Annotated in this window: 42 protein-coding genes (2 of these 42 cut by a window edge); 27 read left to right on the top strand and 15 right to left on the bottom strand. The window is 43.7% G+C overall.

Annotated features, from left to right (window positions below; genetic code table 11):
- From J7623_RS00290 to J7623_RS00305, 4 genes are all read right to left on the bottom strand, one after another.
- Positions 1 to 398 carry the 5' portion of an ATP-binding protein gene (locus J7623_RS00290; RefSeq protein ID WP_291915824.1) on the bottom strand. The gene continues 121 nt to the left of window position 1, outside the view, so 398 of the gene's 519 nt are visible here — the first part of the coding sequence; its start codon is at positions 396 to 398; its stop codon lies off the left edge, out of view.
- On the bottom strand, positions 395 to 1,018 hold the full coding sequence (gene pnuC / locus J7623_RS00295; RefSeq protein ID WP_291915826.1) for a nicotinamide riboside transporter PnuC: 624 nt from the start codon (positions 1,016 to 1,018) through the stop codon (positions 395 to 397). The genes J7623_RS00290 and pnuC overlap by 4 nt, the downstream gene beginning before the upstream one ends.
- A 79-nt stretch (positions 1,019 to 1,097) precedes the next feature.
- Entirely contained in the window at positions 1,098 to 2,792 is a 1,695-nt protein-coding gene (locus J7623_RS00300) for a PNGase F N-terminal domain-containing protein (protein ID WP_291915829.1), read from the bottom strand.
- A 127-nt stretch (positions 2,793 to 2,919) separates the two neighbouring features.
- A complete protein-coding gene (locus J7623_RS00305; protein ID WP_291915832.1) occupies positions 2,920 to 3,516 on the bottom strand; it encodes a NifU family protein in 597 nt (198 codons plus the stop codon).
- 155 nt (positions 3,517 to 3,671) lie between these two features.
- Here J7623_RS00305 and J7623_RS00310 point away from each other — a divergent pair, with 155 nt between their 5' ends.
- From J7623_RS00310 to J7623_RS00365, 12 genes are all read left to right on the top strand, one after another.
- The gene (locus tag J7623_RS00310) at positions 3,672 to 4,187 is read left to right on the top strand and encodes a ferritin (protein WP_291915834.1); all 516 of its coding nucleotides are present in this window, start codon (positions 3,672 to 3,674) and stop codon (positions 4,185 to 4,187) included.
- Between the two features lie 50 nt (positions 4,188 to 4,237).
- A complete protein-coding gene (locus J7623_RS00315) occupies positions 4,238 to 4,690 on the top strand; it encodes a methylglyoxal synthase (protein WP_291915837.1) in 453 nt (150 codons plus the stop codon).
- Between the two features lie 94 nt (positions 4,691 to 4,784).
- On the top strand, positions 4,785 to 6,641 hold the full coding sequence (locus J7623_RS00320; RefSeq protein ID WP_291915839.1) for a mechanosensitive ion channel family protein: 1,857 nt from the start codon (positions 4,785 to 4,787) through the stop codon (positions 6,639 to 6,641).
- An 86-nt stretch (positions 6,642 to 6,727) separates the two neighbouring features.
- Positions 6,728 to 8,269: a family 10 glycosylhydrolase gene (locus J7623_RS00325; RefSeq protein WP_291915842.1), complete on the top strand. Its 1,542-nt coding sequence runs from the start codon at positions 6,728 to 6,730 to the stop codon at positions 8,267 to 8,269.
- Between the two features lie 220 nt (positions 8,270 to 8,489).
- Complete coding sequence (locus tag J7623_RS00330; RefSeq protein WP_291915843.1) at positions 8,490 to 10,133, top strand: M57 family metalloprotease; 1,644 nt, start codon at positions 8,490 to 8,492, stop codon at positions 10,131 to 10,133.
- Between the two features lie 380 nt (positions 10,134 to 10,513).
- Positions 10,514 to 15,043, top strand: coding sequence for a glutamate synthase large subunit (gene gltB / locus J7623_RS00335; RefSeq protein WP_291915846.1), 4,530 nt, complete (start codon positions 10,514 to 10,516; stop codon positions 15,041 to 15,043).
- A gap of 63 nt (positions 15,044 to 15,106) precedes the next feature.
- Positions 15,107 to 16,582: a glutamate synthase subunit beta gene (locus J7623_RS00340; RefSeq protein ID WP_291915848.1), complete on the top strand. Its 1,476-nt coding sequence runs from the start codon at positions 15,107 to 15,109 to the stop codon at positions 16,580 to 16,582.
- Between the two features lie 127 nt (positions 16,583 to 16,709).
- Positions 16,710 to 17,339 (top strand): hypothetical protein, encoded by a 630-nt coding sequence (locus tag J7623_RS00345; protein WP_291915851.1) that lies wholly within the window; start codon positions 16,710 to 16,712, stop codon positions 17,337 to 17,339.
- Between the two features lie 103 nt (positions 17,340 to 17,442).
- Entirely contained in the window at positions 17,443 to 18,069 is a 627-nt protein-coding gene (locus J7623_RS00350) for a hypothetical protein (protein ID WP_291915853.1), read from the top strand.
- Positions 18,070 to 18,213: 144 nt separating this feature from the next.
- Positions 18,214 to 19,056 carry a DNA damage-inducible protein D gene (dinD, locus tag J7623_RS00355; protein WP_291915856.1) on the top strand — a complete coding sequence of 281 codons (843 nt, stop codon included), beginning with the start codon at positions 18,214 to 18,216 and terminating at the stop codon, positions 19,054 to 19,056.
- A gap of 269 nt (positions 19,057 to 19,325) precedes the next feature.
- Entirely contained in the window at positions 19,326 to 24,395 is a 5,070-nt protein-coding gene (locus J7623_RS00360) for a translocation/assembly module TamB domain-containing protein (RefSeq protein WP_291915859.1), read from the top strand.
- Positions 24,379 to 26,892, top strand: coding sequence for a BamA/TamA family outer membrane protein (locus tag J7623_RS00365; RefSeq protein WP_291915862.1), 2,514 nt, complete (start codon positions 24,379 to 24,381; stop codon positions 26,890 to 26,892). The genes J7623_RS00360 and J7623_RS00365 overlap by 17 nt, the downstream gene beginning before the upstream one ends.
- A gap of 57 nt (positions 26,893 to 26,949) precedes the next feature.
- Here J7623_RS00365 and J7623_RS00370 read toward each other — a convergent pair whose 3' ends face one another.
- Positions 26,950 to 28,686, bottom strand: a complete 1,737-nt coding sequence (locus J7623_RS00370; protein ID WP_291915863.1) for a thiamine pyrophosphate-dependent enzyme — start codon at positions 28,684 to 28,686, stop codon at positions 26,950 to 26,952.
- A 133-nt stretch (positions 28,687 to 28,819) separates the two neighbouring features.
- On the opposite strand from J7623_RS00370, the gene J7623_RS00375 reads away from it, so the two are divergent.
- Together J7623_RS00375 and J7623_RS00380 are read left to right on the top strand one after the other, a co-directional pair.
- Positions 28,820 to 29,341 (top strand): DUF2867 domain-containing protein, encoded by a 522-nt coding sequence (locus J7623_RS00375; RefSeq protein WP_291915865.1) that lies wholly within the window; start codon positions 28,820 to 28,822, stop codon positions 29,339 to 29,341.
- A gap of 46 nt (positions 29,342 to 29,387) precedes the next feature.
- Positions 29,388 to 29,783 (top strand): septal ring lytic transglycosylase RlpA family protein, encoded by a 396-nt coding sequence (locus tag J7623_RS00380; RefSeq protein WP_291915869.1) that lies wholly within the window; start codon positions 29,388 to 29,390, stop codon positions 29,781 to 29,783.
- 40 nt (positions 29,784 to 29,823) lie between these two features.
- Here J7623_RS00380 and J7623_RS00385 read toward each other — a convergent pair whose 3' ends face one another.
- Positions 29,824 to 30,420 carry a type 1 glutamine amidotransferase domain-containing protein gene (locus J7623_RS00385; RefSeq protein WP_291915871.1) on the bottom strand — a complete coding sequence of 199 codons (597 nt, stop codon included), beginning with the start codon at positions 30,418 to 30,420 and terminating at the stop codon, positions 29,824 to 29,826.
- A 25-nt stretch (positions 30,421 to 30,445) separates the two neighbouring features.
- Entirely contained in the window at positions 30,446 to 30,679 is a 234-nt protein-coding gene (locus tag J7623_RS00390; protein WP_291915874.1) for a hypothetical protein, read from the bottom strand.
- 14 nt (positions 30,680 to 30,693) lie between these two features.
- Here J7623_RS00390 and J7623_RS00395 point away from each other — a divergent pair, with 14 nt between their 5' ends.
- Both J7623_RS00395 and corA read left to right on the top strand, forming a co-directional pair.
- Positions 30,694 to 31,953: a DUF3472 domain-containing protein gene (locus tag J7623_RS00395; protein ID WP_291915876.1), complete on the top strand. Its 1,260-nt coding sequence runs from the start codon at positions 30,694 to 30,696 to the stop codon at positions 31,951 to 31,953.
- 290 nt (positions 31,954 to 32,243) lie between these two features.
- Positions 32,244 to 33,350 (top strand): magnesium/cobalt transporter CorA, encoded by a 1,107-nt coding sequence (gene corA / locus J7623_RS00400; protein WP_291915878.1) that lies wholly within the window; start codon positions 32,244 to 32,246, stop codon positions 33,348 to 33,350.
- Here corA and J7623_RS00405 read toward each other — a convergent pair.
- Both J7623_RS00405 and J7623_RS00410 read right to left on the bottom strand, forming a co-directional pair.
- A complete protein-coding gene (locus tag J7623_RS00405; protein ID WP_291915882.1) occupies positions 33,347 to 33,853 on the bottom strand; it encodes a DUF2480 family protein in 507 nt (168 codons plus the stop codon). The genes corA and J7623_RS00405 overlap by 4 nt on opposite strands.
- Positions 33,854 to 33,998: 145 nt before the next feature.
- Positions 33,999 to 36,086, bottom strand: coding sequence for a peptidylprolyl isomerase (locus tag J7623_RS00410; RefSeq protein ID WP_291915885.1), 2,088 nt, complete (start codon positions 36,084 to 36,086; stop codon positions 33,999 to 34,001).
- Between the two features lie 772 nt (positions 36,087 to 36,858).
- Here J7623_RS00410 and nadA point away from each other — a divergent pair.
- The gene (gene nadA / locus J7623_RS00415; protein WP_291915888.1) at positions 36,859 to 37,860 is read left to right on the top strand and encodes a quinolinate synthase NadA; all 1,002 of its coding nucleotides are present in this window, start codon (positions 36,859 to 36,861) and stop codon (positions 37,858 to 37,860) included.
- 1,794 nt (positions 37,861 to 39,654) lie between these two features.
- Here the strand turns inward: nadA and J7623_RS00420 are convergent.
- Positions 39,655 to 39,891, bottom strand: coding sequence for a FeoA family protein (locus tag J7623_RS00420; protein WP_291915891.1), 237 nt, complete (start codon positions 39,889 to 39,891; stop codon positions 39,655 to 39,657).
- Between the two features lie 162 nt (positions 39,892 to 40,053).
- On the opposite strand from J7623_RS00420, the gene ybeY reads away from it, so the two are divergent.
- From ybeY to J7623_RS00445, 5 genes are all read left to right on the top strand, one after another.
- The gene (ybeY, locus tag J7623_RS00425) at positions 40,054 to 40,479 is read left to right on the top strand and encodes an rRNA maturation RNase YbeY (RefSeq protein WP_291915894.1); all 426 of its coding nucleotides are present in this window, start codon (positions 40,054 to 40,056) and stop codon (positions 40,477 to 40,479) included.
- Positions 40,480 to 41,347: 868 nt separating this feature from the next.
- Entirely contained in the window at positions 41,348 to 43,216 is a 1,869-nt protein-coding gene (gene mnmG, locus J7623_RS00430) for a tRNA uridine-5-carboxymethylaminomethyl(34) synthesis enzyme MnmG (RefSeq protein ID WP_291915897.1), read from the top strand.
- 382 nt (positions 43,217 to 43,598) lie between these two features.
- Positions 43,599 to 44,168: a sigma-70 family RNA polymerase sigma factor gene (locus tag J7623_RS00435; RefSeq protein WP_291915900.1), complete on the top strand. Its 570-nt coding sequence runs from the start codon at positions 43,599 to 43,601 to the stop codon at positions 44,166 to 44,168.
- Entirely contained in the window at positions 44,161 to 45,411 is a 1,251-nt protein-coding gene (locus J7623_RS00440; protein WP_291915902.1) for an outer membrane beta-barrel protein, read from the top strand. Before J7623_RS00435 ends, J7623_RS00440 begins: the two co-directional genes overlap by 8 nt.
- Positions 45,412 to 45,526: 115 nt before the next feature.
- A complete protein-coding gene (locus J7623_RS00445; protein WP_291915905.1) occupies positions 45,527 to 45,946 on the top strand; it encodes a hypothetical protein in 420 nt (139 codons plus the stop codon).
- Positions 45,947 to 45,950: 4 nt separating this feature from the next.
- Here the strand turns inward: J7623_RS00445 and cls are convergent, their stop codons facing one another.
- Together cls and J7623_RS00455 are read right to left on the bottom strand one after the other, a co-directional pair.
- Positions 45,951 to 47,429, bottom strand: a complete 1,479-nt coding sequence (gene cls, locus J7623_RS00450) for a cardiolipin synthase (RefSeq protein WP_291915908.1) — start codon at positions 47,427 to 47,429, stop codon at positions 45,951 to 45,953.
- A gap of 153 nt (positions 47,430 to 47,582) precedes the next feature.
- A complete protein-coding gene (locus J7623_RS00455) occupies positions 47,583 to 49,724 on the bottom strand; it encodes an alpha-galactosidase (RefSeq protein ID WP_291915910.1) in 2,142 nt (713 codons plus the stop codon).
- Between the two features lie 217 nt (positions 49,725 to 49,941).
- On the opposite strand from J7623_RS00455, the gene J7623_RS00460 reads away from it, so the two are divergent.
- The 4 genes from J7623_RS00460 (at position 49,942) to J7623_RS00475 (ending at position 54,598) form a co-directional block, all read left to right on the top strand.
- On the top strand, positions 49,942 to 52,347 hold the full coding sequence (locus tag J7623_RS00460) for an ABC transporter permease (RefSeq protein ID WP_291915913.1): 2,406 nt from the start codon (positions 49,942 to 49,944) through the stop codon (positions 52,345 to 52,347).
- A gap of 36 nt (positions 52,348 to 52,383) precedes the next feature.
- The gene (locus J7623_RS00465) at positions 52,384 to 53,184 is read left to right on the top strand and encodes a lipid II flippase Amj family protein (protein WP_291915915.1); all 801 of its coding nucleotides are present in this window, start codon (positions 52,384 to 52,386) and stop codon (positions 53,182 to 53,184) included.
- Between the two features lie 60 nt (positions 53,185 to 53,244).
- Entirely contained in the window at positions 53,245 to 53,778 is a 534-nt protein-coding gene (locus J7623_RS00470; protein ID WP_291915918.1) for a hypothetical protein, read from the top strand.
- A gap of 109 nt (positions 53,779 to 53,887) precedes the next feature.
- On the top strand, positions 53,888 to 54,598 hold the full coding sequence (locus J7623_RS00475) for a hypothetical protein (RefSeq protein WP_291915920.1): 711 nt from the start codon (positions 53,888 to 53,890) through the stop codon (positions 54,596 to 54,598).
- Here J7623_RS00475 and J7623_RS00480 read toward each other — a convergent pair.
- Entirely contained in the window at positions 54,590 to 55,324 is a 735-nt protein-coding gene (locus J7623_RS00480; RefSeq protein ID WP_291915922.1) for a DUF72 domain-containing protein, read from the bottom strand. The genes J7623_RS00475 and J7623_RS00480 overlap by 9 nt on opposite strands.
- Positions 55,325 to 55,397: 73 nt before the next feature.
- Positions 55,398 to 55,781 (bottom strand): helix-turn-helix domain-containing protein, encoded by a 384-nt coding sequence (locus J7623_RS00485; RefSeq protein ID WP_291915924.1) that lies wholly within the window; start codon positions 55,779 to 55,781, stop codon positions 55,398 to 55,400.
- Between the two features lie 76 nt (positions 55,782 to 55,857).
- Here J7623_RS00485 and J7623_RS00490 point away from each other — a divergent pair, with 76 nt between their 5' ends.
- Positions 55,858 to 56,691, top strand: a complete 834-nt coding sequence (locus J7623_RS00490; protein WP_291915927.1) for an alpha/beta hydrolase-fold protein — start codon at positions 55,858 to 55,860, stop codon at positions 56,689 to 56,691.
- 122 nt (positions 56,692 to 56,813) lie between these two features.
- Here J7623_RS00490 and J7623_RS00495 read toward each other — a convergent pair whose 3' ends face one another.
- Positions 56,814 to 57,671 carry the 3' portion of an alpha/beta hydrolase gene (locus tag J7623_RS00495; RefSeq protein WP_291915929.1) on the bottom strand. 45 nt of this gene lie beyond the right edge of the window, so the window shows 858 of its 903 coding nt (coding positions 46-903); the start codon falls outside the window, past its right edge; the stop codon is at positions 56,814 to 56,816.

Raw genomic sequence — 57,671 nt, forward strand, 5'->3', positions numbered from 1 at the left:
TAGCTACGCATGGCCGGATCAGGGTATTCTCTTTGCGGATCTTCTTCCCAGGGCAAATCAATATAAGTCAGTAAATATAGGTCGCAATGCTGTTGAGCCAACTGCTTTAAAATGCGCGGATCACAGTTACCGTATTTATGCTCACTCCATACTTTTATCACGTATAGATCCGTGTCGCAAATGAGCACCCTGTTGGCTTTCCCGGCCTGCTGCCGCTCCAGCGCCAATTGTCCGGCAGCTATTTCCAGCAAATCCGCTTGCTCATACGGACGATCCAGCTGATCAATGTATTCCCGGGCATATTCCGGCGTCCACACGGTGTTAAAGTGGGCCGCAAGCTTTTCACTGAGCGTACTCTTTCCTGTAGATTCAGGTCCTATAACAACTACTTTCTTCATTTATCAGATGTTTCTTTTTGCTGCACAATCGCCTTCCAGTCGTAATATCCGAATACAGCAATGATAAATAAAAAGATGGTCAGAGAAGCAGTCAGATACAGGTGCTTATATATCAACAACGGTATAGCCACCAGGTTGGAGATGTTCAGCAATATCCAGTTCTCCAGCTTCCGCTTGGCTAACAACCACATGCCAGCACAGGCACTGGAGGAAACAAAAGCATCCATTACCGGCACATTGGAATCGGAGAAATGACTTAGCAGGAAATAAAAAATTCCCCAGCCACCAAGTGCAATAATAATAGCTGTATACAACTCCCTGCGGTTACTGCGCGTAACTGGTGTAGCCGGTTCAGCAGGGCCTTTCTTTGCCCAATATATCCAGCCATATATACTCATAATCAGGTAGTATGCATTCAGGGTGGCATCAGCATAAAGCTTGAAATGCTCCTGTGATAAGAGCCAGGTGTAAATACCAGTGCTGATAATACCGGTAGGATATACCAGTATGTTATTATTTTTTTGGAAGATGACCGACAGCACAGCAAAAAATACAGCGATTCCTTCCAGTAGGGTCATCTGATGCAGTCCTTCTAAAAAGCCCTGGTATAAATCATTCATGGTGCGAAAGTGGATAAATATTTCCAGATTTCGTACATCGTTGTTGTGGATCTATACCACAACAACGATGTACAAACCGTTATTTCTTTTCTCCTATCAGTGTACCAGACACATTCCAGAAGCTCTGACTGGTACCTTCCGGCTTGCCTTGCGGAATAGCCACCTGGATGGTATGCCAACCCGGCGTAATATCCGGCAGTGAAATAATTACCGGCGATGTAAGCGTACCCGGGCACCAGTTAGAACGACTCAGGTCTGAAGAAGACAAGCCATTTCCGAAATTGCCGGAAGCCGGATTAGAAAGGCGATAAGTAGCACAATCGGTACGCCATGGAATGAAGTGGTATACACGTTTGCCGTCTACAAAAATCTCGTTCTGTTTAGGATTGAATTCATCGCCGCCGCCCCAGCCGCCATGGCCGGTAGTAAGGAAGCGCAATTGTACATTTTTAAGTCCTTCCGGAATATTTACACGTACTTTCAATGAGTCTTTATCAAACAGGGTCGCGTATTCCTGTCCGGCCATTTCCATTAAGTTGGTAGTATTGAAAACCGGGTAGATCCAGTTGGGAGCAGGGCGGTTTTCATCTTCCGGATCACCTGGATAATATTTAAGGCTAAGACTTACTTTATGACCTCCTTTATCGTAGTTGCCAATATATACTCCCAGCCATACATCACCCTGCAGGCGGTTGTGTAGCTCGGTAATATCCTGTTTATAGATAACGGAATCCGCCCAGTTGTAACCGGCTATTTTCACCTGGTTATTAAACTGGCGTACGCCGAATGGTGTGAAGAAACGTAGTATTTCCAGTGTTGGTAAATAGTTGTCCGTGGCTACCATTCCGTGGTAGTTATTCCCGTTATTGGCAGTAAACAACGGTAACGCCTGTACGCCTTTTTGCAACCCATCCAGGAAAGACGTGGCTTTATCTGCGGGAATCATAAATACGGAACCGGTTCTGTCGTACGCATCTCCATTGGAATATTGGGTCAGCTCTGCGAAAAGGGTTTCTCCTTTCTTTATAGCCGGCAGCGATACTTTTTTCAGTATTACGGTGCCGCCTGCGTAATGATAGGTTTGGTTCATTTGTTCCCCGGTGGGATTAGGCTGGTTATTTCCCCAGCTTATCTGCTCCTGGTTAAACACGGGGAAGGTAGTGTAACGGCTGTCGATTACCTGCCGCATATAGGCTGCATCGTCAACCAGGGTACCGGTATTGGAAGGCCAGGCCAGTTCTTCCGGGGTAATTTTACGATAGGTAATTTTCTTTGCAATGGTTTCACTGTTGCCATTCCGCACCATTCTGAGTACCAGCCCCAGGCCAGGAGCAATAGTGATATTGGGCGTGCCTTTCAGCGCCAGTGCATTAGTATACCACACTTCAATGGTGTTGGAGCGAATAAACAGTTTTGCTTTCTTACACACATATCCCAGTATGGTAGCCGTATCGGGGAGGAGCTCCGGTGTGGCGTATTCGCTAAAGTTCTTTTTCAGCGTGTATACTTCATTGTTAGGAAGGCTTAACACCTGCAGGCTGGCTTGTTCCTGCAATTGCAGGTATTGCTGTTCCTTTTGTTTGCCTTTACCTGCAATGATGTGTGCGCGTTGCTGATCGATAAACAATTGCAGCTCATTGCCAGGAACGGCTTTGCCGTTGCTGCCAAAGCCGTAGGTAATAACGGCGCTTGTACTGTCCACTCTTTTCTTGCCCTGGGCCCATGCCGGTTGTATCGTCACTGCAATACCGGCTAATAACACTAAAAACTTCATGCTGGCATTCTGGTTTTAATAATAAAAAAGGCCTGGCAACACTAAAGGCTGCAGGCTAACCATTAAAAAAAAGCACAGCCATAAAGACTGTGCTTTCGTTTAACACTATCATTCACTCAACTATGGCTTATTCTGCTTCTGCCACCACTTCCTTTACTTCAGGGATCATACGCTTCATCATGCCTTCAATACCGGCTTTGAGCGTAATCATGGAAGAGGGACAGCCTGAGCAGGAACCCTGTAACATCAGTGTAACCGTGCCGTTTTCATAATCTTTGAACTGAATGGCGCCGCCATCCATTTCAACAGCTGGTTTCACATAGTTTTCAAGTAATTCCTTGATACGTTTTACCACATCTGTATCGTCTGCGCTCACTTCATTGCTGGCAGTATCTTTAGTGATTACTACCTCATCTTCGTTGATAACAGGGCGGGAGTCTTCCAGGTATTCTTTCAGGAAGGCTTTTACCGTAGGAATTATATCGTTCCAGTCAGTTTCGCTGGTTTTGGTAAGCGTAATAAAGTTAGCCATGATAAATACCCCTCTGATAAAAGGGAAGCTAAACAACTCAATGGCCAATGGCGATGGTTTAGCGCTGGCTTCATCCGGGAAATCAATGCTTTTACCAGGATACAGGAGTTTGTTTGCCACAAACTTCATCGTTTCCGGGTTAGGCGTCATTTCCGTATATATGCTGATGATTGGATTTCCTGTTTTAATCATTTTATCCTAATTTACTAATGCAAAGGTAACATTTTTCAGGCAGACTTTCGGGACAGATCTCACCGTTTGCTATTGAAAATAACAATTTGCTTATAGGCATTAGTGATACCCCACATTCCCTGGCATCTTCTTTATAATTATACAATTTTTTTGTCATGTTATTAAAAGAACTTTCCCCGAAAATTCAGGCGGCATTGAACCAGCAGGTGGAAATGGAAGCTGCCTCTTCCCAATATTACCTGGCGATGGCCTCCTGGTCTGAAGTCGAAGGCTACAATGGTATAGCCCAGTTCCTTTACCGGCACTCAGACGAAGAGCGTACGCACATGCTGAAACTGCTGAAATTTGTCAATGAACGCGGCGGACACGGCCTGGTGCCTGCGCTGAAGCAGCCTACCGTGAAATTCAAAAACATCCATGAGATTTTTGAGCAGGTATTTAGCCATGAGCTGGCGGTATCAAAAGAAATTAATAACCTCGTGGACATGTGCCTCAGCGAAAAAGATTATGCCACGCATAACTTTTTACAATGGTATGTAACGGAGCAGATCGAAGAGGAGCGCCTTGCCCGGCATATTCTCGACAAATTAAAGCTGATAGGAGAGGATAAGGGCGGACTGTACATTTTTGACCGTGATCTGGCTACACTGGACACCAACGATAAACATTAAAAAAATCCACATTCCATTTATTGCTGCCACTTATTACTTTTGTAACAGATATGCAAACCACGAAAGTATTAAAAGCACGTAAGCGGATCGCACTCATTGCACACGATCATAAAAAGGCGGAGCTCATTGAATGGGCCGTTTATAATAAAACGGTTTTAAGCCGCCATGAACTATACGCCACCGGTACCACCGGGATGCTGATAGAGCAGGCGCTGGATATATCCGTCAGAAAGTTGCTGAGTGGCCCCCTGGGCGGCGATCAGCAAATTGGTGCACTGGTAGCTACAGGCGAGCTGGATGTCATCATTTTCTTCTGGGATCCTATGGAAGCTTTGCCACATGATCCGGATATCAAGGCCCTGCTTCGTTTGGGCGTGGTTTGGAATATTCCGATGGCGATGAATCGGTCTTCTGCAGACTTTTTGCTCACCTCTCCATTGATGCACGAAGAATATGAGGCCAGCCTGCCGGATTACAGCCAGTATACCAAAAGAAAGGTATAACTACGGCTATCCGTTTTTCCGTCTTTATAAATTTTTCATGCCGCTAACAGCAGTGCCAGGCAAATTTTCCGTACTTTAAATAAAAGCTTCGGGAATGAGAATTGTTTTTACCCTTTTCTACGCTACCCTGTTGGCGGGTATTACCTTGCAAACCAATGCGCAAACCGATAGCAGTAAGGCTTCCCGGGATTCGGCGGCAGACTCGCAACTGGTATTGACAACCCGGCTGCTCCGGGAAAATGACTCCCTCCAAAAAGCAGACGAAGCCCGGAAAAAAGAATTGCAGCAACAACTGCTCCTAAGCAATGACCAGCAGAAAAAAGAATTGCAGGAAAAGCTCCATGCAATTGAACAAGCCGACTCCCTGAAAAAAGTTGCGAACCTACAGCGCATCAATCAACTGAAAGCCACGCACACCGGTATTCCGGTTGTTCCATTTGGCGATACCCTCTTTTATGTTTACAATAAACTGGGGCCGCTGCAACCCAGCGACCGCGCGCAAAATATTGACCATAAGCTGGCGCAGTTAGCCAGTGATCCCTTTTTCACAGCAGATTCCATTCGCCCTATACCCAATGAAAACAATATAGACGTCGCCTATAATGATCTGGTACTGCTCAGTGTTACCGATGACGACGCCCTCTGGCTGAACCAGGATAAATTAATGGTGGCGCAGCAGTATGCCGACGCTGTTAAAACCGCACTGATAAAGCAAAAGAAAGATACCAGCCTGCAAAGTATATTGATCCGCATCGCCTGGCTGCTGTTAATCATCGTCGTGTTTTCTACCATCGTATATGGCATCAATCGCTTGTTTAAACGCTTGCGAACCAAAGCCGTCAGGCAAAAAGACCTGTATTTTAAAGGCGTGAAAGTGAAGGAATATGCCCTGCTGAACCAGCAGAAACAAATCGGGATCGTGCTTACCGCGTTACGGATTGCCCGGATCATCCTCATCCTGTTTATCTTCTATATCACCCTGCCATTTGTGTTCAGCATATTCCCCTGGACCAAAGGCATTGCGGATAAGCTCATCGACTGGACACTATCTCCGGTTAAATCCATTGTTCTGAGCTTTGTTCATTATCTCCCTAAATTACTCACTATACTGGTGATATACTTTATTACCCGTTACCTGGTGAAACTGGTGAATTACCTGGCAGAAGAAATTGCTGTAGGCAATCTTACTATTAATGGTTTCTACGCCGACTGGGCAAGGCCTACCGCTACCGGCATCAAATTTCTGCTATATGCATTTATGTTTGTAGTGGTGTTTCCTTACTTGCCGGGATCGGATTCAAAAATATTCCAGGGGGTATCCGTTTTTCTCGGCATTCTCTTCTCACTCGGTTCTTCTTCCGCCATATCCAATGTGATAGCGGGCTTTGTAATTACGTATATGCGTCCTTTTAAGATCGGTGACCGGGTAAAAATAGGGGACATCACCGGGGATGTGATCGAAAAGAACCTGCTGGTAACACGGTTACGCACTATAAAAAATGAGGAGATCACGGTTCCCAATGCCAGCATCTTAAACGGCCATACAATTAATTTTACTACTTCCAGTAAAGATCTCGGCCTGATTCTGCACACTACTGTCACTATTGGCTATGATGTTCCCTGGAAACAGGTACATGAAATGCTGATAGCCGCTGCCCTTGCTACGGATGGCGTTTTGAAAGATAAATCACCTTTTGTGTTGCAAACAAGCCTCGATGATTTTGCCATTGCCTATGAAATCAACGTATATACAGATCATTCGCATAAAATGGCGGTGATTTATTCAGACCTGCATCGAAATATTATTGACCACTTTAATGCTGCCGGCGTGGAGATTATGTCGCCACACTTTATTGCGCACAGGGATGGGAATACCAGTACCGTGCCTCCGGAATACCTTGGCAACGACTATAAAGCCCCGGTTATGAAGGTGAAGATTGAAAAAGAATAGTATCTATCTTCATAAGAATCACATATTTGTATCCTATCAGCCCCGGTTTTTGCTATTTTCGCATCTTACGGTTAAAAGTAAGGCAGATGTTGAAGCAATTTATAGCAGGTATCTTTGTATGTATCATTCTTGCACAGCAGGCAGGGGCGCAGTTGCCGCCCAAACGCGAATTAAGAGCCGTTTGGATCGCCACTGTTGAAAATATTGACTGGCCTTCCAGGCGTGGATTGAGTACAGAGCAACAAAAACAAGAGTTTATTGCTATACTGGATCAGCAGCAGCGCAATGGCATGAACGCCGTAGTAGTGCAGGTACGTCCTGCAACAGATGCTTTCTATCAATCCTCTTACGAACCCTGGTCAGAGTACCTCACGGGTGTACAGGGACAAGCGCCCAATCCATATTATGATCCACTGCAATTCATGGTGGAAGAAACACATAAACGGGGGATGGAGTTCCACGCCTGGTTTAATCCATATCGTGCGGTATTTAATGTAAGCCGCAGCAGTATTGCGGCCAACCACATTTCCCGCCTTAAACCACAATGGTTTCTTACCTACGATGGCAAAAAATATTTTGATCCGGGTATTCCGGAAGTACGCGATTATGTAACTGCGGTTATCCGCGATGTGGTAAAACGTTATGATATCGATGCAGTACATTTCGATGACTACTTCTATCCATATCGTGCACCAGGGAAAGAATTTCCGGACAACAGCTCTTACCGGCTATATGGTAAAAATGTAATGAAGGATGATTGGCGCCGGGCTAATGTGGATGCGATTATACAGCAATTGAGTGTTGCTATTAAGGCAGAAAAGCCATGGGTGAAATTTGGTATCAGTCCTTTTGGTGTGTGGCGGAATAAGGATAAGGATCCGGAAGGGTCTTATACCAAAGGAGGACAAACCAACTACGACGACTTATACGCCGATATCCTGAAGTGGTTAAAAAATGGCTGGATTGATTATGTTGCCCCTCAGCTGTATTGGGAGCGGGGACACCGCCTGGCAGACTATGAAATATTGCTGAACTGGTGGAGCCAGCATGGATATGGCCGGCAGGTATATATTGGACATGGGGTATACCGTATCAATAGCAATGCCGCCTGGAAGAATCCGAATGAAATACCGGCACAGGTAGAAGAAGCCAGAACCCTCAACACCATCCAGGGAAGTATTTTTTATAGTGCAGCATCCTTCCGGGGTAATCCACTGGGACTGGAAACCTTGTTGCGGAATGGGGTATATAAATATCCGGCATTACGGCCTATTATGTCGTGGTTGCCTAAAGAAACGCCGGAGGCGCCTTATTTTATTGATGCTTTTGAGCGTCCCGGAGGACTGGAAATACACTGGGCTGATGATGATACCAGCGGTCATACCAAACAGTATGTACTTTATAGGTTTGAGCAAAATGAGGCGATTAACGTCAGCGACCCTACGAAAATTCTCACTATACTGGAACAGATGCCTGATCCGGTATATAAAGATGTATCCTATGTTAAGGGCAAATCATATACATATGTGGTAACCGCCCTGGACAGAATGCAGAATGAAAGTTTGCAGGGAGAGCCCTTACGGATAGCAGTAAAAAATGGGAAGGCTTCTTTCCTGTTTGAACCATAATGGCAGCATAAAATTATCATCTCCCCCATGTAGATAAGTTGATTTCAGACAGGAGAAAGCAATAATGGAGCGAAGAAGCCCTCAATAGATCCAGTATTTTTTTCCCTGTCTTTTTTCTCTTACTTTTGATGACATTGTTAACTACCGGACCAATAACCTGTTCCTATACTTAACACATATCCCTTAATCATTTAGATTGTCAAAAGAAAATATCTCAACTATGAATTTCTATGCTAAACTCTTCGCCTGCGTTGCTGCGGGCGCCGTTTCTTTGTCGGCCTGTAAAAAGAAAGACTCAACGCCTCCGGTAGACCCCAATATAATATCAGTGGCTATTAATGGTAAAATCAATGCACTGGGTTTTGACACCCTGAACGCAGTAAAACGGGATGGGGGATATCTTGTGGAGGGCGATCTTTTTTTAACAGATAAAGATCTTGACAACGTTCACGGATATACGGTATTGTCTATCGCAGACGCAGACCAATACAAATTATCTTATACCCTGAACGCATTACCTCGTGTAATCAGTGTTTCTGCAACGGGCCTGCCAACCGCTTACGCCAATGCGCTGGATATTGCTATTGCGAGATATAATGCCCTGAACCTGACTATTACTTTTAAAAAAGTAGCGACGGCAGGAACTGCGGATATTGAAATTAAAGATGGTCAATTAGGTGGCCTACTGTCATCTACGCGTGCTTATCCTGATGTTTCCCGTAATCCCTCCAGTCCGATTATCCTGGATGTAGCTAAAATAGGTGCCACTGCAGATGAAAAAAAGCTGGCTACGCTGATTGCGCATGAAATTGGCCATGCAATTGGATTAAGACATACCAGCTATGTAGACAATCCTTACAATTGTACTTATAAACAGGTAGCCAAAGCTGATAACAATACAGTAGAGATCATTAAAATTGAAGGAACTGCTACCAGTGGTGCAGGTTTCAGTTGGATGTCGGCCTGTCTGAATAATGAAGATCATCCGTTTAATCCGAATGACGTTATTGCTTTAAACCAATTTTACGGCAATACACCAGGTGTTTACAATGTTCCAACTGCTACTTATAGAAAAGGCACTAAAGAACTTCACTTGTTCCTGAGAAGTAAAACCAACACCTTACTGGAAAAGATCTATACCCCAGGTACTGGCTGGTCTGCCTGGAACGATCTGGGAGGAACACTTACATCAGACCCTTCAGCTACCTCCCGTGATGAAAATGATATTGTTGTTGTTGCAAGAGGAGCAAATAATAATGTCATCTATACAACCTGGAGCGCAGGCCAGGGTTGGAGCCAGTGGGGTAATAAGGGAGGGTCTATTGCATCAGCCCCCAATGTAGCCTCCAGGGGAGCAGACCACCTGACTATCCTAGCCAGAGGTACCAATGATGTTTTGCAAACCATTTACAATGATGCAGGAGTATGGTATAACTGGCAGAATTTTGCCACTTCAGTGTATTCTACCCCTACTAGTGTTTCCCGCTATCCCAACCATATAGAAATGTATGCCCGCGACAATAAAAATGGTATGCTCCAGGGTATCTGGACAAAAGAAAGCGATCAAACTGTTTGGCAGAATCTGGGTGGCGCTATTTATTCCGCACCTACAGGCGTTGCCAGAGGATACAATAATATTGATGTTTTCGCACAGGGAAGTAACCATCAGCTTATCACTACCAATTGGTCTGTTGCTGGCAACTGGAACGACTGGAATCGTATTGGTAACAATATTTATTCAGCGCCAGCTGTGGCTTCTCCGGATTCCCTGTCTATGGATATCTTTGCTAAAGGCCCCAGCGATAACCTGATTCAACGTACCTGGACAAAAGCCAATGGCTATGGTCCATGGATTAGTTTGTAAAACTGCTTGCAACATATTATCAAAAGGGCCAACCGGTAAATACTGGTTGGCCTTTTTACTGTTAGTGCTTTGTTACCCCAAACGAATACTAATTAAACAGCTTATAACAGGATCAGAATAAAAGAATAATACAAAACATAGCGTTCTCTGCCTTTAAGTGGCCCCAATTTGTCCTGATTGATCTTTCATTTTTTTAAATATTCTAACAAAGAATACCATCTTTTTATTTTTTTCTAAATTTTAACCGCCTAACAAAAGTTTATATAAAAAATACCGCGTTCCTTTAGTATCTTTAAACCGTTCCCGAATTATATCGTACACCATCACCCACGGCGCAAGTCAGAGGGAGAGTGTGTGCCAAAGCAAAAAATCTAAACCAAATGGATGAAGTGAAGCAAACGCAAGGTTTATACCGTCCGGAATTTGAACATGACGCCTGCGGAACAGGTTTTACCGCCCATATCAAGGGTCGTAAATCCCACCATATTATTCGTGATGCCTTAACCATGCTTGAAAACATGGAACACCGCGGAGCCTGCGGTTGTGAGCAAAACACGGGAGATGGTGCAGGAATATTGTTTCAAACGCCCCACGAATTTCTGTACGATGAATGCCTGAAATTGGGTATTCGCCTGCCGGAATTCGGGAAATATGGTGTAGGCATGGTCTTCTTTCCGAAAGAACCACGCTGGCGCGAAGAGTGTCGTGAGATACTCCAACGCAGCGCAGAGAAATTGGGCCTGGAAATCCTGGGCTACCGTAAAGTTCCTGTACGCCCTGACGGCATCGGTGAAACCGCCCTTTCTGTAGAACCGGAAATTGAACAGGTATTTATTGCCTGTCCTTATCATATCAGCGACCCGGAAGTTTTTGAGCGCAAATTATTTGTGCTCCGTAACTACGTTTCCAAAACAGTACGCAATACAGTGCCGAAAGAAAAGTCACTGTTCTATATTGCGTCTCTCTCTTATAAAACAATTGTATATAAAGGTCAATTGACGACCTACCAGGTACGTCATTATTATACCGACCTGAGTGATGAGAAAATGGTATCCGCCTTTGCGCTCATCCACTCGCGTTTTGCTACCAACACTTTCCCCAGCTGGAGATTGGCACACCCGTACCGCTATATTGCGCACAACGGTGAAATCAATACACTCAAAGGCAACCTCAACTGGCTCCGCGCCGGTGAAAGAGACTTTGTGTCTAAATACTTCACTACAGAGGAAATGGAAATGCTCCTTCCTATTGTAGAAGAAGGTCAGTCCGATTCCGCCAGCCTGGATAACGTGATTGAACTCCTTACCATGACCGGTCGTTCCTTACCACATGTTATGATGATGCTGGTACCGGAAGCCTGGGATGGTAACGAAGATATGGGAGAAGAAAAGAAAGCATTCTACGAATACCATGCTTCTCTGATGGAGCCATGGGATGGTCCTGCTTCTATTTCTTTCACCGATGGCAAAATCATTGGTGCTACCCTGGATCGTAACGGACTTCGTCCGAGTCGCTTCGTGGTAACAAAAGACGATCGTGTAATCATGGCTTCTGAAGCGGGTGTATTACCGATAGATCCAAAAAATGTTAAAGAAAAAGGCCGCCTGCAGCCTGGTAAAATGTTTATTGTAGACATGGAACAGGGCCGTATCATTGGTGATGAAGAGCTGAAACAACAAATCTGCTCTCAGCAACCTTATGGCGAGTGGCTGAATAAATATAAAATCCGCCTGGAAGAACTGCCAGAACCAAGAGTTACTTTTTCTCACCTGGAACATGAGCAGATCTTTAAATACCAACGCGCATTTGGCTACAGTACAGAAGACCTGGATCACATCATTGCCCCAATGGCCATTGATGGTAAAGAACCAGTTGGCTCCATGGGCACCGATACCCCACTGGCCGTACTGAGCAACCAGCCTCAACATCTGTGTAACTATTTCAAACAACTGTTTGCACAGGTAACCAATCCACCTATTGATCCTATCCGGGAAAGATTGGTGATGTCCCTGGCTACCTTTGTTGGCAACAATGGCAACCTGTTGAATGAGGATCCGTTGCACTGTCATGGACTGGCACTGCGTCATCCTATCCTCAACAACCATGAGCTGGAAAAAATTCGTAGTATCGATACCGGTATATTCCAGGCCAAAACACTGCATACCTACTTCAAAGCAGACGGCAAGCCCGGCTCTCTGGAAAAAGGATTGGCCCGCCTTTGCCGTTATGCAGTAGATGCGGTGGAAGATGGTTTTGAAGTAATCATTCTGTCTGACCGCGCTATCGACTCTGAACACGCTGCCATTCCGTCTATACTCGCTGCTTCTGCGGTTCACCACCACCTGATCCGCAAGGGTTATCGTGGACAGGTAGGACTGATTGTAGAAGCCGGCGACGTTTGGGAAGTACATCACTTTGCCTGCCTGCTCGGATTTGGCGTAACTGCTATCAACCCGTACCTGGCACTCAGCACCATACGTGATATGAAGCTGAACAACAAACTGGATACTACCCACGATGTAGACAAGCTGAAAAAGAACTATATCAAAGCCATCTGCGATGGACTCCTGAAAGTATTCTCCAAAATGGGCATTTCTACCCTGCAATCATACCAGGGCGCGCAAATTTTTGAAATACTCGGTATCAATCAGCAAACTGTTGATAAATATTTCACCGGCGCAGTTTCCCGTATCCAGGGATTAGGCCTGGATGATATTGCCCGTGAAACACTGGCAAAACACTGGATGGGTTATGGCCGCAAAGAGACGCCTATTCAGCGCTTAACAGAAGGTGGTGTATACCAGTGGAAACGTAAAGGAGAATTCCATCTCTTTAACCCTACTACTATTCACTATCTGCAGTTGTCGACCCGTATGGGTGATTACGCTGCTTTCAAGAAATATTCCAAAGCGGTAAATGACCAAAGTGAAAAAGCAGCCACCTTACGTAGCCTGTTTTCATTTAAGCCTAACCGTCCATCTATTTCTATTGATGAAGTAGAACCAGCTACCAGCATCTTCAAGCGTTTTGCTACCGGTGCTATGAGCTTTGGCTCTATCTCTCATGAGGCACACTCCACACTGGCCATTGCGATGAACCGCATCGGTGCCAAAAGTAATACCGGTGAGGGTGGGGAAGATGAAATGCGCTATACAGAACTGCCTAACGGCGATTCCATGCGCTCTGCCATCAAACAGGTTGCCAGCGCCCGTTTTGGGGTTACCAGCTACTACCTGACCAATGCGGATGAACTGCAGATTAAGATGGCACAGGGAGCTAAACCCGGTGAAGGTGGACAATTACCTGGTCATAAAGTAGATGAATGGATCGCGAAAACAAGACACTCCACCCCTGGTGTAGGTCTGATTTCACCGCCACCTCACCACGATATCTATTCTATCGAGGATCTGGCGCAACTGATCTATGATCTGAAAAATGCCAACCGCGCTGCCCGTATCAGTGTAAAACTGGTATCTAAAGCAGGTGTAGGTACCATTGCCGCAGGTGTGGCGAAAGCACATGCCGATGTAGTATTGGTATCCGGATTTGACGGCGGTACCGGTGCTTCTCCGGAAAGCTCTATCAAACACGCCGGCTTGCCATGGGAACTTGGTTTGGCGGAAACACATCAAACACTCGTTAAAAATAAACTCCGTACCCGTGTTGTACTGCAAACAGATGGTCAGCTGAAAACAGGCCGTGACATTGCCATTGCTACACTGTTAGGTGCTGAAGAATGGGGGGTGGCCACCGCTGCACTGGTAGTAGAGGGTTGTATCATGATGCGTAAATGCCATGTAAATACCTGCCCTGTTGGGGTAGCTACCCAGGATCCGGAACTGCGCAAACGCTTCACCGGAGATCCGCAGCACGTAGTAAACCTGTTTACCTATCTCGTGGAAGAACTCCGCGAAATCATGGCAGAACTGGGCTTCCGTACGGTGAACGAAATGGTGGGTCAGGTAGGCTGCTTACAGGTACGTGATAACATCACTAACTGGAAATCACAAAAACTGGATCTGTCGCCGATATTATTCAATGAAGCGCCTGCTGGTGAAACCGGTCTGTACAAACAGGAAGAACAGGATCACGGCATCAGCGAAGTAATTGACTGGCAGCTGCTGAAAGCCGCACAGCCTGCGCTGGAGAAGAAAGTCAGGGTATATCAGCAATACACAGTAAAAAATACAGATCGTACCGTAGGTACTATCCTGTCTAACGAAATATCCAAACGCTATAAGAGCGAAGGATTACCGGAAGATACGCTGCACTTCAAATTTGTTGGATCTGCAGGCCAGAGCTTCGGCGCTTTCACTACGAAAGGTGTAACACTGGAACTGGAAGGAGAAGCCAATGACTACTTCGGTAAGGGCTTGTCTGGCTCCAAACTGATCCTTTATCCACAAGGAGAAGCAGGATTCAAGGCAGAAGAAAATATTATTGCGGGCAATGTTTGTTTCTACGGAGCTACTTCCGGGGAAGCCTACATCCGGGGTAAAGCAGGTGAACGTTTCTGCGTACGTAATTCCGGTGCTACCGTAGTAGTAGAAGGGGTGGGCGATCACGGCTGCGAATACATGACCAATGGTAAAGCAGTGATCCTGGGTGAAACCGGTCGCAACTTTGGTGCAGGTATGAGTGGTGGTATTGCTTACGTATACGATGTGAAAGGCACTTTTGCTAATCACTGTAACCGCGAAATGATCGACCTCGATCCGCTGGCACAGGAAGATATCGCATTGCTGCAGGACCTGATTACTAAACACCATGCCTACACGAACAGTACGGTAGCGAAGTTTATCCTGAAAGATTGGGAAAACCAACTGCGTCATTTCGTGAAAGTATTCCCGAAAGAATACAAGGCGGTGTTGAAAGCAGGCATCGCGCAAGGCCAGAAGGTAGGTCACTAAAAGAAACAATAACATTCATCATCAAAATATCCCTTGCAGGTAAGGGACTTGTGGAGGAAAATTATGGGTAAACCTACAGGATTCCTGGAATTTACACGCGAGCTGCCCGGGAAAGCAGACCCCCGGGAAAGGGTTGGCCACTATAATGAATTTGTAGAACGCTTTCCTGATAACAAGCTAAATCAGCAGGCCGCCCGCTGCATGAACTGCGGCGTGCCTTTCTGCCACAGCGGATGCCCGCTGGGAAATGTGATACCGGAATTCAATGACTCCGTGTATCGCCAGGACTGGAAAGAAGCGTACGATATTCTTACTTCTACCAATAATTTCCCGGAGTTTACCGGACGTATTTGTCCGGCGCCCTGCGAAAGCGCTTGTGTACTGGGTATTAACCAGCCACCGGTAGCTATTGAAGAAATAGAAAGACATATTATTGAAGTTGCTTTCGATAAAGGATTAGTACAGGCCAAAGCGCCCCGCGTACGTACCGGCAAAAAGATTGCTGTTATTGGCTCCGGTCCTGCGGGTCTGGCGGCAGCAGCACAATTAAACTATGCCGGCCATACCGTTACCGTTTTTGAACGGGATGATGCGCCAGGCGGACTTTTACGCTATGGTATTCCGGACTTCAAGCTGGAAAAATGGGTGATTGACCGTCGGGTGAAGCTGATGGAAGAAGAAGGAGTAGTATTCCAATGCAACGCCAATGTAGGCGTAAACGTTAGTACCAATGACCTGTTGAGAGAATACAACGCCATTGTACTCGCCGGCGGATCCACTATTCCCCGCGACCTGCCAATTGCCGGCCGTGAACTGAAAGGCATCCATTATGCCATGGACTTCCTGAAACAACAGAACAAAAGAGTCAGCGATAAAACAGTAGATGGCAACGACATCTGGGCAACCGGAAAGAATGTAATTGTCATTGGTGGTGGAGATACCGGTTCCGACTGCGTAGGTACCAGCAACCGTCATGGTGCTGCCAGTATTACACAACTGGAGCTGCTTCCAAAACCGCCGGGCGAGCGCACTCCGTATATGCCCTGGCCTACTTATCCAATGATATTAAAAACTTCCTCTTCTCATGAAGAAGGAGCCGACCGTAAATGGGCCATCGCTACCAAATCCTTTATAGGAGATGAGAACGGTAACCTGAAAGCCTTACGCCTGGTAGACCTCCAATGGACCGCCAGTGCTGATGGCAGACCAGCCAAATTCACTGAAATCCCTGGATCTGAAAGAGATGTACCTTGCGAACTGGCGCTCCTGGCGATGGGCTTCGTACATCCGCAGCATACCGGCTTGCTGGATCAGCTGGAAGTAGAAAAAGATGAACGCGGTAACGTAAAAGCTACCGAAAAAGATTACCTGACGTCCATTCCTAAAGTGTTTACTGCCGGCGATATGCGCCGCGGACAATCACTGGTGGTATGGGCAATAAGCGAAGGGCGCGAGTGTGCGAGAAAAGTGGATGAATTCCTGATGGGTAGCTCCCAATTAGAAAGTAAAGACCATTCCTTACAGGCCATGGCATTGTAATTAAATTTTTTCTCATAAGCAGGTTTAGATTTTGTTGTAACCTTCAGCCGGGCCGGGTTTTTACCCGGCCTATATTTTTTTAAATTTTGTCTATCTTCGGGGCTGTTAACATCTACATCCCTGTACAATGAAGCATTTATCCCTTATAGTATCGTTGTTGATATTGCCGTGCAGTATCCTGGCCCAAACACATAAGAATTACAGAAGTTCAAAAAACATTGAAACCCTCCAGTCCAATACAGTTACAAAGAATTATAAGTCCTTGCTGATCGTTGGTTCCGGCTCTATGGCCAGCAGAAAATTTATTCACGATATTATTTATGAACTGGATAAGCAACTGGCCGACTATGCCATCTCCTATAATTATATCTACCTGGGTGCTGAGGATGCCGTGATTAACGACAATCTTAAAAAAAGCGTGTTATCCGGTAAGTATGATGCCATCCTCATGATCACTCCTCTCCGGTCAACACAACAAACTATCGTCTATAGCAATCAATCCCCTCCTTCAACAATGCGAATGCCAGACGGTAGCGTTATATCAGCACCGGCAAATCCTTATCCCTATCGTGTTGAGGACCGTTTATTAGAAAAAGTGGAGCTACAGGTCAGAGAAAACCTGGATAGCGAACCAGTTTGGCGTGGTATGCTCCAAACCGATATCAGACAGGATGCACAGAAAGTATTTGTAGGCATCAGCCGCAACCTGATAGCTGAAATGCAGGAAAATAAGTTGATCTCCGACACTAAAAAATAGTTATCCACAAAATCAGCGATACAATTACCATCTCAGCAGAAGAAATAAGTCTGTTCAGCTATTTCTGCTAATCACCTCCTCGTAAACCCAATACATTTGTTTCATGATGAAACAATGGGGATGCTTCTGGAGCTTTTTATTACTGGCGTTTGCAGCAACGGCGCAGCAACCTCAGCATGCGGTGTTCATTACAGGTAACCCTCCACTGAAAAAAGGCCTGTATAAAACCTTTGAAGAGTTTCAACATAACAGCCCCTCTGAAGAAGGCGACCTCGTTATCAAAAACCGCAGCTCCGCCGCACAAATCTATCTGCTGGCTAATAGAAATGAACTGGTACTCCGAGATGGTGCCGGCCGGGAACATAAAGTGAAAAACTATTGGGGCTTCTGTGATGGCTTTAATATTTACATCAGAGACAACGGGCTCAATAAGATAGAAGAAACCGGCTATTACTGCATTTATACCCTGCATGGCATCCAACCTTCCCGTAATTATCTCAACCAGGCCGATATGACAACAAACAGTATCAGTAGCCCGGTGATATTTAAAAAAGTACTGAATGTGGTCACCGGGCAAATACTGGATTTATCTGCCTATAACCTGAAAAAATACATTCTTCCCCAGGACAGTGTATTACTCGACCAATTCCGGGCGGATAAAGAAAAAAGAGAGCAGTTGGAGTATTACATTTATCGGTTTAATGAACGGAATAAGCCTGTGCTGAAGTGACTCTCCCTGATAATTAGCTAATGCCGATACGATCTGATTTATATCCTTTTGATCATGTTTGAACCTCGTTAACCAAAGCCATATTTACTGCCCCTACTTTTGCATTTCACAATATTGTGAAATGATTTTAAACATTTTCTTTTCATGAAAAAAGAATTGATTGAAGCGCTGTTTGCTCAATTTGAGCAAGCCCGTTACGACCACAAAGATGTTGAATGCTGGAGTGCCAGGGAGCTCCAACCCATTCTTGGATATCTAAGATGGGAAAACTTTTTTAAGGTTATTGAAAAAGCAAAAATTGCTTGTGAAAACAGCGGTGTCGCTATTTCTGATCATTTTCGTGACGTCACGAAAACGATCGATGTTCCGAAGGGAGGTAAAAGAAACTTACAGGATATGGTCCTTACCCGTTACGCCTGTTATCTCATCGCCCAGAATGGAGATGCCCAAAAAGACCCCATTGCCTTTGCTCAAACTTATTTTGCTGTGCAAACCCGTAAACAGGAGATTATTGAAAAACGGTTGTTGGATATCGAACGTATCAACGCTCGTGAAAAATTGTCCACATCTGAAAAAATCTTATCCAGCATCTTGTATGAAAGAGGGGTTGATGAAAAAGGATTCGCCAACATCCGCTCCAAAGGAGACCAGGCTTTATTCGGCGGATTCAATACCCGTGATATGAAGAAACGATTGATGGTGCCGGATAACAGGCCCCTCGCTGATTTTTTACCCACCCTGACCATCAAGGCCAAGGACTTTGCAACAGAGCTCACTTCTCATAACGTGGTGGAAAAAGACCTGGAAGGAGAGCCCGACATCACTGACGAACATGTAGATAATAATTCCGCGGTCAGAAAAATACTACTGGAAAGAGGCGTAAAACCAGAAACCCTTCCTCCGGCAGAAGATGTGGATAAAGTAAAAAAACGAATCAAAAAAGAAGATAAACATGCCTTAAACGAGGGCACACGAAAAGAAGAATAATTAATTCCTATACCCGTCCGATCCATCTGTTTTCCGCCAACCTGTGCATTTTCCTACTCACCTCAATCGCAGCATCTTTCCAAAAAATAGTGTGTCCGTTACCGTATTTGACGTATTCTTGCATTAACTATTATTCCCGATACCCCCTCAGGTATGGATTTTGTTGTTCCCCGAAGGCATGCGCCCCGGTTAAACTATCCTGCCGGTGAAGTAAACCATAAACGTGCTTTTACGTTTATATTCAATAATCGACTTTGTAATACATCATAGTGACAGAACCAGCAGAAACCGGAGAAAAACGTAGCCGCCCCTGGTGGCGATGGCTTTTATGGATAATTGTTGCGGTGCTTCTTTTGCCCGTAATGGCGGTGCTATTGTTACAACTCGATGGCGTACAAAGTTATTTAAGAGAACAGGGAGAAATATACCTGCGTAAAAAGCTACATACCAAAGTCCAGATCGGTTATCTGCGGGCCAGAGGCTGGCAATACCTCGAACTCCGCAACGTATATGTGGCAGATACCGCCAATCAGGCACTTCTTTATAGCGGCACCCTGAAAGTACATTACAACCTGCTGTCACTTATTAACAATGAACTTAGAATAGATAAGCTCGACTGGGATACCGTGTTGATCAATGTGTATAAGCACCCGGGCGACTCTGCTTTTAACTTCCAGTTTGCCATCAATGCCTTTGTAAGTCCATCTGCCAAACCAGATACGCTTGCACCAGAAACAGGTACCACCTTGCAGTTCCGGCTGAAAGATATCACACTCCGTAAAGTAAAGCTAAGCTACACCGATGCTCCTGGTGGCATGAACGCCGTAGTAACCTGGGACAGCCTGCACATAGATCCGGACGACCTGCTCGTAGATGACGGCATCTATGCTTTCAGGGGTATCTCACTGGATGGCCTCAAAGGCTTCTTCCGCCAAAGCTACGTTGGCCCGGCAATAACATCTGCCGCGCCACCACCGCCACCAGTCGAAGATACCAATAGTGCTTCGTTGCACCTGCTTCTCAAAAAACTACAAATCAGTAATAGTAGCTTCGTTTATTCCGATGAGGGCAGTGGCATTTCCACCGCCTGGAATATCGCCAGTCTATTGCTCCGAAACAGTAGCATCGATCAGGACTCTACCCACATACAAGTGGGCGATCTCACCATTGGCAGCACTACCGGCCTGGTGATGATGGTACCGGGAAAAGATACCGTTCCTGCTGCACCAAAAGATACCACCCCCAATACCTGGCAGGTTTTTGCAACACAAGTCAACCTCGACAAACTGGCTGTTAAATACGATAACGGCGGCCCGGCTCCTAAAGCCGCGGGGCCTGACCCGGATTATAATCACCTCATGCTGACCCGCTTCTCCGGAAAAATTAATAATCTCCGGTATAAGCCCGATAGTATTATGGTGGATATAAAATCGCTCACTGCACAGGATAAATCCGGCTTTACTATCCGCAAAGCTAATATGGATGTGCTGTTTACGCCGCATACCCTGGCACTGCGCAACTTCCTGCTGCAAACCAACAAAAGTATTCTCCGTAAACAAATCACGATTACCGTTCCTTCCTGGTCCGGTATTTCCGATAGGCTAGACCAGTTGGGCCTCGACGCTAACCTCGACTCCGTACACGTGTCGCTGGGAGAATGGCTTCCTTTTGTGCCCGATGCCCGGAAAAATAAATCATTTGCGCCACTATGGAATAAGGAGCTAACGCTGGCGGCTATACTAAAAGGTACCCTGGGCGATTTAAACATCAAACAATTATTCATCACCGACCACCAGGGAAATCTCATTAAAGCAGATAATGGCCAGGTACAACACGCCACCAATCCGGATCTGCTTAGCGCCAATTTACCCAATCTCTATATCCAGTCTGGTAACAAAGCTCTTCGTTCCTGGCTGCCGGCAGGCACCTTGCCGGATACACCACGCCTGCCGGAAAACATGCTCATCACCGGTATGTTCAAAGGAGGCATGAAAGACCTGGTTACCCAGTTACAACTTAAAAGCGATTACGCCAACGCTACCGTTAATGCGCATCTTATCAATATAACAGACAGTATTCGCAGTAGCTATACAGTAAGTGTTCCCTACTTCCGGGCTCATCCCGGTATCATGCTATATGATACCACCTATGGCTGGATGTCCGGAAAACTGAGCGCTACCGGGCAAGGCTATACGTTGAAACAAATGGCCGCCAAAGCTGCTATCCAGTTGAGCGAAGCTACCTATAACGCATATACGTATCATGACGTCAACGTAAATGCCGGCATCAATAACGGCAATTTCGACGCACAGGGAGAAAGCGCCGATAGCAGCATTACCGCCACCTTCAATGTTAGCGGCCAGTTGATAGATACCACTATTCAAGGGCTTAAAGTGGATATGGACCTGGCTAAAGCAGATCTGTACGCCACGCACTGGTACACCGAACCATTAACCATTCAGGGGAAGGTAATTGCTGACTTCAACAGTATTGAACCGGAACGCATTGAAGGCAGCGCCTTTTTAACCAACTGGAAAATTGCTACCAATGAACAGGTATTTCCACTGGATAGTATTGCGCTGGTGGCGAAATATGATGATCAGCAATATATCAGCCTGAAAAGCCCGTTTGGCCCCATCAATGCTTACGGGCATATGGACTATAGAAAAATAGCCGGCGCATTTACCGGCATCATCAACAAGCCGTTACTGCCGCCGGATTCTACTAACATCATAAAAATTCCAGGCGGACAAACACTGGCCTGGAACGCTTCCCTGATATGGCCTAAAAGCCTACAGGCAATGCTACCCACCCTGCACATGCAGGTTCCGTTGGTAGTGGATGGTCGTTTAAACAGCGACAGTAGCCTGCTGATACTGCATGCTAATTTGCCTAAAGTAAGTTATGATTCTATCCAGGTAGATAGCCTCCGCTTTTTTGCACGCATCCTGGATACTGCCATGCTAACCAACATCTCACTGGCCCACATGCAGCATCCTACATTTCCGCTGCAACATACCTTTCTCAGGGCCACCGCCAATACTGGCGTTGTAGATTTTAATCTTCAGCTGGATGACGTAAATAGAAAACCTAAATATAAACTGGGTGGTATCTTCACATTCCTGAAAGACAATGCCATGGAGCTTTCGTTAAAGCCCGGCCTGTTGCTCAACAAGCAACTCTGGACAGTAGCTGATGATAATATACTGCGTATAAAACATGGCGCACCGGATACTGCCAATATCAAACTGTCGCATGGAGAGCAATCCATCCAGGTAGCTACACAGCCTGATACTGGTACCGTACCGGCATTACTGGCGAATATTAAAAACTTCCAGTTGTCTACCATCACGGGGCTACTCGCCACTGATACCTTACTCGCCAATGGTACACTAAATGCAGAAGCAACGGTACACAACTGGGATAAATCTCCCCTTATACATGCTATACTGAAAGTAGACAGCCTAACGGTTAAGAATACACACATGGGTACACTGGATGCCAATGTGGAAAATACTGGCCCAGGCCAATACAAACTGATAGCGGGATTAAATGGCAACGACAATGATATTAAAGTAGAAGGGACCTACGATAGCACCATCAATGCCCAACTCAACGTCAATAAACTGAGTATGGCAGCCCTGGAACCCTTTACCATGGGAAGCGTCACACACATGTCGGGCAGCGCGGATGGGCAATTTAATATTTCCGGCACCACAGCAGCGCCTAAAGTAACAGGCAGCCTCCATTTCGATAATGCTACCGGCATGGTGACCATGATTGGCAGCACCTTCCACCTGCCGGATGAAGATATCGTGATCGACGAAAAAGGTTTCCAGCTCAACAACCTGGTGGTGGCCGACAGCGCCAACAACGAACTGGTAGTGAATGGCCGTATCAATACAAAGAACTTTACCCGCTACTTCTTTAACCTGGATGTTACGGCTGATAATTTTATGGCTTTAGGTCGCCAGCAAAATCCTGATCAATGGATTTACGGCCCGGCCTATATAGATAGCAAAGTGAAAATCCGCGGCTCGCTGGATCTTCCAAGGATTGACGCTACGGTAAAACTCCGCGATAAATCCAGTGTTACCATGACGCTGCCACAGGATGAACCCAGCCTGGCCAGCAGGGAAGGCATCGTAGAATTTGTAGACCTTTCTAATCCGATCGACTCTGCACTCCAGGCAAAACTGGACAGCCTCAAATATCAGACGACGCGGTTGAAGGGCATGTACTTGTCTGGTAACCTCGACATCACGCCGGAGTCTATCATTAAAATCATCATCGATGCACAAAATGGCGACTATGTACAGGCAAAAGGTACCGCCAGCATCAACGCTACACTGGACCCCAGCAGCAAACTCAGCTTGACCGGCCGTTATGAAATATCGGAAGGTAAGTATGAGATGTCGCTCAATCAACTCATCAAACGCTCTTTCGACATTCAAAAGGGCAGCTTCATCACTTTTAGTGGTGATGCCACCAATGCAGACCTGGATATTACAGCTAAATACACTGTAAATGCTCCGGCTTATGACCTGGTTTCTGATCAGATGCAAGGCATGACAGCAGAAAAGCGAAATACATACAAACAACGGATGCCGTTTGAAGTATACCTGATGATTAAAGGCAACCTGATGAAGCCGGATATCAGCTTCCGTCTTGACTTACCGGAAAAAGACAGGAACACCCTTGATGGTACGCCCTATAACAAGTTGAAACAAATTAATCAGTCGCCGTCCGAGCTGAATAAACAGGTAATGGGGCTGCTGGTACTCAATTCTTTTATTCCGGAAGACCCGATGAGCACCCTCGATGCCGGCAATGGCGGTGGGGTAGGACAAGCCGCTAAAAACAGTGTGAGTAAAATCCTGTCGCAACAGTTGAATAACCTCGCCGGCAACCTGATTAAAGGGGTGGATCTCAACTTTGACCTGCAAAACCAGCAAGATTATTCCAGTGGTAGTGCACAGGAAACCACCAACCTGAAAGTCGGCGCCTCCAAGCAGTTATTCAATGATCGTTTAACCGTTTCCGTTGGTTCAAACATCATGTTGCAGGGCAATCAACAAAATGCCAGTTCCCTGATTGGTGATATCTCAGTAGAATATAAACTTACCCGTGATGGCCGTTACCGGATCCGGGTATATCAAAACAATGATAACACCACCGTTATTGACGGACAGGTAGTGGAAACAGGGGTGGCTTTTGCACTGGTAATGGACTATGATGAATTCCGGGAAATTCTTCAACGTTCAAAAGCTCCTTCCGAAAAGAAAAAAGTACGCAATAAGAAAAAAAATACGACAACACCTGATGCGAATAGGAAATAGCCATATTACCTTCTTCTGTATACTGCTCTGCCTGGGATACCTGGTGATCAGCTCCTGTAGCACTACACGCACAGTGCCGGAAGGAGACCGCCTGTATACCGGCAGTGAGGTAAAATGGATAAATGATACGGTGACCGGTAAAAAGCCCCGCGATTACAGCACGCTGATGGAAGGATTGGAAAAAAGGATTCGTCCCAACAGGAACCGGAAATTCCTGGGCATGCCCATCAAATTATGGTTATATAACCTGGGCAATGAGCCTAAAGGAAAAGGATTGAATTATTTACTCCGCAAAAAATGGGGCGAACCTCCTGTATTGCTTAGTCAGGCTAAACCAGACTACACCGCTAAAGTGCTGGATGGCTACCTGGTAGATAATGGCTACTTCCAGGCCGATATGGTATCTGCCGTGAAATACTCCGGTAAGAAAAAAGCCTCCATTCATTACACGGCCACGCCTAACCACCGGTATACCATTAAGAGTGTTACGTATATAACGGATACCAGCGCCATCGGCAGATCGGTTAAGGCCACTAAACCGGAAAGCTCCCTGATACCTGGCGCTCCATATTCACTGGATTCAATCAAAGCAGAACGGGAACGCATACACGCCATGTTAAAAGAACAGGGATATTATTATTTCACCCCTGACTATCTGCTGGTACAGGCGGATAGTACCAACATGGGACAAGTAGATTTACTTGTTAAAATTAAAGACAATACACCACTGGCTGCCTTACGGCCTTATCGGATGCACGATATCACGCTGTTTCCGGATTATTCGCTGGATAATGATTCCACCTCTACTTTAGGTACTCCCATACGGTATAGAGGTATTTATATTGTTGATTCCGCGAAGCGCTTCAAACCATCCGCATTTAACCGATCCGTGTTCCTGCGTCCGGATAGTTTGTACCACCTGAGTTCTCATAATATCACCCTTCAACGGTTAATTAATCTTGGTGTTTTCAAATTCGTTAAAGGACAGTTTACCCCGGTAAGAGATACTTCTATCCACAATATTGTGGGAGGTAATCCCAACCAACCTGATAACAGAAGAGGCATTGTCGGAAGAAGGGACACGGCTGGTATTGGTAGCAGAAGAGACACGGCTGGTATTGGGTTCAAACGGGATGCTACTTACTCCCGTGATACGTCATTGGCCAGCAATTACCGGGCGATGGTAAACAACCGTGTTTCCCTGGATAGCGGATGGCTCGATGCAAAATTCTACCTGACACCCTATAAACGCCGATCCTTACAGGCGGAACTTCGTGGTACATCCAAGTCCAATGGTTTCATCGGATCTGAAGTTCGGCTAACCGCTAAAAACAGGAACTGGCTTCACTCCGCGGCCTTGCTGGAAATAGGCCTCCGTGGCGGTATGGAATGGCAAACCGGTAATAAAAGCGCCGGCGGATCCAACTCATATTCACTCGGCGCAGAAGTGGCCGTTACTTTCCCCCGGTTTATTACGCCTATCAAGGGCTTTAACATTCGCACTCCCTATGTGCCTAAAACGCGCATAAGCGCCAGTTATGAATTATACAGCCGTGCAGACCTATATAACCTAAACGCCTATACGCTGCAATTACAATATCTGTGGCAGCGTACACAATACCTCAGTCATATCTTTGCGCCTATTGCTGTAACGTATGTGTTGCCTTCTAAAACCACCGCCGCCTACGACAGTATTCTGGCCAATGATCCCAGCCAACGGTCAGCTATTGAAAAACAATTTATCCTGGGTAGTAATTATACTATCACTTACAATAATCAACGTCCCAACCAGGTACATAATTTTTACCTGAGTGGTAATGTGGATATTTCCGGCAACCTGGCAGGATTAATTGTACCCAAAAACGATACAGGTCAACGCACTATATTAGGCAATTCATTCGCCCAATATGAACGGTTTACACTGGAAGGCCGCCACTACTGGAATATCGGCAAAGGCAAACAATGGGTGAACCGACTCCTGATTGGCTATGGTTTACCTTATGGCAACTCACAAACACTTCCGTTTGTGAAACAATTTTTTACCGGAGGAAGCAGCAGTATCAGGGCCTTCAGAGCGCGTACGCTAGGTCCGGGTACCTATCGCAGTAAGGCAGCAGATACCGCAGTACTGTTGGCTAATGAAGCTGGCGACATCAAACTAGAACTTAATACAGAACTACGTGTGCATGTTGCCAGCGTATTTAATGTGGCGGCGTTTATTGATGCCGGTAATATCTGGCTGCAAAAGGATGTGCCGGATAAACCAGGCAGTAAATTCCAATTTAACTCCTTCTATAAAGAAATCGCCGTTGGTGGTGGAGTTGGTGTACGTATTGATGCTTCCATTGTAGTAGTACGGCTGGATCTGGCTATGCCATTCCGCGTTCCATCCCTACCGGAAAATGAGCGATGGGTGTTAAATAAAATTAATTTCGGAGATCCTGAATGGCGTAAGAAAAATCTAATTCTCAACATTGCCATCGGCTATCCGTTTTAACAATATCTATATTTAAAGGGAGATGACAACTTCTTTATCATCTCCCTTTAAACAATCTTACAGCACATCTTTCAGGTGCTTATAGTTCGATTTTACGGCGTCAAATACATCTTCATACCTTCCTCCCAAAATCAATTTCCCCATCCACAGCGCAAAGCCCTTCATTTGTGCAAACTCTACTTTAGGGGGCATTGCCAGTGAATCCGGGTTAGTAAACACATTTACCAATACAGGCCCCTCGGCTTTAATAGCTTGTGACAATACGGTTTCTACTTCTTCCGGCTTATGAACTGTAAACGCTGTAAAGCCCATAGCTATGGCCACAGCGGCAAAATCCGGGTTCACCATATTCGTTTGCCAGTCGGGTAGCCCGGCCACTTCCATTTCCAATTTCACCATACCTAAGGCACGATTATTAAACACTATCACTTTGATGGGCAACTTGTATTGTTTAATCGTCATCAAATCTCCCAACAGCATGGTTAAACCACCATCGCCACAGAGGGCAAATACTTCCCTGCCTGGTTGCGCAAAAGCAGCGCCTATGGCCTGGGGCATCGCATTGGCCATAGAGCCATGATTGAAAGATCCCAATAACGTTCGCTTTCCGGTACCTTCCAGGTACCGCGCCGTCCAAACGTTAGTCATACCGGTATCCACGGTAAAGATCGCATCATCAGCGGCCAGCTTGTTCAACGTAGCCGCTACATATTCCGGACTTATAGCATCTTCCTTTCCTCGATCTTCTACGTAGGTTTGCATTTTCTTTTTTACTTCCTGGTAAAATGTCTTCATTTCATCCAGGAAATTAGTGTTCGTGTGTGTTGTCAGTAATGGCGCCAGCGCTTTCAACGTATCGCTGATGTCACCGCATAGGCCTAACTCCAGTGCTGCCCTGCGACCAAGCCGCTCCGGCTGGATATCAATCTGTACAATTTTAGCTTTCGACGGCATAAACGGCGTGTACGGGAAATCGGTGCCTAACAACAATAACACATCCGCTTCATGCATACTTTTATATGCCGACGCCAGGCCCAGAAGGCCCGTCATGCCCACTTCATTAGGATTATTATACTGGATACCCATTTTAGCCCGAAAAGAATAGGCTACAGGCGCCTTTAACTGCTGCGACAAGGCCACCACCTCATCATGAGCCGGCACAGCGCCTAATCCACAATAAATGGCGATATTCTCCGCTCCGTTCAGCAAGTCCGCTAATTCCTTTAATTCAGCAGGAGAGGGGCAAATAACCGGACGTGGATGATATAGCCTGGTAGCGGTAGGAATGTCCGTGGCGTCTGCAGCAGCTACATCTCCCGGTAACCCTAATACAGCCACACCATGCTTATGTACTGCATGTTGTAAAGCAGCCTGCATCATGCGCGGCGCTTGTTCTACTGTATTCGCGATCTGGTTATAACAGCTACAATCCGCAAATAATTTAATAGTGTTGGTTTCCTGGAAATAGTCGCTGCCAAACTCGTTGGTAGCGCAGGTAGAAGCAATTGCTAATACGGAGGCGCCCGACCGGTGAGCATCATATAATCCGTTAATCAGGTGCACATGGCCCGGGCCACTACTGCCGGCACAGCAGGCCAGCCCATTTAACTGGGCTTCAGCGCCAGCGGCATAAGCACCCACTTCTTCATGCCTGACATGTACCCACTGAATACGCCCATCCCGACGCACCGCGTCATTAATATGATTCAGACTATCGCCGGTAACTGCGTAAATACGTTGAATGCCGGCGCCCACCAGCATTTCTACTAATTGATCTGCAACAAGCTTTGCCATATTTTTCTATGTTGATAAACATGAACGATAAAAACAGTTGCCAGCCAACATTGTTCATCTTCACATGTTCAATGAACCGGCCACGGAATGCATCTGTAATCCCATTAATTTTGCACTGGAAATCCAATGCCGTATGACTCGTTTAAAGCCCACACTGCCCGATAACTCTCTACTGTATAAGCAATCAGCTACTATACATTACCAGGATACCTTTGCCACTACCATTGCAGCCACACCTCCGGTAACAATCACACAAACCGGCATCGCTTTTGCCACCACAGCACCTCGGTTTGTTTCCCGGATGATGAAGTTAAGAGATCAGATAGTGGGCATTTTCGGTTTGAAAACCAGCCAAAATTTACCCGGAAATCGTCCAAGCTCACTCAATTGCGGTGATCAGCTCGGCATTTTCAAAATCTTGGAGAAAAATGATCAGGAAGTTATATTGGGAGAAAATGATAAACACCTGGACTTCCGCGTATCTCTCTATTTACAGCAACAACCCACGCAACAGCAACTGATCTGCACTACTGTGGTACATTACCATAACCTTTGGGGTAGAATCTATTTCTTCTTTGTAAAGCCGTTCCACAAGCTCCTGGTACCGACCATGTTAAAACATACCGTTGCTCATTTGCCTGTTTCCGGTAGCTAAAAGCTCCGGAAATTGATTATTTTTATACCTATCTAAATTGCTGCCAATGAAACCTATCCCTGCGCCGTTGCATCGCAATACTGTATTGATGTTTGTTATATTGCTACTGGTGGTTACTTCTTCCTGTAGCCGGAAGATCACGGAAACAGGAAAGGCTTCCTATTATGCCGATTCTTTTGACGGCAAACGAACAGCCAGCGGTGAAACCTTTCACCAACGCCACCTCACCGCAGCACATAAAACATTACCTTTTGGTACACGCGTTACCGTTGTAAATATTTCGAATGGAAAAAGTGTGAAAGTGCGTATCAACGACCGTGGCCCATTTGCCCCCGGTCGTATCATCGATCTGTCACACAAGGCAGCAGCTAAACTGGGTATGATAAATACCGGCGTTGCCAATGTGGAAGTGAAATACAAACAAAAGAAGAAGAAAAAATAAACGAACGGACGGGAAATCACCGTCCGTTCGTTTACAATACTTATCCTAACTGATGTACACCACCGCCTCCGGCGTTATTACGGCGTTGATCGTGGCGCCCTTCCTTGATTTCTTCAATCATTTTCTTACAAAAGGCCGGTAAGTCACCCGGATTACGGCTGGTTACAAGTCCATTATCAGTCACCACTTCCTCGTCTACCCATATGGCACCGGCGTTCTCCAGGTCTGTTTTTAGTGATTTAAAGGAAGTCATCTTACGACCATCCAGTTCTCCGGTTTCTATCAGTGTCCACGGGCCGTGGCAAATGGCCGCAATCGGTTTGCTGTCGTCAAAAAAACCATTTACAAAAGCCACCACCTCTTCATTGGTACGCAGCTTATCCGGATTCATCACACCTCCCGGCAACACCAGTGCATCATAATCCTGTGCTGCCACTTCTGAGATCTGTTTATCTACCGGAAATGTTTTTCCCCAATCTGTTTCTGCCCATGCACGTACCTTTTCGGCCTCAGGAGATATGATATCTACTGTAGCACCTGCATTTTTCAATGCTTCCAGGGGCTGGGTAAATTCTACTTCCTCAAACCCATTAGCTACTACCATCGCTACTTTTTTCCCTGTTAATTGATTTTCCATAAGATATTGTTTTTAAGGTGTGTTATTATATTTCGCCTTCGGCAGATGTTGAACTTTCTGCTGTTTTTCTTCTCCTCAAAAACAATTCCCAAGGCCGCATTGCCACTACATGGCCTTTACCAAAGATCAGTGCGTTTGATGCGGTGTTTCTTTTGTTGCTCATACCGTTGCTTAGGTAGAAACCGGTATTCTCATTGGTTTGTAATTTTTTACCAACGGAATTGCATTTGGAAACAGATGCGCTTTTATTTGTTGACATACAAATACAGAACAATGAACAAGAAAACACTTCTCTCAGCAATGCTGGCGTTGTGCCTGGCTGCTGATCACACTTTCGCACAAGCCCCTGCCGCAGAACTCCCCGGCTTTGCCGCTTACGCCGACCCGGTAGAGGAAGGGGTAGATATCAATTATAACAACGGCGTTATTCACTGGACAGGTAACAGTAACACCATTAACTTTTACTTTCATGCAGCGACTACCGGTCCTCTCAAGGTAGCGCTCCTCGCTAAAGCAGATGCCTCCAGTAAAGTCAGTGTATCTGTAAATGGTGTAGAAAAAACAGTTAGCATACCTAACAATAATGATTATATAAATATTCCTGTTTTACAAACGAATATTAAGAAGCCGGGCTTCTACTGTGTTTCCTTAAAAGGAGTAGAGAAAACCGGATCTGTGTATGCAGATGTTAAAGCAGTTTCACTAACCGGTGCTGCCACCAAAGATATCCAGTTCAACGCCAAGCCCTGGCGCCGCGCGGCTTCTGTACATTTAAACTATCCTGTTCCGGAGGGTAAAAATGTAGAATGGTTCTATGGAGAAATTAAAGTGCCCGAGGGAGAAGATAAACTCGGTACCTATTTCATGTCCTGCGGCTTTCACCGTGGCTACTTTGGAATGCAGGTAAATTCTCCTACTGAACGAAGAATTATTTTCTCCGTTTGGGATGCGGGTGGAGAACCGGAAGAACGTAGCAAAGTAAAGTATGAAGACCAGGTAGTGATGCTGGCAAAAGGGGATAGCGTGGATGCCAGCGGCTTTGGCGGCGAAGGTACCGGAGGTCATAGCCATTGGGTATATAACTGGAAAGCAGGTGAAAGCTATCGTTTCCTGATGCACAGCGTTCCCACCGGAAATACCACTACCTATACCGCTTACTTCTATGTTCCGGAACATAAAGAGTGGAAGCTCATCGCCAGCTTCAGAGCTCCTAAAGACGGCAAATACATGGGGCATCTTTACTCTTTCCTGGAAAACTTCTCTTTTGAAAACGGACATCTCGGACGTAAAGGCTATTTCGGCAACCACTGGATCAAAACCAATACGGGCGAGTGGATAGAGCTGACAAAAGCGAAATTCAGCAACGATGCCACCGCTAGAGCGAAAGACAGGCTTGACTACGGCGGCGGTTCAGAAAATGGTTGGTTCTACCTGTGGAACAGCGGCTTTAAACCTGCAAACGCACAATATGGTGATCAGTTCGAGCGACCCGCCACCGGCACACCACCAACAATTGTACTCCCACAATTCTAATAAGCCCTGTATAGTGGCTGATAAAACGAGGATATATCGGAGAAACGATACATCCTCGTTTTTTTCTTCAGAAAAATTTATTCGGTGACTGATGGTTAATGGTATAAATTCAATTTAAATAGTCTATATACCCCATAGGACTGATGTGACGCATTTATTTTTGACCTGCACGACAATTTTTTGGTCGAAGTCCGCTTTCCCTTCTTTATTATTAACCCGGCATAATTCCGGTTATTAACCCGATTTTTCCTTTAAATTCGGTAATAAATTCCTGATAACATCTGTTGTATATGGCATTGAAAAAGAAATTGCCTATTCCCGGCGTAGTACAAGTATTGAATCCATTCAAGGTGAAGAAGCAGCGTATCATGAACTTTAACCCTGCAGAAGGAGTTGCGCTCCGGAAGCAGGCAGATAACAGCAAAATCACCGTTTTCGATTATAATACAAGTCTTTGTTCAGAAATAGTTTTGAATAAAGTAGAGGATACGTTCAAATACATGGAGTCGCCGCAACTCAGCTGGATCAATGTGGATGGTATTAAAAAGGAAGAAGTTCATGCTATTTGTGAACAATTCCTGATACACCCATTGCTGGAAGAAGATATACTCAGTGTTGGACAGCGGGCAAAAATGGATGAAATCAACGACAGGATGTTTTGTGTGCTTCCGATGATTTACTTCAACAGCGAGTCCTCTTCGGTAGATATGGAACAGGTTAGCATTGTGCTTGGTAAAAATTTCGTGATATCGTTTCAGGAAGATCCTACCCGGGATGTGTTTGATCCGGTGCGAACCAAACTATTACTGAAAGGATCGAGAATTCGCAATGGTGGCGCCGATTACTTATGTTATGCCTTACTGGATGTAATTGTGGACAATTACTTTATTGTGATGGATAAGCTGGGAGAAAGAATAGAAATGATGGAAGACCTGGTACAACATCAGCCCAATACCCGCACCTTAGCCCGGATCAATTATTTAAGGCGGCAGGTTTTTTTATTTAAACGTGCCATTGCACCTGTTAGGGAGTTAGTGAATGGCTTCCTCAAAAGTGAAAGTGATCTGCTGGAAGATAAGGTAACTAAATATTATAAAGATGTGTATGACCACATCGTTCAGTGTAACGATCTGGCAGATAACTACCGCGATATGGTACTGAACCTACAGGAAATGTATCATACGCAACTCAACCTGAAGATGAATGAAATCATGAAAGTGTTGGCGGTAGTAACAACATTAATGGCTCCGCCAACACTTTTAGCAGGAATTTACGGGATGAACTTCCACTATATGCCTGAATTGGAAAGCAAGCACGGATACTATTATACACTGGGTGGAATGGGCATATTATTACTACTGATGATCCTGGTATTTAGAAAACGAGGCTGGTTTTAAGCCTTCTTTTTATAAACAGGCACCGTAGAGCATGGCTCTCCATACATAATACTCTTTACAACCGGGCGAAGCAAACGGGTTATTTCCGCATAGGCAATTTCCCCCACACGTTTATCACCACATCCTTTTATCACTACTCTTTTATCAGTAAAGGAAGTCACATCTATTTTAGCCAGGTTCTGCAGGTAACGGGTTTTGTGAATAAAATCGGCATCTCCAAAGGCTGCAAAAGTGGCAATAGGTTCTAACTCGGTCATTACCAACATATAGGCCCATAATGGGATCACGGCGTCTGCGCTACAGATGATGCCTACACTTTTTCCACGGAATTGTTCCCAATCCAGTTCCTTCATGGAAGCCCGAAAATCCTTTTCTTTCAGGATCAGGCCCATGAAAAGGTAATCTTTCATATCAAAAATCACGGTCTCTCCTTGCGGATAATAGTCTTCCAGATCAATGGTTTCCAATCCACTCTGCGCTACTTTATTTATAATTTCTTCCATTTTGTCCTTATTTAAGGATACAAATTTACGAATATCGGTGCAGGAATGTGAATAAGTGGGTTCTAACAGTGGGGAAAGGGTATAAATGGAAGAAGGGACGCATAATTGCGTCCCTTCTTCTTATGTCAGTAAAAAATGTAGCGGTCTAGAAAAATTTACCACGGGTATCTTTCACGTCAGATTTCTTTTTCAGCACTTCAAACAGTTGCTGATCCAGCATGGATTTAACACCTTGTTCGTATGCAGCCTGTTGAGTAGCTACGTCCTGAGCTGGTTGAGCAGATGGCTGGAAGCTATCTACCTTAATTACATATACACCAGCGTTTCCTTCAATAGGAGCAGATACTTTAGCGGTACCCCAGCTTTTGTTGAAGGTAGCACCTGCAACGCGAGGTTCAAAGCCCAGGGAAGCAATAAACGGTGTAGCAAAAGTTACACCTTCCGCTTTCAGCACAGGCTGATTAGTTGCTTTGGCTGCTGCATCAAGGCTGGCAGGAGTTTGCAGTTTAGCAATAATCTGTTCTGCTTTTTTGTGCTTTTTAACTTCTGCTTCCACACGAGGTCTTACATCTTCCAGGGGAGCAGTACCTTCTTCGCGAACACTGGTTAAAATAGCTACTACGTATTTGTCGTCGAAAGTAAATACCGTGCTGGCATCACCTTTCTTTGCTTCATACGCCCAACGCACCAGTTCACGTGCTTGTCCGATACCAGGGATCACGAAATCCATTGGGCGAACGTTGTCAGCAATTTTCTTATCCAGTTTACCTTCCTGTACTGTTTTTTCGAAAGCAGCAGCAGTACGGGCTTTACCAGCGAAGTCACTTGCTGAGCTGTATGCAGTGTTATTGGTTTCTTTACTAGCTTCTACAGATTTACCGAGGTAAGCCACTTTAATAGCCGGACCAATATTTTTCTGATCCATAATCTGGATAACGTGATAACCAAATTGGGTTTTTACCACTTTCACCTGGCCTTTTGCTCCATCAAAAGCAAATTCTTTGAATTCAGGTACAAAAGGAGAAGAAGGAGTTAAATCATATTCTCCGCCAGTTTGTTTGCTGCCCGGATCATCGCTGTATTGAGCTACCAGTGCTTTAAAGTCGGCACCACCTTTTACAGCTACTTCAATGCTGTCAGCGCGTTTTTTAGCCACTGAATCAGCTACGCCCATTTGTGGGTTAGAAGCGATGAGGATGTGACGAACTTTAACGCTATCGGGCATATTTTTACGATCTACCATTTTCGCATATACGATCAGGTTATTATCATAATATGGTCCGAAGATAGCACCAACAGGCAAGTTCACGATAGAATCTTTCTGTGGAACTTTTGCTTCGTTCTTAGAAATATAGCCATCGTAATATTTAATATCAGAGTTACGGTTAATAAAACCGGCAACATCTTTAGTAGTGTCGAGTTCTTGTTTCATAGCAACAATCTGTTGGATTGCTGCCGCTGAATCCGCAGCCGAAGGAATAGCATCAAAAGACACATATTCTACTTTACGGGATTCTTCTACTTTAAACAATTGCTTGTGATCCTGGATAAAACGGTTCAGTTCAGCATCTGTTACTTTAATGGTAGAATCAGAAATGGTAGCATAAGGAACACTTACATAAGAAACAGTAGCAGATTGACTGTTATCTTCCTGTTGTTGTTTTGCCAGCCATTTAGGGTAGTATACACCTTGTTTAATAAGGGTCACATACTTTTGTTGTTCCTGGTACTTAGCAATATAAGTTTCCAGTTGGTGGAAACCTTCACGAACCTGGGGATTGGTAGGTGCTTGTTGGATGGCTTGTTGCAAAGCAGCACGGTCAAACTGACCATCACGTGTAAATTGCTGTACAACTACCGGATTAGGGTTTTTACCTCTTATCTGGTCTACCACTTCTGCTTCAGTTACAACGATGCCCAATTTTTTGTACTGAGCCTGCATAATTTGTTCATTCAGAAACTGGTTCCAAACCTGTTCACGGATATATTGACGTGTTTGGTCGTCAATATTAGGCATTTGCTGACGGGCATTATTTTCCGCGTCCTGAATACGGCGTTGATAGTCTGCTAAGTCCAGATCTTCACCATTTACTTTACCCACGCTTGTACTGCGACGGGAGAGAGAACTTTTGCCAAAGAAGGCATCCTGCAACAGGAAACTAACAATAGCCAGGCAAATCACTACAACGATCATGACGGCGTACTTGTCCCTGATTTTCTGAATTACTGACATATATTATATAGTCTACATTTTTAAGGATAGCAAAAATAGAATAAAATAACTGTAACTGCAAAAGAGTATTTTAAAGCCTGAAACGCAATACAGTAAAGGGTTTCAGGATGGTATAACACTTTTGTGGACTATGTATGATTCACAGGTTTTCCACATGGAGCAGTTATTCACAACCTGTTTTTTTCCAGGGTTTTAATGTTTTTAAACGCTCGCTATTGCTGGTATTTTGATAAAAACGGGGCGATAATCACATAAAAGGGTTATTCACAAATGTTAAAAAGCGGTTTTAGGGAATCCACATAAAAATGTGAATAAAACAGGGCTAATTTAGACGTGTATGCATTTTGACCATTTTTCATTCCCAGCGAATTCTTTTCCACAATTGATGTGTAAAAACCCCTGTAAAACGTAAAATAACGTGGGAAAAGGTGCCTTTAGACACAGGTAAAACTAATTTTGTTATTGTGGTTAAATTTACCCTTAAAAAATGGAGATGTGAATTGTGGATAGTAAATGCCATCTTTTAACATTTTCCTAATACAGGGTAGCGCAAAAAGATTTTCACCAACAACGATATCCACGTATGTGGATGAAAACATGAAAATCCAGTAATGACGCGGAAAGAGCATGTTAATTTCATGTGGAAAGCGTAGTAAAAAGGAATAACAACTACATTTGTACACGAGCGGAAAATTTAATTTCCACATATTCACAGCCCTAATAGTAGTGGGCTTTTTCTTTTAAATATTTAAAGAAGTATATAGCTATGATTATGGAAATCGCTGAAGCGAAAAAAAATTTGCAACACAACGGATTTTTGGATATATCAGTCGATCCCTCCCTGGATTTATTTGAAGCGATAGAAAATCTGAAAAAGAAGAAAAATGCGATTGTACTCGCTCACTATTACCAGGAACCAGATATCCAGGATATCGCAGATTATATCGGAGACAGTTTAGGCCTCAGCCAACAGGCGGCCAAAACCGATGCCGACATAATTGTTTTTGCCGGAGTTCACTTTATGGCGGAAACGGCAAAAATTCTGAGTCCACAGAAGAAAGTGCTTTTACCGGATCTCAAAGCAGGGTGTTCACTGGCTGATAGCGCGCCACCAGAGCTGTTTAAGAAGTTTAGAGACCGTTACCCGGACCATATCGTGATTTCGTATATCAACTGTTCAGCGGGTATCAAGGCACTCAGCGATATCATTTGTACGAGTTCTAATGCCGAAGAAATCATTAAAAGCGTCCCTCACAATCAGCCCATCATCTTTGCACCTGATCGGAATTTAGGGGCTTATTTGATCAAAAAAACGGGTAGAGACATGGTGCTTTGGAATGGCGCCTGTATGGTACACGAGATTTTTTCCCTGGAAAAGATCACAAAATTGAAAATTCGTCACCCGAAAGCCAAAGTGATAGCGCATCCGGAATGTGAACCAGCAGTTTTAGCTATTGCTGACTACATTGGTTCTACAACAGGGTTGCTGAAATTCAGTCAACGTGACGATGCACAGGAGTATATTGTGGTTACTGAAACGGGAATTTTGCACCAGATGCAAAAAGAGAATCCTGGAAAAACTTTTATACCCGCTCCACCTAATAATGCATGCGCTTGTAATGACTGTCCACACATGAAATTGAATACGCTGGAGAAATTGTACTTGTGTATGGAATACGAACAGCCGGAAATAACTATGGAAGAAAGCCTGAGAATTGCCGCTAAAAAGCCAATTGAAAGAATGCTAGAGATTAGTGCAGCAGCTGGACTTTAATATAACTATTTGATTTTCATTATTATTTGAATAATATTTATTAGTTATAATAAATATTTAAAAACACGAAGGCCGTGAGAATTTAATATTCTCACGGCCTTCGTGTTTATGTACGAATCGATTAATTCTCAGCGTGTTATAAGCGGTGTGAGAATTGAATATTCGTTGGGGTTTCGCAGTGTCTACTTGAAAAATGAAACCAGGAAAAAGACGAACAGGGAAATTGAATGTTAAAAACCGTTTGAATTTAATTTTTAGGGTGCTGAGAATTTAAAAAAAAAATTTACCGTTGGGTAGGTGAAGGATTTGTTCAAATATTAAATTCTCAGCGCCTTGATAGTCTTATGAGAATGGCATATTTAGCTTTTTCATGAGCAGCTATGCGCATTTTTGATTTTATGACACGTTGAGCAGTTATTTTTTGAAGGCTCTGAGATTTGAATATTATTTATTTTTCCCGGGTTATGCCGGGTGAGTCTTTTTTGCGTTATTCTCAACGCCTTTATTTTTTCATCGCTTTAAGCTTCTTTATCCTCTTTTTAGGGGTCTAAACCTGAGGCAGGCTGCTATTCATTTACTTCTTTTGAAGCAGGTTTAGCGATTCGGATGTACATCACGTTTGATTTTTTGAGTGCTCTGAGAATCTCATATTTTACTACATCATTGGGGTACCCCACGAACTTTTGATACGATTCATTCTCAAGCGACTTGTAGTACGCTGAGAATTAGATCGATATTGGGGTATCCTTGTACTTGATTTTTTTACAGGATTCTCAGCGCACTCTGAAGGCCCTGAGAATTCAATATTTTTTATTTTTCTCAATGGAGTTGGGTTGGGAGATTTTTATGTAAACCTCATCGCCTTCTGAGTGCGCTGAGAATTGAAAATTTGCGATTATATCAGCGGACATTTGGTGTAGATGAAATTCATGAGATTCTCAGCAGCAGATGAGGGCCCTGAGAATTCAATATTTTTGGCGGGTGCTAGCTGTATCTAACTTGAATAAATTAAATGAAACGTGGGAGCCTTACTAATGCGCTGAGATTTTGATATTGTCCAGTTTTTTTAACGGAACCAGGATTTATGCTTCAATAGCAAGGAGGAGCGCTTGTGAGTGTGCTGAGATTTTATTATTTCTAAATAATCCGGGGTTACTCCGAATCTGGAAATTTTATTGGTTTGTCAACGAATTGATGAGGTCATTAGATTTTAATATTCAGGGGCTGACCGGAAGAATTGTTGATGTGGAGTTTTTAGATCATTCTCATTGCACTTGCAAGACGCTGAGATTGTTAATTTTTCTTCCTGAGTTTAGAGGAGTAATGATAATTGAGTTTACAAAGGTTTCATTGAAAAGAAAAAGTTGCGTCGAAATAGGAGTATAGCAAACAGCTTAGATTGTTTATGTCAGCATAAATTCTGTGGATAAAGTAGGGGAGTCCACCAATTTTTAGAAAAAATTTTTTTCCTTTCAAAAGTTGCGTTCAAATGTGGAAAAAAGACGTTTTTTTCTATAGGAATCAAGATTTTTAAGCGAAATGAGGCCAAAATGTGGAAAAAAGCCGAAAAATTTTTCTTTTTTCTTAAAAAGCTAAATTTTTTTTTTGCTTTTGGATCTTCTGTTTGTTGGAAAAGGGCAGCTTTTCGCAAAAAAATGTGGAAAAATGGCAAAAAAAATTTCGTTTTTATCGGTGTTTTTTTTTAAATTTTTTGCTTTTGGAATCGCAAATCAGGAGGGAGGAGAGGGAAAAAATGAAATTTTTGGGAGGTTTTTTGGGAAAAAGTAGAGGAAACTAAATTTCCTCTACCCAAATATGATCTGCTTCTGTTTTTCTGAGTGATAAATTATATCCAGCTACCATAATGGAGATGGGGTCTCCGAGTGGCGCAATCTTTTCTATTTTTACAGTTTCACCAGGTACGCAACCCATTTCCATCAGCTTAATATGAAGGTCGTCTTTTTCGAATTCTATAATAATTGCACTTTTTCCTGTTGTCAGGGAAGATAATTTTATAATGCCCTTTTTCATTTCCTGCTTATTAATCTGTTTAAACTTTGTTCCGGGACAATTGGGAAACTTACGTATGAATGATAAGCAAAGGTACCCTTGTAAGCCCAATATGCAAAAAGAAAGGTCGTTCAATCCAAAATTTCACTTTACTTTTACATCCACTTAATTTTTTTGGTTTAAATGGCAATTCAATTTACATCGCACGAAGTAAAAGATTATTTAAAGGAGAAGCGGAAGTTGAAATTATTCCTGGCTGAGCTTTTCTCCACGGAAGGGCAAGGTCTGAAAAGTTTGCATTTTGTTTTTTGCAGTGATGCTTACTTGTTAGAGATTAATAAGCAATTCTTGCAGCACGACACCTATACCGATATAGTGACGTTTGAAATGGGCGAGGATCCTACAGTTACGGAGGGAGAAATTTATATAAGTGTAGACAGGGTATTAGATAATGCAGAGAAGTTTAAGGTCACTATTAGTCATGAGCTGCATCGCGTAATTTTTCATGGTGCGCTACATTTATGTGGATTTAAGGATAAGAGTAAGAAAGAATCTGCTTTGATGCGAAGCAAGGAAGATGAATACCTGGAGAAGTATTTTGGAAAGTAATATAGCATCTGGCGCTTAACAGAAATGTCCCGTAAGGGACTTTTTTATTTCAGGATGTTGGTGAAGTAGATGTTCCACGTGGAACACAATAATGAACGAAAGTAAACAGGAAGATTCTAATTGTGGAGTTATTCGTTCTTAGATATCGAAATGTTCCACGTGGAACATTAAATAAATCTACATAGCGGTTCTGCCGAAGTACCTTGCATCCTCGATTGGTTAAATGAGCATACAAGGCAGAAGAGATACCTATATAAAAGGTTTGCCTGAAAGCTTTATTTGATGGATTAGAATTTCTTCTGATTATCAAGTGAGAGGAAATTAATTGGGGATGGTGCGTTATCTTATTTTGAGGAATGATTACTAAAAGTATAAAGCTACTGTTTGCTAACTCCTTCTTTTCTGCAGGTATTCTTTCTCTTGAAACAGGTAACCTTATTTTCGAGCTTTTATTGTGAGCTCCTACGACCAACCTACATGTTTAAGTAAGGTTTGGAATACAGTTGAGAGCGTTCGTTAGTATTTTTTCTGAAGATGGTAAGAGGGAAATAGAAAGCTTTTTGTAAGAAGATAGATGAAAACAAGTGCTGTTTAGACGGGTAGCTTCAATAAGATAGCACCAGTGAATGAAGGTCTAATTAATTGATAATAGCTTTAGGTTAGTTTTTGAATTCAAAGTGAGGAGTTGCAGATTTGTAGGGGAGATAAAAGACCAGTTTTAAGAGAGGTAAAATGTTCCACGTGAAACATTATCTTTTTTAATGGATAAATATTTGAAAGGCGACAAATAGATGTTCCACGTGGAACATTTCACTTTCTACAAACAATCTCCCTTCTTCTACGTAATTTTGCACTTTCTAAAGTTATTATGTTTCCATCATACGATATCATTGTTGTAGGCGCAGGACATGCCGGTTGTGAAGCCGCTGCCGCTGCTGCTAATATGGGCTCCAAAGTTTTATTGGTGACCATGAATATGCAAACCATCGCTCAAATGAGCTGTAACCCTGCTATGGGGGGAATTGCTAAAGGACAGATTGTAAGAGAAATAGATGCTCTGGGCGGATATTCCGGGATTGTTACGGATCAATCAATGATCCAGTTCCGGATGTTGAATCGCTCAAAAGGACCCGCTATGTGGAGTCCCCGGACGCAAAACGACCGCATGCTGTTTGCTGCCAAATGGCGGGAAGCATTGGAGAAAACACCAAACGTCGACTTCTACCAGGACATGGTAAAAGGACTGCTAGTAAAAGACGGTAGGTGCCATGGTGTGATCACAGGGTTGGGACATGAGATCCAGGCTAAAGCAGTAGTACTTACCAACGGTACCTTCCTGAACGGCGTAATACATATTGGAGACAAACAATTTGGTGGTGGCAGGGTAGCTGAAAAAGCAGCAACCGGTATTACTGAACAATTAGTTTCCCTCGGTTTTGAAAGTGATCGTTTGAAAACAGGTACACCTCCCCGTATTGACGGACGTAGTTTAGACTACTCCAAAATGGAGGAACAACCTGGTGATGATGAGATTGTAGGTTTCTCCTACCTGGATGTAGAAAAGATAAAACCTGCTCAACAAAGAAGTTGCTGGATTACCTATACTAGCGAAGCAGTACACGACATGTTACGTACCGGGTTTGATAGATCTCCTATGTTCCAGGGACGTATACAGGGAACGGGCCCGAGGTATTGCCCAAGCATTGAAGACAAAATCAATCGCTTTGCGGAGAGAGAACGGCACCAACTGTTTGTGGAACCAGAAGGTTGGGATACCGTTGAAATTTATGTAAATGGATTCTCTACCTCCTTGCCGGAAGATGTTCAAATGAAGGCTTTACGCCTGGTACCTGGCTTTGAAAATTGCAGGATGTTCAGACCAGGATATGCTATTGAATACGACTTCTTCCCACCAACACAACTACAGTTTTCCCTGGAAACGAAGCATGTCCAAAACCTGTTCTTCGCCGGGCAAATAAATGGTACCACCGGATATGAAGAGGCAGCTTGTCAGGGTATTATGGCTGGTATTAATGCCCACCTGAAAGCAAAGGAAGAAGCACCATTTGTTCTGAAAAGAAGTGAAGCATATATCGGTGTACTGATAGATGACCTGATTAATAAAGGAACGGAAGAACCTTATCGCATGTTTACTTCCCGGGCAGAGTTTAGAACCTTGCTTCGACAGGATAATGCAGACCTGCGCTTAACAGAAAGGAGTTACAAAATGGGGCTCGCCTCTGAAGAAAGGATGGCGAAAGTGCAGGAAAAGAAAGAAGGCGTAGAAAAAATAAAGCGCATTTTGAAAGAAATATCTGTAGAGCAGGAAGAAATTGGGGCATTGCTGGAAGACAGATCTTCTGCTGCCCTAACACAAAAACAGAAAGCTTACCAGATACTATTACGTCCAAACCTGGACATCTTTTCCATGAAGAACCAGGTTCCAAAAATAGGAGAAGCGTTGGCTGAATTTAGTAAAGACACTTTGGAACAAGCCGAAATCCAGATCAAATACGATGTGTATATTGAGAAGGAAAACGAACTGGTACAAAAAATGAGTCAATTGGAAGACCTCGTGATTCCTTCAAATTTTGACTACGGAAAACTGGTTTCTTTATCAAATGAAGCGAGACAGAAATTCAACAAAATTCGTCCGCATACTTTAGGGCAGGCAAGTCGCATAAGTGGAGTTAATCCAAGTGATGTACAAATCCTGATGGTATATATGGGACGATAAATAAAAAATAGATATTAAGAGCGGATAAGTTGGTTTACAATTTATCCGCTTTTCTTTTACCCAAAAGGTCGAAAATGACAAAAAAAAGTGAAAAATGCGCAAAAAACGACCTTCACAAAGTGGGTTAATTTCGTATATCTCTTTAAGGTTGGATAGAAGTGTTAAAAATAGGGTATAGGGTCGTAAAGAGGCTGAAAACACGTTTTTTATGATAAAATCATTTTTTTTGTGGAAAAGCAACCCTTCTCAACCAGTTATCGTATTTATGATGGATTTGATTTTCTAAAAACCAAAATCAAATAATCATTTTTGAAAAAACGGCCATAACGCATTTAGTATCCAAAAAGCAGACAAGAATATTTTTGTGCAGGATCTGAATAATATGAATGATCTGATTGCCGGTTGCTGCAGAAAAGAACGCAGCAGTCAGGAAGCGTTATACCGAAACTTTTTCGGATACGGATTAAGCATTTGTTTGAGGTATGCGCAAAATCGTGAAGAGGCAGTTGAAATTATGAATGATGGATTCCTTAAAATATTTCAGCACATTCATTCATTTGATACCAGCAGATCTTTTAAAACATGGCTGGCTAAAATCATGGTGAATACATCCATCGATTTTTTAAGGAGTAAAAAGAAGTTGGTATTTGTAGACGACATCAGCCAGGTGCCGGAGCCAGGAACGGATGAAAAAATAATAGATAAATTATCCTATGAAGAATTGCTAAAACATGTACAGGCATTACCACCTGCTTACAAAACAGTATTTAACCTGTACATTATGGAAGGATTCCAGCACCAGGAAATAGCGGCCATGCTGCGCATATCGGAAGGTACTTCCAAATCAAATTTATTCAAGGCGAAGAAAATATTGAAAGAAAGGATTACGAAATCATCCACGAGTGGAACTAATGGGATAGACCTAAATATGCCCTTATACAAAAATGAGTGACGCATTTGAAAATAGTATACGTAAGAAGCTGAACGAAGCTGATATTCCTTTTGACCAGGAGGCCTGGTCAAAAATGGAATCGCTGCTGGACGGTGGGGAAAAGAAAAAACGCCCCGGCGGCTGGTGGTGGTGGCTTTTCCTGTTGCCGCTGCTGGGAGGTATTGGTTGGTGGATGATTTCTTCTAACAATGTGAAGCCACCCTACCATCCCCATGCGCATTCCCCTGTCGAAAATAATTTCGATAGTGTGGTTACTTCTGCTAATACAACACCTACACCTGATCAATCAACTGTAGTTTCTAAGGCTACCAAGCCTGCTATTGCAAAAGGGGCACAAAATGAAGTAGCAAATCTGCCGGGCGCACTCACATCTTCTCCAAATAAATTAAATCATCTTCCAACAAACAAACAAGGTGTTCATCTCCCTAAAAAAAATATAAACACAGACAGCAATAGCATACCGGATAGTATTATCACATCCGGAAAAACAATCACTACAGATAAAGAAGTAGTAATGGCTACGTCATCTTATAACATTGATCTTATTAAGATTAAAAAATTAAATAACGTAGACGGCTATACGAAATTAAATAATATCCCTGAACTACCTATAGATACTAGTATTACACCGTATGTAAGCCATAAGGTTCCCAGAAGAAAGATTAATAATAAGGGACTTTATTTCGGTGTTACACTCGGCCCGGACCTGAATGTGGCGCCATCTTTTAATTATGGAAAAGTAGGTTTTAATGCCGGCGTGCTGGCACATTATTATTTTAACAGCCGCTGGTTTGTTACTACGGGTGCTGTGTACAGTAAAAAGTTATATGGCGCTACGCGCAACGACTACAAAAGCAGCTACATGCCTTATGATTTGGTAAAGGTGAATGCCAATTGTGATGTACTCGATATTCCTGTAAATATGAACTATACCTTCTTACAGGCGAATAACAACACCGTAAGTGCAACACTGGGATTATCCAATTATTTTATGCTGAAAGAACAATACCAGTATATCTATAAATACACGCCAACCTGGGATAAAACAGTGGAAAACCAAAATCAACATTACCTGGCTATTTTAAATGTTGGCGCATTATACCAACATCCGGCAGGAAGGCGTCTGATTGTTGGGGTACAACCTTATGCCAAAATTCCACTTCGTGGGGTCGGATTGGGACAGGTAAAACTGTACTCTGCCGGTATATCTTTTCAATTAAACCTGTTGGGTAAGAAGCGCTAATGGCCGTTTGCCGGCGCTAAACAATCATTATACTACATTGTTATCTTCATAATAACATGCCTGCTGCTTACGTGGCACGGCATTTTCAGCATTTTCCACACTAAAAGTTATGATTATGAGCAATAAAGATAACAAACCAGGTAAGGGAAATTCTAAACCGCAGAAAAAAGAAGAAGATGAATTTCCAGGTTATCCAGAATATCCGGCAGGAGAAGATATCATGAACAAACGGAACCGCAACAGCGAAGTAGATTTGGACGTGAACCAGCTCACCGGTTCTTTCCGCCACAATAGTGAATTACCTACCGGAAAGAAGAAACCAGCCGGGCAATCGACTGACGAACAGGAAGAAACCTGGCGCGAAGATAAAGTAGGAGATGACCTCGACATACCAGGAGCAGAACTGGATGATGATGAGGAAAATATTGGGGAAGAAGATGAAGAAAACAATATTTATAGCATAGGAGGCGACAGACACGAAGATCTCGAAGAAGACAACGGTGAGTTCCTTGACCTGGACGAAGACAAAAATTAGGACCTTATAACAGTGGTGTGAGGAGTCTGCATAAAGCATCCATAAAGCGCTTGATCAGATTACGCTTATTCCATCGGGTTTCCTGAACAGGAACGGAATATAAAAGATCATTTTCAAACGTCCGGTTAAGTTTGGCTGCTACTTCTTTATCATAGATCAACGCACCAATTTCACAGTTCAGATAAAAGCTGCGGTTATCGAAATTAACAGAGCTTACCCAGGCCAGGTTGTCGTCAATGACCATGGTTTTGGCATGAATAAAGCCGTGGGTATAAAAGAATATTTTTATACCAGCTGCCAGCAACGGTTTTATATATGAGAGAGCGGCGTGTTGAACAATATAGGAATCGCCTTTTAAAGGCAATAGCAATTCTACGTCTTTCCCGGCCAGAGCCGCCATTTGCAAGGCTGTCAGCAACTCTTCTGTAGGAATAAAATAAGGATTACTGATACGTATTCTTCTTTTTGCAATGTTAATAGCCATTAGAATACTCTGCATGGCTATAGGCCATTCAGAATCGGGGCCACTGGCTACAATGTCAGTAAAGCAGGTACCAGTTAAAGCTGACCGGCCAAAGTAGGGCGCTGCAAAAGGAAATATATCTTTACTACAATAACGATAGCTCATCAGAAACTGTAGTTGCAGAATGTTTACCGCATCGCCTTCAATACGCAGATGTGTATCGCGCCAAAACGTAGGATGCTTGCCGTTATTGATATAGCGCTCATCCAGGTTGATACCGCCAACGAAGCCAACAGTACCATCTATGACAATAATTTTTCGGTGATTACGGTAGTTGGCATTCAGATAAAAATCAACCAGAACGGGGGAGAAGGGATATACATGAGCGCCATGTTCTTTCAGCCGTTTGGGAATATCGCCGATACGGTCACTCCCCATATCGTCGTAGAGTAAACGTACCTGTACACCTACATTTAATTTTTCGATCAATATTTCCGTGATCTCGTTGCCTACATCATCTGCCGAAATCATATAATACTCAATGTGGATATGGTGTTTGGCAGCACGTAACGCACTAAAAACGGCCGGAAATTTTTCTTCTCCATTGATCAGCAGTTGTACCTGGTTATTCTTGCTCAGAATAGACTGACGGGTGTTTAACAGCATGGCAGAGAGTTCCTGCTTATTACCGGCTTGTTGCCGTAGCTCCAGTTGCATTTGCTCTATATGCGATCGCTGCGACTCCCAGTATCGCAAAAACAATACTTCATCTTTACTCCCTTTCAAAGTAAAGCGTCTTTTCTTTCGCAGGTCCCGCCCGAGGTAATAGTATACAATCAGTCCTAAAACAGGAATAAATAACAACAGTAGAATATATGCCACCGCCTTTACCGGATTGCGGTTTTCCAGCAGAATGGTAGCTACCAGTCCAACAAAGATAAGCACCAGCAATACGCTGCTGCCTATTTTAATGTATGGATGCCATTCTGTACCCGTAAGATATCCGATCAGCGTTTTCATAAATTATTAGCAAGATATATTATTAACGCGTTTCCGCTAAAATGGTTATATCGCGTTGATGCACCGAAGATACAGCATCAAGGGGAACCGTCTTTTCTTAAAATAAAGATCCCTGATTCCGATAGAACCAGGGATCTTTATTTTTAAGAAAAATTACTCAGCAGTGATTTCGAATATATTGCTGGTAAGTGACCATCCATGGCCGGCTAGCTGGAGGCCTTCTTTCATCAGGTAATCGCCGCTATACAACTGTTCAAAATGAAAATATGAGTGGGTACCGGGAAACAGGTTTATTTCACGGATGCGGTAATTTTTATTTGGATCCAGGCCCTGTAATTTTACGGTTGCAAATACATCATTCTTCCCTATGTTCATCAGGTAGTTGAATAAGATACTTTTTTTCTGATCATCGCTGGTGTATTGAAATACGGCCCTGTTCTCTTTATAAGGAGATACCAGGCGATAAAGATTTCCATACCATACAATATCACTGATACGCCTATACGTTTCAACAGCATCATGACTGAACTGCAGCTCTTGCGGGCTGAAGTCATCTACCTTGATGTCGTAGCCTAGTTTCCCCATCATAGCTACATCGGTACGGAATTTCAATGACTGATGTCCCCAATTGGTGACGTGCGCCGCCATGGTATTAGATGGGAAGAAATGAGAGTAGCCATACTGGATATAAATTCTTTCCAGGCCATCGGTGTTATCGCTGGGCCAGAACTCAGTGAAATATTTTAACGCGCCGTAATCGGTCCTACCGCCACCACCAGAGCAAAGCATGATAGGCAGGTGTGGGTATTTTGCACGGACCCTGTCCAGTACTTTATAAAAACTACGGGTATATTCTATAAAGAGATGTGATTGTTTGTCTTTCAGATAAGGCGACCAGGTATTGGTGAGCATACGGTTACAATCCCATTTGATATAAGCGATACCGGGATTGTCTGACATGGTTTTATCAACGATGCTAAACACGAAATCCTGTACAGCAGGGTTTGTGAGATCCAATACCATTTGATTACGATAGTAATTTTCTGCGCGGTTGGGCAAACGCAGTACCCAATCCGGATGTTTGGTATACAGTTCACTTTTTGGATTTACCATTTCTGGTTCCAGCCAGATACCGAATTTAACACCTTGTTTTTCGGCTTCCTGTACCAGGTATCCCAGTCCATGCGGAAGCTTGGTGGTATTGGGTTCCCAATCGCCCAGTCCTGCATTATCTGCGTTACGGGGGAATTTATTGGCAAACCAGCCATCGTCTAGCAGGAACATATCTACTCCGAGCTTTTTGGTACCGCCAAATAAGCCTACCAGGCGTTGTTCGTTAAAATCCATCCCGGTAGCTTCCCAGTTGTTCAGCAGTGTTAACCGTGGACCTCTGCCATCTAATACGCCGTAATCCAGTGCCCAGCGGTTGAAGTTGCGGCTGGCCTGCCCCTTTCCTTTGCTGGATAAGGTGAAGATAAATGCCGGGGTGGTAAATATTTCGTTGGGTTTCAGCGTATAGTCGCTGGCGTAGGGATTGATACCGGAGTTGATATGCAATTTATTGTGTTCATCTATCTCAAAACCAAATTTAAAATTACCTGTCCAGGCAAGGGTGCCGGCCAGTACTTCGCCACTTTCTTCTTCTGCCGGCTGGTGGAGAGAGAGCAAAAACATGGGAGATTGCTGCATATTAGCGCGGGTGCCCAGTTTGCTGTCAAGAATTTTCATGCCGGTAGTAAGGTATTGTTCCTGCATGTCTACTTCTTTGGCCCAGTCGCCGTGAAACTGTGTGAGCCAGTATTTATCGGAGGCAAGATGCAGCATGGAAGAAGCGTAGGCCGTTAGCTGTACAGGTTTTTTCTCCGTATGTTTTATTTCCGTCCAGGCTTTGATGATATCTTCTTTGAAATAGGTTTCAAAGTGAAGGATAACGGATACCGGGTATACGGGGTCTTTTAATGTAATGCTGGTGGCAGTTACGTTGTTATTTTGTTGAGGCGTAGATTCATGGGAGGCATACTTCAGCTCCAGGGAAGGGTTTCCATCGCTGTGTACTATGCGGATGGCTGGATCAAGCAGACTTTCCATACCAGCGGTAACATAAGCTTCCTGCTGGCCTTTTGATGCCGTATCAGCCAGGGCAGGTGCTATGGATGGTCCGAAGTACTGTTGTACCAGGCGTCCCTCCTGGTTAACACGATATACCAGGCTGGTATGCTGTGTAGCAATACGGATATTTTGTGCCGAGAGCCGGAAACTCAGCAATATCAGGCATAACACCAGAATTCTTTTCATATTTTATCATTTACTAACGAGGAATAAGCGTACAAAATACAAATAAAAACAACCGGTGTATCTGCTTTCATTATTTTTCTATAGAAAGATGCCTGTGCAGAAGTGGACAGCAATTGTACGCTATCGGACATACGAAAGCGAAATATTTATTTGATTATCAATATTTTATCTTGCGGCATTTTTTTAGCGGAAAGGAGTCGCACTATATAATTGCCTTATGATAAAAAACTATTTCCTGGTTGCCTGGAGGAGTATCGTCAAGAACAGATTTTTTGCGATGGTAAATATCTGGGGATTGTCTATAGGAATCACCTTCGTGTTACTGATTGGTGCATATACCTGGGGGGAATTACAGGTGAACCGGTTTGTAAAAAATAATGATCGTATTTTTTTACTGAAAAGTAAGTGGGATAATCCCGATAAAGGAGTGGAGTTTGCAACGTTAGGACCACTAACAAAATCATTACAGGATAATTACCCGTCTCTGGTGGAGAAGGCGTATAGTCATGATGGTATTACAACGGTAGTATCGGTAGGAGACAAACATTACCGGGAAGGAATACACCCGGGAGATGCGACCTTGTTTGATGTATTTAATTTCCCGGTAGCCTATGGAGATCCGCATACAGCCTTTGATAAGCCTAACGCCGTGGTGATTACGGAGAAAAGAGCAAAATTATATTTTGGCAAAACAGATGTAGTTGGAAGGTTGATCAGGATACAATCGTTTGATGGGAAGAATGATGATTTTGAAGTGACAGCGGTGATCAAAGACCTCCCTTTTAATACTATTACTAATTACGGCAAGCCGGAGAACGAGGTTTTTCTGGGGCCAGCCAGCCTTAGATATTTTGGCCGCCTGCAGAGTTTTTTAAGCTGGCAAACAACCAATATCATTGGTTATGTATTGCTGAAACCGGGTGTAAGTCCTGACCAGTTAAAAGTGCCAATAGCCACGCTGATGAAAACAAATGTTACACCTGAGCTGCAAAAGGGGCTGCAGGTGTATCCGGAAGCATTGAAGGATGTTTACCTGGGATTAAATAAGGGATTGGCAGAAAGAATGATCACCATTTTTTCATTTGTTGCCGTGTTTATTTTGCTGATGGCGATCATCAATTTCGTCAACATTTCTATTGGAAATTCTTTAACCAGGTTGAAAGAAATAGGAGTGAGAAAAGCCATGGGAGGAAAGAAGCGGCAGCTGGTATTCCAGTTCATCACGGAATCTGTATTGGTGGTGACTTTTTCGTTTATTGTATCTATCCTGTTATTTGTGTTATTAAGGCCGTTATTTGGCCAGGTCATCGGGAAGGATATTCCTGGCTTGTTGTCTTTCCCTGGCTGGTTCGCTATATTGCCGGTGCTGATCATCCTGTTTACGGGCGCATTGGCAGGCATATATCCTGCATTTGTATTATCTGCCCAGCCTTCAGTAACGGCATTAAAAGGAAAGCTGAAGAATGTTCAGGAGAAGTTATTATTCCGGCGTGGCCTGATCACCGTTCAGTTTGTGACGGCGATAGTGGTATTCATTGCTGCTATTGTTATAGACAAGCAGGTCGCCTTTTTTTTCCATTCAAACCTGGGGTATGACAAGGAAAGGGTAATCACGACCCCTGTTCCCCGTGACTGGACCAATGCGGGGGTACAGCACATGGAAAGAATGCGCGATGAGTTTCGTGCGATGCCCGAAGTAAAGGGCGCGTCTTTTTCTTATGAAATGCTGAATGGATGGAGTAATGGAAGTTTTATGATTTATAAACCGGAGAATGACTCCAGTACGGCGATACCTGCCACATCGATTATTTCTGATGAGCGTTTTGTGGCTACCTATGGTATTAAAATGAGTGCGGGTACGTATTATTCCGGAACATCTGAGGATTCAGCAAAGATTGTTATCAATGAAGCAGCGGCGCGCGCGTTAGGATGGAAAACCGCAACAGAAGCGATGAATAAGCCACTGCGGATCTATAATTTTAACCAGGTGGTATATGTGGGTGGGGTTACCCGTGATTTCCATTTTGGTACCTTAAAGGATGCTATTTCGCCGATTTTGTACACACCGGTACAGGCCATTCCGATTTACCGGTACCTTTCTATTCGTTTGAATCCGGGCAATACGTCGCAGCAAATAGCGGCATTACAGGCCAAATGGCATACTATTTTTCCGGATACGCCTTTTGATTTTAAATTCCTGGATGACAGTCTCGCACAATTATATGAAACAGAACAACAGATGCAGAAGGCTGCAAGGGTAGCCACTGTGGTATCATTGATGATTGTATTGTTAGGCGTATTGGGTATTGTTACCTTAAGTATTGCCAGAAGGAATAAAGAGATGGGAATCCGGAAAGTGTTGGGTGCATCAGTGTTGAATATTGTTGCTCTTTTTGTAAAAGAATTTTCCTGGATTATACTGCTTTCTAACGTAGTGGCGTGGCCGTTAGCATGGTACCTGTTACATAACTGGTTAATGGATTATGCCTACCGGGTCAATATGGGGGCCGCACCGTTTTTGATGGTGGGGAGTTTGCTTATTTTACTGGTAGTTGTTATTATTGTTGGTATGACCGGGAAGTTGGCTTTAAAAAATCCGGTAAGCAGCCTTAGAACGGAATAAAGATTATTTTAGGGGTAGCATTAAATGCCTCCTGAAATGACTACCCAGATTATTTTAGTCCTTGTTCTCACCCTGTTAATTAACCTGATAACAACGTTGTCTTATGCGGTAAGGATAGTAGGGGTGAGAACAGGTAGAATTGCGATTACCTTTTCCTTGTTTAACATCCTGGTTTTATTGTCACGTACCGCAAATACTTTGCAGGCGCCATTATTGGCCAAAACTGTTGAGCAGGATCTGAGGTTGCATCTTACCTCCAATGCGCTTATTTTCCGTTATATTATTTTAGCCTGTACGGCGGGAACGATAATCGGCGCCTTCCTGATTCCTACTTTTCAGCGGTTATTATCCAGGGCAGTAATGCATTTCAGTGTGCACAAGTCTATACCCAGGTTATTTTATCTGGGACTTTCAGGAGCAGGAATGCAGTTTGTAAAAGAGAACTTAAAGATGCCTTCTGGTAGCCATTTACTGGAATTGGCGGATCGGAAAAGCTTTCCTCTGCGTATTTTTGTGTATAACCTGCTGGCTACTGCTATACTCACTATTGCGGTACTATCCTGTGTTTATGCGGCTTATCTCAATCCGGAATATAGAACTACGGCCAGTAATCTTTCAGGGGTTATTAATGGTGTGGCAACCGTGCTAATGGCATTGTTTATAGATCCACATTTATCTATACTTACAGATGACGTGGTTTTGGGTAAAGTAAGTGAGCGTTCTTTCCGCAGATATATTAGTTATATGGTTATCGCGAGGTTAGGAGGGACCTTGCTGGCGCAGCTGTTTTTCCTGCCTTGTGCGCAGTTGATTGCGTTATTGGCAGAAAAAGTATAGTTCCCGATCTGTTTGGAATTCATTAACACATGCTATTTATTTTTTTCGCTTCTTTGGGATATGATTGTTAACCCCAGAAGATTTTTTGTCATTGTTGGTACCCCCCATACAGGCAAAAGAAAAACAACCCAGCAAATTTTTGGAAGAAAGAAGTTTCTTCCCTTTAAAGCGCCTATTAAAACGGCCGCATTAGGCGAGGAACAATTTGTGATAATTCTTCCACGCGCTCTTCCTCCCCACGAGTACCTGGCATATATCAGGAAGCTGATACAGGTTCACCGGGAGTCTGATACGTCTTTTTTTGTGGTCCTTGACCTGTTGTCAGCAGAGGCTGTCCATGAGGTACAATGTATACTGGAGTATTTCAATGGATCTGCTTTTGAAGTGCATTACCTGGTACTAAGCAGCAGCTTGTACGACGAGCGTGTGCTAGGCAATGAGGTAGTTACACTACTGCAGACGAAAATTACCAACGGTACTGTTCACGTATTGGACAGGCTGGTCACAGCATCATTGATTCGTCTTAACGACCGCGCACGAGATATTGTAGCATTGATTTCAAAGGTGTTGGAGAATAAGCCGGTTTATTTTTAAAGTATCCTGAAATAGTAGGAGATCGACACCACAAGTGAGATACCCCCTGGTGACTAGCGCTATGGCATGGAATATGAGGATGTAGTGTTTATCACCAAAACCCTCATCCATGGCTAGTATCAACAGTGTTAAAACAGGTACTGCCAAAAAGAGCAAACCAGGCTCGCCTAAAGTAGCCCGCCCTAAAAAAGCAGCAAAGCCTTCCTTTAATAGCTACAACGAATTCAAAGAATTTGAAGGAAAGCATTATACGGGAATGAAAGTAGGGCGTAGCCATAAATGGAACTACGATCCCGGCGTATGGAGAGAAACCAAGATAACGCCGGACTTGTGGGAGTTGTTTTATGCTGTAACAAAGCGCAGAGCCGGGCACGCGCCGGAAGGATCCGGCGTGCCGGTAGGAACAGGCTATCATTGGTATATACTGGCGCATCAGAACGTTTTTAAATTGAATGAAGATGATTATAGTACCACTATGTCGGGACTCAAATTCAAGCTGGCACATAAGCGGGCCGGTAAAAATAAATGGAGTGCCACAGCCGGTACGCAACGGAAGCATTTAATCGGGTTTTTGCAGCAAATGATAACACAGTTAAAAAGTGCTCCTATTCCTATTGATATTACGTATCAGGATGTGCGTTACAAAGGAGAAGCCATACCTATTCCCGAAACGTGTGATGAAAAGAATCACTGTGAAGAGTATGAAATTACCCTAAATGATGAAAATATGGGCATTTTACGCCGGATGAAGAGTGGATGGAGAATGGATAGTATTGCGGATAAGAAACTCATTAAAGCGATTGGTACCTACTTAGGCTGATGTTAGCTCCATTAGCCGTAAGGCGTTGTTAATTGCATTAGCATTGCCATCGTTATTGAAGAATGCCCAGATATTGTGTCCCGTTTCCTGCCAGTGCAATATTTTCTTTGCATAGGCTTTTAATGTTTTATCTGAATAAGAAGAGTCAAATCCCTCCTCCCCATGGAATCGGATATAAATATGTTTGTGCGTCACTGCGGAGGCGGTAGGCCATCTTTTTCCGGCTTCTGCAATTACAAAAGCGATTTTATGCTTGCGGAGCAGGGCCAGCGGCACGTCTTCAAACCAGCTTTTATGCCGGGCTTCCAGTGCATAATGATATCCCTTGTATTGTTTTAGTACTGTAAAAAAGTGTTTTGCTTTTTCTTCATCGAAGGAGAGGCTCGGTGGTAATTGAATTAACACTGGCCCCAGCTTTTTATGGAAGGGATCGAAAACATCAAAAAATTTAGGCAGTGACTCTTCCGGATCATTGAGCTTTTTGATGTGGGTAATATACCGACTTATTTTTGGACAAAAGTGGAACCCCTTCTTTGCGGTTTCTACCCAATGGGCCACTGTTTGAGGTCTGGGGAGATGATAGAAGCTGGTATTGATTTCTGTGGTAGAAAAGAACTGCCGGTAGTAACCGAGATAATCGGTAGGTGTTAATTCGATGGGGTAGAACCGCAAACGCCAGTGTTTGTAACTCCATCCCGAAGTGCCGATATGTATCTTTCCTGCCATGATTTTGGTGGCGAAAAAATCATGCCGGCCACAATGGGGCTACAAATGATGTATATTAGTATGCCCGTGACTGTTAGCCCGTTACGCATGCAGAAAGTGGAATGCAATTTTCCTCAGGATACTGTTTACCCCAGTTGCACAGCGCTTGTAAAATGGGTACAAGTTCAATTCCTTTACTTGTTAAGCGATAACTGATACCGGCAGGTACTGTTTCAGGAATAGGGATTTTGACTAATATGGCCTGTGTTTCCAGTTCTTTCAGTTGCCGGCTTAGCACTTGTTCAGAAATAGCGGAGAGCTCCTGTTTTAGTAAACTAAACCGATCATTTCCGGACCAGATAGAGTACACGATCTGCGCCTTCCACCGACCGCTGATCACCTTTAAAGCAGAATTCAACTCGCAGCTTTGGAACAGGAACTGCTCGTTCAGGCTATTGCTGGATGTTTCTTTTTTCATCTTACTCACAATTTTGAGCGTTATTGACAGGATCCCAAAACTTCCTGTTTTTTGCACTATCAAACTCAAATGTAAAATGAAAACAGCAATTAAAATAACCGCTATCGTAGTTTTTACGCTGATATTATACAAGGCAAGTGCACAGCAACAGTGGGTTATCAAGTCCGTTCATCTCACCAGGCCAGATACAGTACTGGTATTTAAACCCGCAGACTATGACGCAAAGAAAGCGTATCCGTTGACCTACCTATTACATGGCTATAGCGAAAATTATAGTCAGTGGGCCAGCATGGTGGATTGTCAGAAGCTGGCCGACCAATATCAGATGATCATTGTGATGCCAGACGGATTTGTATCCTGGTATGTAAACAGCCCCTATCAAAAGGGCTCACAAATGGAAGATTTCTTTTTTAAAGAACTGGTACCCAAAGTTCATGCAGCATTCAAAATAGACAGCCGGAATATTTTCATCTCCGGGTTGAGCATGGGTGGTTATGGCGCATTACGATATTTTATCCAACAACAGGATTACTTTAATACAGCGGGGAGCACCAGCGGAGGACTCATTGTTGATGCAGAGATTTTGCAACAGGCCAGCATACATTTTTTTAATAACAACAGGGTTACCAATGATCTCACCAGTATATTGGGTAATCCGGGAACAAACGACTGGCACCAATACAGCATTACTAATTTGCTCAAAAGTCAAAAAAAGGAGATAAAGCCGTTTATTATTGATTGCGGCACAGAAGATATTTTGTATCCCAGTACATTGGAGTTGAAAATGGTAGCAGATAGTATGAAGATTCCCATCACTTATATCAAACAACCGGGCAATCATGACGCTGCGTATTGGAAGCAGGCGATACTTTACCATTTTGTGTATTTTAAGAGCAAGATGATCAATTAGTTCCCATCTTTATTTTACAACGTTTCTTATAACCAGAAGTTTATGTTGTTTTTATGAATGCCTCTAAAAGGCATTCATAAAAACAACATAATATGTAATGGCCTCCGGCACGTTAGGGGATATTACTCATTTGAAAGAAGAAACGCTTTAATATCCTTTATTGCTTCCACAGATGCTGGAGAACTAATCTGTGAAAACAACCAGACGTGTTTCTGGCCAGCAAACTCTTTCATTTTAGCATGTGCCTGGATAGGTTTGATGTAGGCGTAAAAGTTTTTTGTGTCATCATTTAATATCTCATCAGTACCAACCAGCAATAGCACAGGTGGAAACGATTTAAAATGTATTTCACTGGGGTCTGCTTCTTTTAATTTATTACCCGCATATAATAGGGCATGGTTATATAAGAAGTCTTTACTTAGAATTGGGTCAACTGCCTGCTTTGTTGTATAGGACTTGTTAACGCACTTCAAATCAATCCAGGGTGATATGAGTGCCAACGAGGCCGGTATTGGCAGATTAGCTTTCTGGGCATCATTTACTAATGTTATCGCTAAACCCCCACCCGCACTGTCGCCGATGATTGTAATTTTATGGCCAGGGTATTTCTTTTTTATTTCACGATATACCTTTAATATTTCATTGTTGGCAACGGGGAACGGCTGCTCTGGAGATAAAGAATATTCAACATATAAAATAGGTAAGTCTAAAGATCTGGCCAGGTGGGTTAACATAGCACGGTAAGCATTTATATTACCATAAGTGTATATCCCGCCGTGTAAATAAATAACAATGTTTTTTTGAGATAGCAGGTTTTGATTAAACCAGTAACTTTTTATTCCTGCAATTGTTGTTACACTTTCTGAAATGCTGCTGTCAACAGGATACGCTTTACCCAGCGTTTCATAGAAAGCCCTAAAGCCGTTAATTTTTTCCATGGTGCTGTCAGGAATGCTTTGTGCATTTACAGTGGACATGTT

This window comes from Chitinophaga sp. (assembly GCF_017745275.1).
In the GTDB taxonomy this organism is placed as follows: Bacteria; Bacteroidota; Bacteroidia; order Chitinophagales; family Chitinophagaceae; genus Chitinophaga.

Coding starts and splice junctions, on each gene's coding strand:
- J7623_RS00310 (WP_291915834.1), top strand. CDS start 3,672: ATGTTATTAAAAGAACTTTCCCCGAAAATTCAGGCGGCATTGAACCAG.
- J7623_RS00390 (WP_291915874.1), bottom strand. CDS start 30,679: ATGTCAACAAATAAAAGCGCATCTGTTTCCAAATGCAATTCCGTTGGT.
- J7623_RS00300 (WP_291915829.1), bottom strand. CDS start 2,792: ATGAAGTTTTTAGTGTTATTAGCCGGTATTGCAGTGACGATACAACCG.
- J7623_RS00320 (WP_291915839.1), top strand. CDS start 4,785: ATGAGAATTGTTTTTACCCTTTTCTACGCTACCCTGTTGGCGGGTATT.
- J7623_RS00440 (WP_291915902.1), top strand. CDS start 44,161: ATGAGTGACGCATTTGAAAATAGTATACGTAAGAAGCTGAACGAAGCT.
- corA (WP_291915878.1), top strand. CDS start 32,244: ATGGCATTGAAAAAGAAATTGCCTATTCCCGGCGTAGTACAAGTATTG.
- J7623_RS00455 (WP_291915910.1), bottom strand. CDS start 49,724: ATGAAAAGAATTCTGGTGTTATGCCTGATATTGCTGAGTTTCCGGCTC.
- J7623_RS00465 (WP_291915915.1), top strand. CDS start 52,384: ATGACTACCCAGATTATTTTAGTCCTTGTTCTCACCCTGTTAATTAAC.
- J7623_RS00365 (WP_291915862.1), top strand. CDS start 24,379: ATGCGAATAGGAAATAGCCATATTACCTTCTTCTGTATACTGCTCTGC.
- J7623_RS00325 (WP_291915842.1), top strand. CDS start 6,728: ATGTTGAAGCAATTTATAGCAGGTATCTTTGTATGTATCATTCTTGCA.
- J7623_RS00380 (WP_291915869.1), top strand. CDS start 29,388: ATGAAACCTATCCCTGCGCCGTTGCATCGCAATACTGTATTGATGTTT.
- J7623_RS00485 (WP_291915924.1), bottom strand. CDS start 55,781: ATGAAAAAAGAAACATCCAGCAATAGCCTGAACGAGCAGTTCCTGTTC.
- J7623_RS00435 (WP_291915900.1), top strand. CDS start 43,599: ATGAATGATCTGATTGCCGGTTGCTGCAGAAAAGAACGCAGCAGTCAG.
- cls (WP_291915908.1), bottom strand. CDS start 47,429: ATGAAAACGCTGATCGGATATCTTACGGGTACAGAATGGCATCCATAC.
- J7623_RS00490 (WP_291915927.1), top strand. CDS start 55,858: ATGAAAACAGCAATTAAAATAACCGCTATCGTAGTTTTTACGCTGATA.
- gltB (WP_291915846.1), top strand. CDS start 10,514: ATGGATGAAGTGAAGCAAACGCAAGGTTTATACCGTCCGGAATTTGAA.
- J7623_RS00305 (WP_291915832.1), bottom strand. CDS start 3,516: ATGATTAAAACAGGAAATCCAATCATCAGCATATATACGGAAATGACG.
- mnmG (WP_291915897.1), top strand. CDS start 41,348: ATGTTTCCATCATACGATATCATTGTTGTAGGCGCAGGACATGCCGGT.
- J7623_RS00395 (WP_291915876.1), top strand. CDS start 30,694: ATGAACAAGAAAACACTTCTCTCAGCAATGCTGGCGTTGTGCCTGGCT.
- J7623_RS00410 (WP_291915885.1), bottom strand. CDS start 36,086: ATGTCAGTAATTCAGAAAATCAGGGACAAGTACGCCGTCATGATCGTT.
- J7623_RS00315 (WP_291915837.1), top strand. CDS start 4,238: ATGCAAACCACGAAAGTATTAAAAGCACGTAAGCGGATCGCACTCATT.
- J7623_RS00350 (WP_291915853.1), top strand. CDS start 17,443: ATGATGAAACAATGGGGATGCTTCTGGAGCTTTTTATTACTGGCGTTT.
- ybeY (WP_291915894.1), top strand. CDS start 40,054: ATGGCAATTCAATTTACATCGCACGAAGTAAAAGATTATTTAAAGGAG.
- pnuC (WP_291915826.1), bottom strand. CDS start 1,018: ATGAATGATTTATACCAGGGCTTTTTAGAAGGACTGCATCAGATGACC.
- J7623_RS00420 (WP_291915891.1), bottom strand. CDS start 39,891: ATGAAAAAGGGCATTATAAAATTATCTTCCCTGACAACAGGAAAAAGT.
- J7623_RS00385 (WP_291915871.1), bottom strand. CDS start 30,420: ATGGAAAATCAATTAACAGGGAAAAAAGTAGCGATGGTAGTAGCTAAT.
- J7623_RS00470 (WP_291915918.1), top strand. CDS start 53,245: ATGATTGTTAACCCCAGAAGATTTTTTGTCATTGTTGGTACCCCCCAT.
- dinD (WP_291915856.1), top strand. CDS start 18,214: ATGAAAAAAGAATTGATTGAAGCGCTGTTTGCTCAATTTGAGCAAGCC.
- J7623_RS00345 (WP_291915851.1), top strand. CDS start 16,710: ATGAAGCATTTATCCCTTATAGTATCGTTGTTGATATTGCCGTGCAGT.
- J7623_RS00340 (WP_291915848.1), top strand. CDS start 15,107: ATGGGTAAACCTACAGGATTCCTGGAATTTACACGCGAGCTGCCCGGG.
- J7623_RS00445 (WP_291915905.1), top strand. CDS start 45,527: ATGAGCAATAAAGATAACAAACCAGGTAAGGGAAATTCTAAACCGCAG.
- J7623_RS00460 (WP_291915913.1), top strand. CDS start 49,942: ATGATAAAAAACTATTTCCTGGTTGCCTGGAGGAGTATCGTCAAGAAC.
- J7623_RS00405 (WP_291915882.1), bottom strand. CDS start 33,853: ATGGAAGAAATTATAAATAAAGTAGCGCAGAGTGGATTGGAAACCATT.
- J7623_RS00480 (WP_291915922.1), bottom strand. CDS start 55,324: ATGGCAGGAAAGATACATATCGGCACTTCGGGATGGAGTTACAAACAC.
- J7623_RS00475 (WP_291915920.1), top strand. CDS start 53,888: ATGGCTAGTATCAACAGTGTTAAAACAGGTACTGCCAAAAAGAGCAAA.
- J7623_RS00330 (WP_291915843.1), top strand. CDS start 8,490: ATGAATTTCTATGCTAAACTCTTCGCCTGCGTTGCTGCGGGCGCCGTT.
- J7623_RS00370 (WP_291915863.1), bottom strand. CDS start 28,686: ATGGCAAAGCTTGTTGCAGATCAATTAGTAGAAATGCTGGTGGGCGCC.
- J7623_RS00375 (WP_291915865.1), top strand. CDS start 28,820: ATGACTCGTTTAAAGCCCACACTGCCCGATAACTCTCTACTGTATAAG.
- nadA (WP_291915888.1), top strand. CDS start 36,859: ATGGAAATCGCTGAAGCGAAAAAAAATTTGCAACACAACGGATTTTTG.